Consider the following 55,844-nt stretch of genomic DNA (forward strand, 5'->3'; position numbering starts at 1 on the left):
GCCGGACCCCGAGCCCGCCCCGCGGGCGTACGAAGGGGACTGGCTCGCCGTCTCCGTGCATCCCGGTCCGGACCGTGCTGGCCAGCCGGTCCGGACCGCGAGCCGGGTCGCGGACAGTCCAGCGGGGCAGGAGGACGGGGAGGCGGGCGGGAGCCCGTTGGCGCCCCTGTACCGGCCGATCGCGCTGGCCATCGCGCTGACCGAGGCGGTCACCGCCCGGCAGGTGTCCGCGGTCGTGATGCGGGAGCTGCTGCCCGCGTTCGGCGGTCGCCGGCTCGCGATCTACCTGCTCCAGGAGCGGCACCTGTACCTGGAATGGGAGACCGGCTTCCCCAAGGGCTTCCTCGCGCCCTTCGAGGGGGTGGACCTGGGCGCGCGCCTGCCCGGCGTGGAGACCCTCACCACCGGCCGCCCGCTGTTCTTCGACTCGATGGAACAGCTCACCGCCGCCTACCCCGGCATCGCCCTGGACGCCACCGAGGGCGCCCGCGCCTTCCTGCCGCTGATCGCCTCCGGGCGCCCCGTCGGCTCCTGCATCCTCGGCTTCGACCGGCCGCGCAGCTTCAGCACCGAGGAACGCACCGTGCTCACCGCGCTGGCCGGACTCATCGCCCACGCCATGGAGAAGGCACAGCGCTACGAGTCGGAGACCGTGCTCGCCCGCGGCCTCCAGCAGGCGCTCCTCCCCCGCCGTCTCGCGGCGCACCCGCAGCTAGAGACGACCGGGCGCTATCTGCCGGGCACCGCGGGGATGGACGTCGGCGGTGACTGGTACGACGTCGTCGAGTCCGGCGACGGGCTGGCCCTGGTCATCGGGGACGTCCAGGGGCACGGGGTGCAGGCGGCGGCCACCATGGGCCAACTGCGCACCGCGGTCAGGGCGTTCGCGCTGGGCGACCGGCCGCCGGACGAGGTCATGGCCAGCACCAACCATCTCCTCATCGACCTCGATCCCGGCCTGTTCGCAAGCTGCTGCTACATCCGGCTCGACCCGGCCACCGGGGTGGCCAGGGCGGCCCGCGCCGGGCACCCCCCGCCCCTGCTCCGCAGCCCCGACGGCCGCACCCGGGTCCTGGACCTGCCCGGCGGGGTGGTCCTCGGGGTGGCACCGCGGGCCCGCTATCCGGTGACCGAGCTCCGGGTGGAGCCCGGCGCGATCCTGGCGCTCTACACCGACGGGCTGGTGGAACGGCCGGGCAGCGACATCGACGAGGGCATCTCCGCCCTGCGCGTGGCCCTCGCGAGGGCCGGCGCTCCGGCTGCCCGGCCGGGCAGCCGGTTCCTGGCCGGCGTGGCGGACCGGCTCACGGCCAAGGCCCGGCACGCCCTGGACCGCCCCGACGACATCGCGCTGCTGCTCGCCACCCGTCGGGCGGCACCGACCAAGTCGCTGTGAGGACGGTCTGGCGGGTTTGTTCATGTTCTGTCACACCGTGTGACGACCCTCGCCTCCTGGGGCGAGGCAGTGTAGACATGGGCACATGGTCCGACTCCTGGGCCGCTTCGGGGGCGGGTCGGCCCGTCGCCCCGGCGGTCCCCGCCCACCGCAGACACCCGACGACGCTCACGACCGGCACGAGGGCCCGCTGAAGGGCAGTTCGCCCACGCGGGTGGAGCGCGACGGGGCCCGGACGCGGCGGCAGCCGGGAGCCCTGCGGGCGGCGGTCGGCGGCCGCAGCGTGGCCGGGCAGGTCTTCGTCCTCCAGGTCGTGATCGTGCTGCTGCTGGTGGTGGCAGCGGTGGTGGCCCTGGTGCTCCAGGTCCGGCACGACAGCACCATCGAGGCCCGCAACCGTTCGGTGGCCGTCGCCCAGGCCTTCGCCAACGCCCCCGGCACCGCGGAAGCCCTCGCCGGTCCCGACCCCTCGGCGGTGCTCCAGCCGCGCGCCGAGGCGGCCCGGCTGGCGACCGACGTGGACTTCATCGTCGTCATGGACACCGACGGCATCCGGTACACCCACCCCAAGCCGGACCGGATCGGCAAGAAGTTCGTCGGGGACATCGCCCCCGCGCTGGCCGGACGCGTGGTGACCGAGGACATCACCGGCACGATCGGGCCGCTCGTGCAGGCGGTGGTCCCGATCAAGGACGACGGCAAGGTCGTGGGCCTGGTGTCGGCCGGCATCACCACCGCCAAGGTGGGCGGCACCGCCGACGAGCAGGTGCCGCTGCTCCTGATGGCGGCCGCGGTCGCGCTCGCGCTGGCCACGGCGGGCACGGCACTGGTCAGCAGACGGCTGCTGCGCCAGACGCACGGGCTGGGCCCGCACGAGATGACCCGCATGTACGAGCACCACGACGCCGTGCTGCACGCCGTGCGCGAGGGCGTGCTCATCGTCGGCGGCGAGGGCAGGCTGCTGCTCGCCAACGACGAGGCGCACCGGCTGCTGGACCTGCCCGCGGACGCCGAGGGCCGGCACGTCCTCGACCTCGCGCTCCCCGCCGACACCGCCGGGCTGCTGGCCTCCGGCCGGGTCGCCACCGACGAGGTGCACCGGGTCAAGGACCGCCTCCTGGCCGTCAACCAGCGGCCGACCGACATCCAGGGCGGGCCCCCGGGCAGTGTCGCCACCCTGCGCGACTCGACCGAGCTGCGGGCCCTGTCCGGGCGGGCCGAGGTGGCCCGCGAGCGCCTCGACATGCTGTACGACGCCACGGTGGGCATCGGCACGAGCCTGGACGTGACCCGCACCGCCGAGGAGCTCGCCGAGCTCGCCGTGCCGAGGTTCGCGGACTTCGCCACCGTCGACCTCTTCGACGCGGTGCTCAGCGGGGGCCAGCCGGAGGCGGCGACCACCCTGCGCCGGACCGCGCTCAGCGGCATCCGCGAGGACGCGCCGCTGTACAAGGTCGGCGAGCGCATCCCCCTGGTCGACTCCGCTCCCCAGGCCCGCGGCATCAGCAGCGGCCGGGCCGTCCTGGAGCCGCGGCTCACCGAGGCCACCGGGTGGCACGCGCAGGACCGGGAGCGCTCCGCCCACGTCATGGAGTACGGCATCCACTCGCTGATCGCCGTCCCCCTGCGGGCCGGCAACCTCGTCCTGGGCACGGTGAGCTTCTGGCGCTCGGACAAGCCCCAGCCGTTCGACACCGAGGAGGTCGCCCTCGCCGAGGAACTCGTCACGCGGGCCGCGGTCTCCATCGACAACGCCCGCCGCTACACCCGCGAGCACACCATGGCGGTGACGCTCCAGCGCAGTCTGCTGCCGCGCCGGCTGCCCGAGCAGGACGCCCTGGACATCGCCTACAAGTACCTGCCCGCGCAGGCCGGGGTGGGCGGCGACTGGTTCGACGTGCTGCCGCTGTCCGGTGCCCGGGTCGCGCTCGTGGTCGGTGACGTCGTGGGCCACGGGCTGCACGCGGCGGCCACCATGGGCAGGCTGCGCACGGCGGTGCACAACTTCTCCGCCCTCGACCTGCCGCCCGACGAACTGCTCGCCCTGCTCGACGAGTTGGTCGCCCGCATCGACCAGGACGAGGCGGAGGAGAGCGGCAACTCCCCGGTCACCGGGGCGACCTGCCTGTACGCCGTCTACGACCCGGTCAGCCGGCTGTGCACCATCGCCCGCGCGGGCCATCCGCCGCCCGCCGTCATCCATCCCGACGGCCGTGTCGAGTACCCCGACGTGCCCGCCGGCCCCCCGCTCGGCCTCGGCGGCCTGCCGTTCGAGACGGCCGACCTGGAACTCGCCGAGGGCAGCCGTCTGGTGCTGTACACGGACGGGCTCGTCGAGGACCGGGAGCGCGACATCGACGTCGGACTGGAGCTGCTCCGCGCCTCCCTGGCGCAGGCTGGCCCCTCGCCCGAGGACACGTGCCGGGCCGTGCTGGACGCGCGGCCGCCGTCCCGGGCCACCGACGACATCGCCCTGATCGTGGCCCGCACCCGGGCGCTCGCCGCCGACCGGATCGCCGAGTGGCAGGTCCCCGCGGACCCGGCGGCCGTCTCCGACGTACGGGCCGCCGTGTCCCGGCAGCTCGCGCGCTGGGACCTGGACGAGCTCGCGTTCACCACGGAACTGATCCTGAGCGAGCTGGTCACCAACGCGATCCGTTACGGCGGCGACTCCATCCACGTCCGCATGCTGTACGACCGCACCCTGATCTGCGAGGTCTTCGACGGCAGCAGCACCTCACCGCATCTGCGGTACGCGGCCATGACCGACGAGGGCGGCCGCGGGCTGTTCCTGGTGGCCCAGCTCAGCGAGCGGTGGGGCACCCGGTACACCCCGGCCGGCAAGGTCATCTGGGCGGAACAGCCGCTGCCGTGACCGGATTCGGGACCCTGCATCTGCCCATAAAGTGATCTTATGAGCTCATAGACCGGACCCGCGTACCGACTTAGGCTTGCCTTAGCTTAGGCTTCCCCCGAGTTGATCTGTCACCGCTCGAAGGGAACCTGATCATGCCCCGCCCCCTGCGGGTAGCCATCGTCGGAGCCGGCCCCGCCGGGATCTACGCCGCCGACGCGCTGCTCAAGTCCGATGCGGCCGCCGAACCCGGTGTCTCCATCGACCTCTTCGAGCGGATGCCGGCCCCGTTCGGACTGATCCGTTACGGCGTGGCTCCGGACCACCCCCGGATCAAGGGCATCATCACGGCCCTGCACCAGGTGCTCGACAAGCCGCAGATCCGTCTGTTCGGCAACGTCGACTACCCGACCGACATCAACCTGGACGACCTGCGCGCGTTCTACGACGCCGTGATCTTCTCCACGGGCGCGACCGCCGACCGCGAGCTGCGCATCCCGGGCATCGACCTCGACGGCTCCTACGGTGCCGCCGACTTCGTCTCCTGGTACGACGGCCACCCGGACGTGCCCCGCACCTGGCCCCTGGAGGCCGAGAAGGTCGCCGTGCTCGGCGTCGGCAACGTCGCCCTCGACGTGGCCCGCATCCTCGCCAAGACGGCCGACGAACTCCTGCCGACGGAGATCCCGCCGAACGTCTACGAGGGCCTGAAGGCCAACAAGGCGCTGGAGGTCCACGTCTTCGGCCGCCGCGGCCCGGCGCAGGCGAAGTTCTCCCCGATGGAGCTGCGCGAGCTGGACCACTCCCCCAACATCGAGGTCATCGTCGACCCCGAGGACATCGACTACGACGAGGGCTCGATCGAGACCCGCCGCGGCAACAAGCAGGCCGACATGGTCGCCAAGACCCTGGAGAACTGGGCGATCCGCGATGTCGGCGACCGCCCGCACAAGCTGTTCCTGCACTTCTTCGAGTCGCCCTCGGAGATCCTCGGCGAGGACGGCAAGGTCGTCGGCCTGCGCACCGAGCGCACCGCACTGGACGGCACCGGCAACGTCAAGGGCACCGGCGAGTTCAAGGACTGGGACGTCACCGCGGTCTACCGCGCGGTCGGCTACCTCTCCGACAAGCTCCCGAAGCTGCCCTGGGACATCGACTCGGGCACGGTCCCGGACGAGGGCGGCCGGGTCATGCAGGAGAGCGGCGAGCACCTTCCGTCGACGTACGTCACCGGCTGGATCCGGCGCGGCCCGGTCGGACTCATCGGCCACACCAAGGGCGACGCCAACGAGACGGTGTCGAACCTGCTGGACGACTTCGCGAACGACCGCCTCCAGACGCCCGGTTCGCCCGAGCCGGAGGCGGTGGACGCGTTCCTCGCCGAGCGGAACGTCCGCTTTACCACCTGGGAGGGCTGGTACAAGCTGGACGCCGCCGAGAAGGCGCTGGGCGAGCCCCAGGGCCGCGAGCGCGTGAAGCTCGTCGAGCGCGAGGACATGCTGCGCGAGAGCGGCGCCTGACCCGATCGCGACGCCGACCGTGCCGAAGCCCCGCAGGGGCGGCGCGGCCGGCGTCGTGCCGTGTCCGGAACCCTCGCCGTCGGCCCGTCGTTCCCCTCGTGCCCGTACGACCGTGCGGGCCGACGCGGGACGAACGGGGTGGGTGTGGCACGCGTACTGGTCATCGGCGGCGGTATCGCCGGTACGGCGGCGGCTCTGGCGCTGCACAGGGCGGGCTTCGAGGCCGTCGTGCACGAGTCCCACCCCGACTCCGCCGAGGACATCGGCGCGTTCCTCACCCTGGCGAGCAACGGCATGCGCGCCCTGGCCCAGCTGGACGCCTCCGCGGCGGTCACCGCGATCGGCTTCCCGCTGACCTCGCTGCGGGTCCTCGACGACACGGGCACCGAGCGGGCGCACGGGCCCATGGGCGAGGTCTCCAACCCGCTCCTGCACTACCGGTGCCTGCGCCGCGGCGACCTCAACACCGCGCTCCAGGCGGAGGCCGCACGCCGCGGTGTCACCGTCCGGCACGGCGCACGGCTCGTCTCCGTCGAGGACGGCCCCCACGAGGTCACCGCGCACTTCGCCGACGGCACCACCGCGACCGGCGACCTGCTGATCGGCGCCGACGGCCTGAACTCCACCGTCCGAGAGGCGATCTCCCCGGGGACGCGGCCGTTCCACGCCGGCCAGTACGTCTTCTACGGCTACACGCGCGCCGGTGTGCCTCCCGGCGCGGACGCGTGCATCACCATGGTCCGCGGCAGCGGGGCCGCGTTCGGCTACGCGGTGTCGCCCGACGGGGAGGCGTACTGGTTCGCCCGGGTGACCGGCGGCCCGCTGTCCGCGGAGGAGTTGGCGCAGGGCACGCCCGCCGACTGGCGCGAGCTGTTGCTGCCGCTGCTGCGCAAGGACGGCACACCGGCCGCGGACCTCGTCGCGGCCACCGGCGACGACCTCATGGTCACCAACGCCACCGAGATCCCCACCGGCGCCCGGTGGCGCTCCGGACGGACCCTGCTCATCGGCGACGCCGCCCACGCGGCCTCGCCCGCGACCGGCCAGGGCGCCTCGATGGCGCTGGAGGACGCGGTCGTGCTCGCCAAGTCCCTGCGGGACGCCCCGGACACGGACACCGCGCTCACCCTCTACGAGACGCTGCGACGCCCGCGCGTGGAGCACAACATCACCGTCAGCGGCAACATCTCCCGGGGCACCCACACCCCCTCGGCCGCCTCCCGCCCCAGTGACGAGGACCTCGTCCGGCTCCTGGAGTGGGACGCGGACCTCTGGGCCGAGCGGCACCCCCTCTAGAATTTGACCTCGAACGACCTGTGCCAGACGAAGGAGCCGCCCGTGCCCGGCCAGCGATCCATCACCCAAGCCGAGAAGCTCGCGGCCGAGAAGCTCGGTGGTTTCCCGATCCGACGGGACCAGATGGCGGCCGTGGCGAACATCTACCGGGCCGCCTCCGCGGTGCGCCAGCACCTGGAGAACTCCGTGCTGCGCGGCTCGGACCTGACCTGGACGGCGTTCGTCGTGCTGTGGGTCGTCTGGGTGTGGGGCGAGTCGGAGACCCGGCACGTGGCGGAGGAGGCCGGGATCTCCAAGGGCACGCTCACCGGCGTCGCGCGGACCCTGGAGTCGCGCGGGCTGCTGAGCCGCGCCGGGCACCCCACCGACGGGCGGCTCGTCCTGCTCAGGCTCACCGACGAGGGCGAGGAGCTGATGCGCCGGGTGTTCCCGGCGTTCAACGAGGAGGAGGCCTTCGTGACGGCCGGCCTCAGCGACAGCGAGTGCCGTGACCTCGCCGAGGGGTTGCGGCAGGTCGTGCTCCAGGTGGAGGAGCACGGCGAGGAGCGCCGCCGTGAACTGCTGGGCGGCTCCGATCCCGCCCCGCGCCGCAGCGGTCGGCGGGCCAAGGCCTGAGCCCGCCTCTCAGGAGAACAGCGCCTGGATGTCCGGCTTCCTGTCGCCGAAGATGCCGTCCTCCTCGCCGAGGGCGGCGAGCTTCTCCAACGAGGCCAGGTCGACCTGGGCTGGCCAGCTCGGGAGGATGAGCTCGCTCAGCACCTCGCCGCCGATCTTGGTGTAGACGGTGAGGATCTGCCGGGCCTCGTCCGGGTGGCCGGTGGCGTACTCCAGTGACTCCCTCATGGCCTCGGTGAACTTCCGCACCAGTTCAGGGTTCTGCTGCGCGATCTTCGTCGAGGTGAACCAGGTCGCGACCGTGAGCTTCGGGTCGGTCTCCGCGAACGGCGAGGCGACGACCCGGGCGCCCTGCGCCTTGGCGACCGTCTGTGCCGGTTCGCCCATCCACGCGGCGTCCACGCGGCCCCCGTCCAGCGCGGCCGGCATCTGGTCGAAGGGGATCTCGACGAACTTCACCTTCGCCGGATCACCGCCGGCCTCGCGCACCGACTCGCGCACCGTGGTGTCCCCGATGTTCTGGAGGGTGTTCACGGCGACCGAGCGTCCGGCCAGGTCCTTCGCGGACTTCACCGGACTGTCCTTCCTCACCAGGACGCCGGTCACGTCGGCCCCCACCTTGCCGTTGGTCGCCGCCCCGTTGACCACGGACTTCACGGGGACGCCCTTGGTCTGCGCGAGCATCAGGGACGTGGTGTTGCTGAAGCCGAACTGGAACTGACCGCTCACCACTCCCGGGATGATCGCCGCACCCCCCTGCGCGGTCACCGTCCGCAGCTCGATCCCCCGGGCGGCGAAGAACCCCTTCTTCTGGCCGAGATAGAGCGGGGCCACGTCGACGATGGGGATGACCCCCACCGTGACCCGGGTCTTCTTCCCTCCGCTCGCGGACGTCGTCCCGTCGCTCCCGGAGTCCGACGAGCCACATCCGGCGGCGCCCGCGAGGGTCACCACCGCAACGGCAAGTCCGAGCAAGCGCCTTCGCATGGGGCCCTCCTGACGAGGCGGCGGAACACCTCACGACCCGTTCACTGATGTTGTGCACATCATTGACGCCCGTAATGTACACGCCTACCTTCGCCGGTGTCAGTCCCCCCGACCGCAGGACAACCGGACTGCGCCCAAGGAGCCCACGTCTCGTGATGCACCGCATCCGCACCCGTACGCTCGTCACCGTCGCGGCCCTGCTGCTCGCCGCCCCCCTCACCCCGGCCGCCCATGCCGCCGAGGACACCCGCGTCGAGGGCCGGCTGCCGTCCGGCGCGGCCTACCTCATGGACGTACCGGCCGACTGGAACGGCACGGTCCTCCTCTACAGCCACGGCTACACCCCGGCCGGCGCCCCCAACCCGGCCCGCAACGCACCCGACGACACCACGAAGTCCCTTCTCCTGAAAGAGGGTTACGCCCTCATCGGGTCCTCGTACGCCACCACCGGCTGGGCCGTGACCGACGCCGTCCCGGACCAGCTCGCCACCCTGGACACCTTCACCGCCCGTTTCGGACGCGCCGGCCGGACCATCGCCTGGGGCGCCTCCTACGGCGGTCTCGTCACGACCGCCCTCGCGGAACGCCACGCGTCCCGCCTCGCCGGCTCACTGTCGATGTGCGGACTGGTCCAGGGCGGTGTCGCCAACTGGAACAGCACGCTGGACCCGGTGTTCGCGCTGCGGACCCTCCTCGCGCCCGGCTCGGGCATCCCGTTGACGGGCCTGCCGAGCCCGACCGCCGCGGCCCGGGCATCCGACGCCATGACGGCCGTCCTCACAGAAGCCCAGCGGACCGCGCAGGGACGCGCCCGCATCGCGCTCGCCGCCGCCCTGCACAGCATCCCCGGCTGGAACGACCCCGCACAGCCACGGCCCGCGCCGACCGACCGGGACGCCCAGCAGTCGAACCAGTACCAGGCCCTCGTCGGGCTGGTGCAGTTCCCCGCGTTCGTCTGGCGCCAGGAGGCCGAGTCCCGGGCGGGCGGCAACCCGTCGTGGAACACCGGGGTCGACTACCGCGCGATGCTCCGCAACTCGCCCTACCTGAAGGAGGTCGAGGAGCTGTACACGAAGGCCGGCCTGTCCCTGAAGTCCGACCTCAACACCCTCGACCGGACCCCGCGCATCCGCGCCGACCGCAACGCCGTCGACTGGATGAGCCGAACCAGCACCTTCACCGGGCGCCTCACCAAGCCCCAGCTGAACATCCACACCACCGGCGACGCACTGATCCCGGTGCAGTCCGAGAGCGCCTACCGCCGGACCGCCACGGCCGGGGGCTCGGCTCCCCTGCTGCGCCAGCGCTATGTCGGCAACGCGGGCCACTGCACCTTCAGCCCCGGCGAGCAGATCGCCGCCCTGCACACGCTGGAGGACCGGATCAGCAGCGGCCACTGGCGCGACACCGATCCGGCCGCCCTCAACTCCCGTTCCAGGCACGCCGATCCGGCCTCACCGGCCCGCTATCTCCCCTACCTTCCGGCCGCCTACCCCCGCCCCTACGACCGGGCGCACCCTGCCGACGGACAGCGGAGGTAGCACTCGGCCGTCAGGGCTCCGAGGTCTCGGACTCGAGCTTGGCGCGCGTCGCCGGGCCGTAGACGCCGGACTCGTCCGTCAGGATGAAGCGGGTGACCTGGTAGGTGCGCACCGCGCTCTGGACCTGCCGGTCGAAATCGCCGTCGGCCTCTCCGTCGTAGGCGCCGACCTGCCGGAGCCGGAGCTGGAGTTCGACGACCTCGGGCCCTTGGTCGCCGAGGCCGAGCACGGGAGGCTGACCGTTCGACACGGTCGGACCGGGGGCCGCCGTGGCGGTGGCGGCGGCGCTCGACGGGGCCCCGGTCGGGGTGGCGGTGACCGTCGGGGAAGCGCTGTCACCGGACTCCGCGCTCGGCGAGGAGGAGGGCGGCGCGGACGACTGCGACGAACTCGCCGTGACGGACGGGGTCGTGGCCGACGGGCTGCTCGACGACACCTGGGCCTCCGGCACGCCCGCGCGCACGCCGCCGGCCACGGAGCCGTCCCGGGAAGGACCGTCGTAGGTGAAGAGCCCGCCGACGAATCCGCCGGTGACCAGAACGGCGACGGCCGCCCCCGCCCCGGCGACGACCAGGTTCCGCCGTCTGCGCCCGTGGGGGCCACTGTCGGCCGGGGGCTCCGGGTGCGGCTCCTCACCGGACGCCCCGCCCGGGTCCGCCGGGACCATGGTGACATCGGCCAAGTACCCAGTGAGCAAGGGAGGTTGAGGATCCGACGGTTCCTCGCCGACCTCCACGAAGGGGCGTATGCGCACCGGGTCGAAGTCCTCCGCCGCGGCCGCCTCAGCCGTACGGGACTCGCGGTGGGCCTCGGAGGCGCGGTGCGCACAGGAGCAGGAGGGAGTGCCGTCCGCCGCCCTGGGCGCCCCGCACTCCGGGCAGACGAGGACTGGTGGTTCACTCACGTGCGTTCCCTCTCCCTACGATCTTCATATCGTAGACAGATATGCCGCGCGGAAATTCCACAAGCCGTATCGTCCCGGAACCACGGCGTCCTCGGGACCGAAATTCAGCCACCGCGCGTGAAGGCCACATGAACCGCGGTGGACGCGTGGCCCCAACACCCGTTCACAGACAGGGAACTTGACCGCGCGGGAGTGCGCGGGACCACGACAACATGGGGTAACCAGCGGTAACTTCTGTCCCGCCCCGCTCCCTTGCCCGCGCCACTCCTCCAGGAGAGACACTCCCCATGCGCAGACTCCTCCCCGCCCTGGCGGCGACCGCCGCCGTCCTCGGCGGACTCACCGCGGCCGCCCCCTCCGCCACGGCCGCCGACTCGGGCACCTTCAGCGTGCTCAGCTACAACGTGGCCGGCCTGCCCGAGGCCATCTCCAGCGCACCGACGCCCCGCGAGCCGAGCACCACGGAGATCGGCCGGCGGATCGCGCCGTACGACATCGTCCACGTGGAGGAGGACTTCAACTATCACGCCCACCTCTACGCGGGTGACACGAACCACGCCTACCGGACTCCCACGAGCGGCGGCGCCGGCATCGGCAGCGGCCTGAACACGCTGTCCAAAATCCCCTACGACACCGACGACTTCGAGCGGGTGCGCTGGAACTCCTGCCAGGTGGACTCGGGCGACTGCCTGACCCCCAAGGGCTTCACCTTCATGCGGGAGCGGCTCGCCGAGGGGGTCTACGTCGACTTCTACAACCTGCACACCAACGCGGGCACCAGCGACGGAGACCTCGCCTCGCGCGCGGACAACCTCAACCAGCTCACCGCGTTCATCAGGACCCACTCCGCGGGCAACGCCGTCGTGGTCATGGGCGACACCAACACCCGGTACACCCGCACCGGCGACACCATCGCCGAGTTCGCCGCAGCCAACGGACTCACCGACCCCTGGGTCCAGCTCGTCCGCGGCGGCACCTCGCCCGCCAAGGGCAGCGACGCGCTGGTCTGCGACCAGAGCGGCACGACGGTCCCCAACACCTGCGAGGTCGTCGACAAGGTCCTCTACCGGAGCAGCCGACTGGTCTCCCTCAACGCCACCTCGTACAACAACGAGCACGCCAAGTTCCTCAACGGCGACAACCTGATGCTCTCCGACCACGACCCGATCACCGTCGGCTTCACCTGGTCGCGCAACCCCGCCTACCAGCTCAGCGACCAGTTCGGCGGCCCGCACGGGGACTACTACAACGACATCACCGCCGTCCCCGCGGGCGCCCGGGCCACCGCCGTCGGTCTGCGCAGCGGCTCCCGGATCGACCGGATGAGCCTCACCCTGGCGGACGGCACCACCCTCGCCCACGGCGGGACCGGCGGCACCGCGTCCTCCCTGACCCTGGGCAGCGACGAGTACGTGACCACGGCCCAGCTCTGCCAGGGCGAGTACAACGGCCACACGCGGATCTTCTACGCGAAGTTCACCACCAGCCTCGGCCGCTCACTGTCCGGCGGCACCGCCACCTCCGACTGCGTGACCCGTACCGCCCCCGCCGGGCGGCAGATCGCCGGATTCCACGGGCGTTCCGGTGACGCGGTCGACAAGGTCGGCTTCATCTACACCGAGCGCTGACCCCTGTGCCCGGGGCGCTCCCGAGCACCCCGGGCACACAGGAAACTCAAAAGAGCGGCGCGACGATTGACGCGCCCATGATCAGGCTCTACGTTCTGATCGATTTACCGAACTTCGTTCGAAATACCGGCAGTCGAGGTGCCCCCGCACGCCACCCTGGAGACCCCGATGAGCGCAAACCCCCACCTGTCCCGCCGTGGCCTCCTGGGCATGACGGCCGCCGTGCCGCTCGCCCTGACCCTCGGTTCCGGCACGGCCCACGCCGCCGACTCGGCGTACGCGATGGTCTACTTCACCGAGTCGACCAACCTCGGCGACGGCACCGACTACGGCCTCCACCTGGCCGTGAGCCCTGACGGGCTCAACTGGACGCCCCTCAACCAGAACAGCCCCCTGGTGACCCCCACCGCCGGCGCCCTCGGCCTGCGCGACCCGTTCCTGATGCGCAAACAGGACGGCACCTTCGTCGTCCTCGCCACCGACCTCAAGGGCACCGACTGGAGCTACAACAGCCAGTACATCCACGTCTGGGACTCCACCGACCTGCGCACCTTCACCGGCTACCGGCGCCTGAAGCTGCACGACATGACGACCCACAGCTGGGCGCCGGAGGCGTTCTGGGACGCGGGCCGCGGCCAGTACGCGGTCATCTACTCGTCCGTGAACAGCAGCGGCCACAACGTCATCATGGTCAACTACACCAGTGACTTCGTCACCGCCTCCGCCCCGCAGGTCTTCTTCGACCCCGGCTACGACGTCATCGACGGCGACATGGCCGTCGGCGTCAATGGCTACAACTACCTCTTCTACAAGAAGAACCAGACCCTGGTCTCCGCACGCTCCACCACCCTGAGCCCGGGCAGTTTCACCGAGTACAGCGCGGGCGTGGCCCACGGCGGCACCGAGGCACCGACGGTGGTGAAGTCACTGACCACCGGCACCTGGTGGCTGTGGGGCGACACCTACACCCCCAACGGCGTCTTCTACGCCTGGCAGTCCACCAGCCCCGCCACCGGCACCTGGACCCCACTCGACCAGAAGAGCTACACCCAGCCGGTCAACTCCAAGCACTGCGGCATCGCCACCATCACCACGGCCGAGTACACCAACCTGCTCGCCAAGTGGGGCGCGCCGGCCTGGAACCGGCTCAAGTCCTACAACTACCCGGCCCGTTACGTCCGCCACGCCAACTACGCGGGCCGCATCGACGAGTACCCGATCGAGCCCTACAAGGACTCCCTGTGGACCCTCGTCCCGGGTCTCGCCGACAGCTCCGGCATCTCCTTCCGGTCCGTCAACTACCCCGACCGCTACCTGCGGCACTACGACTACGCGCTCCGACTCGACGCGAACGACGGCACGTCCACCTTCGCCGGCGACGCGACCTTCTACCGCACGGCGGGCCTAGCGGACACGAGCTGGGCCTCCTTCCGCTCCTACAACAACCCGACCCGCTACATGCGCCACTCCAACTACGCGCTGCGCATCGACCCGGTCTCCACCGCTACCGAGAAGCAGGACGCCACATTCCGGGTCGGTTACTGATTCAACCGAAAAGCCCCCCTTGGCGCCCCACGTTGTATACGCTCCAGGTCTTCTTCACGAGACCTTCACAGGGGGGCTTTTCCATGCGCAGAGGACACATAGCCGCCGTCGCGGCCGCGGGCGCGCTGACCGTACTGACGGCAATCCCGGCCCACGCCACCGAGTACTCGTCGGCGCTGAAGGTCAAGGGCGTCCAGTACGACGCCCCGGGCCGGGACTCCAACAGCTGTGCCACCGGCAACACCGACGAGGAGTACCTGACGATCAAGAACTACTCGCGGACCGCGACGGTGAACCTCAAGGGGTACGTCGTCAGGGACTCCACCAGCAGCAACAAGTTCACGTTCACGAAGAACCACACGCTCCAGCCCGGCGACTACGTCAAGCTGCGCGGCGGCCGCGGCACCGACTCCGACGCGAACAACGTGGTCTACCGCAACAACTGCAACTTCCTCTGGAACAACGACAAGGACACGATCCGCCTCTACAAGCCCTCGGGTGCGCACGCCGACACCCACGCGTACACCAAGAGCGCCGACGACCGGGACGGCAACGGGTACATCACGTACCACGGCTGAGCAGGTCGCGTCCGCTCACGACGGCCAGCGCGGCGGTCAGTGCGACCAGGGCCGCCGCCTGGGTCAGGACCCCCACGCGCAGCGCCCCGGGCAGCACGTCCAGCCACGGGTAGACGGCGGTGATCCGGACCGCCAGGAGGAGCAGCCCCAGTGCCGCGAGGGCCGCCGCCTCTCCGGCGGGGACGCGGTTCTCGCCCCGCACGCGGTACAGCAGCCAGGCGAGGGCCGCCACCAGGTAGCACGTGACGAGCGCCCAGACGGTGTCGACCCCGCCGGGCAGCGCCACGACGGAGCCGCCCATCAGCACGCAGCAGGCGGCAAAGACCAGGCCGGGCGCGCCCGTGGGCAGAGCCGCCGGGGGCGCGTCACGGTGGTGGGCCGCGCACAGCGCCAGCGCCGACACCCAGGCCAGCACGGCGGCCGCGACGACGTAGGCGGAGTCCGAGGGAGCGAAGTCGCGGGCCCAGAGATCGGCCAGCGGCCAGAGCGTGGGCAGGGCCGCGACCAGCGCCGACACCTGGGCGAGGCGGCGGTGGTCGCGCAGGAGGGCGAAGTAGGCGACCGTCCACAGCAGCGGGAAGAACCACTGGACGACCGCGCCGGCACCGGCCCACGCCCCGTGGCCGACGAAACCGTCCGTGAACATGTCCCACTGGCGCCCGCCCCGGGTCGACACCCAGGTCAGCCCCAGGACGCGGTCGACCACGGCGGACGCCGCCTGGAGCAGGACGGCGAAGAGCGCGAAGAGACGGACGGCGGAGCCGAGCACGGCGTACCGGCGGGGTGCCCCGCCCGCACCGAGCCTGCTGCGCACGGCCAGCGCGACGACGCTCCCCACCTCTGCGAGGGTGGGCCGGCTCTGCTCCTGGGTCTCCTGGTCGACGTCCCACAGGTACGTCTCGACCATCTCCTCCTCGCGCTCGCGCCGGTAGTAGGCGGGCAGCAGGCGCAGGACGGCGCGGTAACGGGCTTCGAGCAGCGTCGTCATGCCAGACCTCCGGCGAGTCCGGGCCCGGTGGCGGGCGCGTCGGTGATTCCGGGACTGCGACGCCCCTCGGCGATCCGCTTCTTCGCGGCGCTCGCTCCGGCGGCCAGCCGCTCCGCCTCGGCGCCCAGGGCAGCGGTCCCCTCGTCGGTGAGCCGGTAGTAGCGCCGGAGCCGGCCCTGCTGCACCTCCTCGCGGTCCAGCACGATCAGCCCGTCAGCGGTGAGCCGGTCCAGGACGCCATAGAGGGTGCCGACACGCATCTGCACGGCCCCCTCGGAGAGCTCCTCGACCTCGCGCAGGATGCCGTAGCCGTGCCGCGGCTGATCGGCGAGGGCGGTCAGTACGAAGAACGCCGCCTGTGTCATGTTCCTCGGTGCCATGAACCTGAATATATCGGCTCCCGATATATTCAGCCAGCCGAACCGCGAGAGTCGCCGGGCGGGACACGCGAACAGGGCCCGCCCCAATGCGGATGGTGGGCGGGCCCTGTTCGAGAGGTCATTTTGGCGTGCCGGGCCGTGAACAGGGCACGAGTGAACGGCGGTTGCTCGGTGCACGGCGTGTGCGCCCCGTGTGCACGGGACAGATCGTGTTGAGTGACCCGGGCGGACGGGCACCGCATGCCGGATGTGTCCGTCTGCCGGACCCGCCTGGTCCGCACGGGCCGGCGGCGACGATACTTGGCCCCGGCACACACCACCCCCTCCACAGATGGACCCATGTCAAGCACTCCCACGGCAGACCCCGCACCCTCCACCGTCTGGCTGGCCCGCGGCCGTCATCTCGGATCCGACGCGGCCGACGTCCTGCGCCGGAACCTGGAGCGACTGAAGGAGAGCCCGACCCTCGACGACTTCCAGGAGCCGTCCGAGACCGGGGACGCCCCGGAGCGGATCTTCGAGGCCCGCTGGCGGGTCGCCGGTGAGGTGACCGTCCGGGCCCGGCTCTCGCTCGCCCCCGTGTCGAGCGGCGGACAGGAGTGGGTGCTGGCGGCCGAGGCGGAGGCGCCGTGGGATCTGCGATGGCCCTCCCCGGCGACCATGTTCTGGCCCGACGGCGAGGACGTCTTCTGGGACCGCGACGCCGCCACCGGGCTGCGGCTGCGGGACCTGAGCGTGCTGCCCGAGGAGGACAAGGAGGTGCGGCGGCTGCTCCGGCAGGCCGTGCGCCGCAGCTGGGCCGTGCACGTCGTCGTCCACGAGGCCATGACCACCGACCAGCGCGGCCGCCGCCCGCTGGCGGACATGCTGCCGCCGGGCCTGCGCCACCGGGTCGTCGAGCACCGGGCGCAGCCGCACCAGCTCCGGGTCCTGAACTGGGCCGTGAAGGAGTTCGGCGTGGAGGTGCCGCGCGGCGGTGCCGTGGTGCTGCCCGGGACGCCGGTGCCGCCGGGGTACGACGGCCAGGACTTCTCCGTACGCAGTGTGTTCCTCGACGGCTCGGAACCCACCGAACTGATCGCGGCCGTCACGCGCTACGCCGCGATGCCCAAGCCGCTGCCGGACGGCGGTGAGACGGCCGTGACGGCGCTGCGGGAGCAGTGGCAGCTCCTCACCCTGCACGAGGAGCTGGAACGCGAGCGCGCGCTGGTGGCGATGTACGCCGAGGCGCTGGAGGCGATGACGAAGTCCCGGGACCTGTACCGGGAGGCCGCCGAGCGGGCCAACGAGGCACTGGCGATCTACCGCGAGAGCGCCCCGGTGCCCGAGCCCCGGGCCGATCCGGAGGCCACCTCGCCGTTGCAGCAGCTCTCCAAGACCTTCGGGCGCTGGAAGGGCACCCTGCGGCCCCCGGCCCGCGACGGGGAACAGGACCGGCAGATCAGCTGAAGAGCGGGAAGCGGTCCGCGTCCGCGCCCAGCGTGAGGCGTTCGGCGTCCGTGAGCGGTATGCGCCCGGTGGCGGCGCGGGCGTAGTGCTCGTCGCTCCAGTCGAGCGGGACGGGCCGGCCGAGGAGACCGTCCAGGGTGGCGCGCACCGCGGCCAGGCCCCCCGGGGACGGCCCGGCGGCCTCCGGCAGGTCGGTGACGAGGTCGAGGTGGTGGACGGTCGCCTCGACGACGAGGGTGTGCACCAGGTCCTCGGCCGTCAGCACGTGCCCCTGCGTGGCGACCCGCAGGTCCGGCCGGGTGTCCGCGGCCGCGTTCACGGTGGCTGCGGCGGTCTCCGAGTAGAGGTCGCGGAGCTGGCCGAAGTCGAGGAACATCCCGGCGCACACCCGGTTCCAGCGTCGGCCGTGCGCCGCGCCGACCGGGTCCGGCGCCCAGTCCCGCCAGTAGGTCACCGCGTCCCGGTCGGCTGCTCCGGCCGCGGGCGTGTGCAGGGCGACCAGGGCCCGCTGGGCGTCACCGGCACAGTGGAAGACCAGGTCGCGCACCGCCCAGCCCGTGCATCCGGTGGGCCGCCAGGAGTCCTCGTCCCCGAGGGGGCGTACGACGGCGGCGAAGGCCCCGTAGGCGGCGCGCAGCACGTCGGCGTTCATGGCGCCAGCCTAGGCGGGGCGCTCTCCCGGCGTGGCGGGAGGTGTCGGAGGGCCCGCTGTGGATACGCGGTGGGGACAGCACCTCGGTCCGTCCGGAAGGTCACCGTCATCATGAGCGGCGAGAACAACGACAGCGCCACCTGCTCGGAGACGAAGCTCACCGTCAACGGAGAACCCCGCACCCTCCTCGTCGACCACCGGCGCGTCCTGCTCGACGTCCTGCGCGAGGACCTGGACCTGTGGGGGGCCAGGAAGGGCTGCGACCACGGCCAGTGCGGTGCCTGCACGGTCCTGGTGGACGGGCGCCGCGTCAACAGCTGCCTGCTGCTCGCGGTCGCCCTGGACGGCAGCGAGGTCCGCACCGTCGAGGGTCTCGCCGGTGAAGGGGACGAACTGCACCCCCTCCAGCGGGCCTTCCTGGACCGTGACGCCTTCCAGTGCGGCTACTGCACCCCGGGCCAGCTCTGTTCGGCCCTCGGCATGCTCGACGAGGCTGCGGCCGGCCATCCCTCGCGCGTCACCGGCGACGCCCCCGCCGGGCACCCCGTCCCGCTGGACCGGGACGAGATCCGCGAACGGCTCAGCGGCAACCTGTGCCGGTGCGGCGCCTATCCACGCATCGTCGACGCGGTCGAGGACGTGATCCGGTGAAGACCTTCGACTACGTACGCGCCACCAGCGCCGAGGAGGCGGTGGAGCTCTTCGCCGTCCGGCCCGGCGCCCGCTACCTCGGCGGCGGCACCAACCTCGTCGACCTGATGAAGCTCGGCGTCGAACAGCCGGACGTGCTCGTCGACGTCAGCCGGCTGCCCCTCGACGAGGTCCAGGAGCTCCCGGACGGCTCGCTGCGCGTCGGCGCCACGGTCCGCAACAGCGACCTGGCCGCCCATCCCGCCGTCCGCACCCGCTACCCGGCCCTGTCCCAGGCGCTGCTCGCGGGCGCCTCGGGGCAGCTCCGCAACGCGGCCACCACGGCCGGCAACCTGCTCCAGCGCACCCGCTGCCCCTACTTCCAGGACGTCTCCAAACCGTGCAACAAGCGGGAACCGGGCAGCGGTTGCGGCGCCCGCGAGGGCGTGCACCGGGACCACGCGGTGCTCGGGCACTCCCCGCACTGCATCGCCACCCACCCCTCCGACATGGCCGTCGCGCTCGCCGCCCTGGACGCCCGCGTCGAGCTGTACGGCACCGGGGGCGCCCGGAGTGTCCCCGTCGCCGGCTTCCACCGGCTGCCGGGGGCCCAGCCGGAGCGGGACACCGAGATCCTGCCCGGCGAACTCGTCACCGGGGTGCTGCTGCCGGCGGCCTCGGCCGGGCTGCCGTCCGCCTACCGCAAGGCCAGGGACCGGGCGTCGTACGCCTTCGCCCTCGCCTCCGTGGCCGCCGTGGTGCGGGTGACGGACGGGGTGGTCGACCACGCCGGGATCGCCTTCGGGGCGCTGGCACACCGGCCGTGGCGGGCGCTGCGGGCCGAGCGGGCGCTGCTGGGCGCGGCACCCACGGCGGACGCGTTCGAGCACGCCGTCGAACTGGAGCTGTCCGCCGCCGAACCGTTGCGGGACAACGCCTACAAGGTGCCCCTGGCACGCTCGCTAGCCGTGGACGTCCTGACCCGGCTCACCGCGGCCGCCAGGGCCTGAGGAGGACGCATGGACGCCACCGCGCACGGCACCGCCACCGCCCTGGGCGCTCCCGTCGAGCGCCGCGAAGGCCGCGAGAAGGTCACCGGCACCGCCCGCTACGCGGCCGAACAGCCCCGTCCCGGCCGCGCGCACGCCTGGCCCGTGCCCGCCTCGATCGCCCGGGGCCGGGTCACCGGCATCGACACCGGGGCCGCTCTGGACGTGCCCGGAGTCCTCGCCGTGCTCACCCACGAGAACACACCGAGGCTGTCCGAGCCGGAGGACCCCACCCTCGCCGTCCTGCGCGACTCCCGTGTGCCGCACCGGGGTTGGTTCGTCGCCCTGGTGGTGGCCGAGACCCTGGAGGCCGCCCGCGCGGGTGCCGCCGCCGTGCAGGTCGACTACGCCGTGGAGGACCACGACGTCGTCCTGACCGTCACGCACCCGGACGCGTACGCCCCCGAGGAGGCCAACGGCGGCTTCCCGGGGACCCGTGAACACGGCGACCCCGAAGGCGCGTTCGCGTCCGCCCCGGTCCGCGTCGACGCCGGCTACCGGGTGCCCCCGCTGCACAACCACCCGATGGAACCGCACGCGACGACGGCCGAGTGGCACGACGGCCGGCTCACGGTGCACACCTCCACCCAGGGCTCCACGGTCGTACGCGCCGTCCTGGCGGGCCTGTTCGGCCTCCCGGAGGACCACGTCATCGTGCACGCCGAGCACGTGGGCGGCGGTTTCGGCTCCAAGGGCACACCCCGGCCGGACGTGGTGCTCGCCGCGATGGCGGCCCAGCACACCGGGCGGCCGGTCACCCTCGCCCTTCCCCGCCGCCTCCTGCCGTCCGTCGTGGGACACCGCGCCCCCACCCTGCACCGGCTGCGCCTCGGGGCGCGGCCCGACGGACGGCTCACCTCCCTCCTCCACGAGGTCACCACCCACACCTCGCGCATCAAGGAGTTCGTCGAGCAGGCCGCGGTGCCCGCACGGGTGATGTACGCGGTCCCCGACTCCCGCACGGCCCACCGTGTGGCGCCCCTCGACGTGCCCAGCCCGTCCTGGATGCGGGCGCCCGGCGAGGCGCCCGGCATGTACGCCCTGGAGTCGGCCATGGACGAGCTGGCCGTCGAACTCGGCATGGACCCGGTGGAGTTGCGGATCGTCAACGAGCCGGACACCGAGCCCGACAGCGGCAAGCCCTTCAGCAGCCGCCACCTGGTCGAGTGCCTGCGCGAGGGCGCCCGGCGCTTCCACTGGTCCGAGCGGGACCCGCGGCCGCGCTGTCGTGCCGAGGGCCCGCTGCTGGTGGGCTCGGGAGTGGCCGCCGCCCTCTATCCCGTCATGGCGCAACCGTCCACGGCGGCGGCGCGGGCACTGCCCGACGGGACCTTCGTCGTACGGATCAACGCCACCGACATCGGCACGGGCGCCAGGACGGTGCTCGCGCAGATCGCCGCGGACGCGCTCGCGGCACCCGTGGCCCGGGTGCGGACCGAGGTGGGTTGCAGCGACCTGCCCGCCGCGTCACTCGCCGGCGGCTCGTCGGGCACCGCGTCCTGGGGCTGGGCGGTGCACGAGGCGTGCTCCCGGCTCGCGGAACGCCTGGCCGACGGGCCGGTGCCCGCGGACGGGATCGAGGTCCGGGCCGACACCGCCGGCCGCGCCGACGCCGACAGCCCCTACGCCCGTCATGCCTTCGGCGCCCACTTCGCGGAGGTCGCCGTCGACACGGTCACCGGTGAGACCCGGGTGCGCCGGCTGCTGGGGGTGTACGCCGCCGGGCGCATCCTCAACGCCCGCACCGCGCGCTCCCAGTTCGTCGGCGGCATGACCATGGGGCTCGGCATGGCGCTGACCGAGGGCAGCACGATGGACGCCGCGTTCGGAGACTTCACCGAGTCCGACCTGGCCGCGTACCACGTGCCCACGCATGCCGACGTGCCCGACATCGAGGCGCACTGGATCGACGAGGACGACACCCGCCTCAACCCCATGGGCAGCAAGGGCATCGGCGAGATCGGCATCGTGGGAACGGCGGCCGCGATCGGCAACGCCGTCTTCCACGCCACCGGCGTACGCCTGCGGGAGCTGCCCCTCACCCCGGACCGCGTCCTCAGCGGCCTCCGGGAGAGGGGCGGCTCCTAGGCAGGGCCCCGCACCCGCCGGCTAGCGGGCCAGGGGGGCGTCCGCCGCCTCGCGGATGGCCTCCGCCGTCCGTCGCCGTGCCAGGACGTGCTCCGGCGGAGGCGGCGTGGCGACATGCACCACCAGTGCGGTCAGCGCGGCCAGCGACGCGCACACCGCCGCCGTCCCCGCGAGCCAGGCCGGCGCCAGCGGCAGTTCCAGGGCCCGGGCGAGCCCGGCCGAGCGGAACTGCCCGTTCAGCAACTGGCCCGCTGCCACCCCGGCCGGCACGACGACCGCGAGGGCCAGGACCGGGACCGCGGGGCGCAGGGTCATCGCGGCGAGCAGCACGCACAGCAGGGACACCCCGAGCGCGAACCCGTACACCTGCACGGACGCCCCGTCCTGGTGGACCGGGAAGCACAGGACACCGCAGACCAGCAGTGCCAGGGCGGCGATCCTGCTCGGCCACAGGGCCGCACTCCGGGTCCGCCCGGACGCGGGCGGATGCGGCGGCGGGGCCGGGAAGGCGCTCGCCTGCGGCACCTCCGGTTCGGGCCGGAACTCCTCGTCGTACGCCTCGTACATCTCGGGCGAGGGCGACGGGGGCGGTTCCGTGGCCAGGCGCCCTATGAGTTCGACGAGTTCCTCGACGGGCCTGCCGGTCGCCGCCGCGCGCACCGCCTCCTGCCCGCAGTGGGGTTGCAGTTCGGACCGGTTCAGCAGGGCCACCAGACGGGTCACGTCCTCGACGGGACGGGACTCGGCGGCGGCCCGGATGGCCTCGTCGGCGCTGTCCGCGTCCCGGGGCGGGCGGGTCAGCAGGGCGACGAGCCGGGTGACGTCCTCCACGGACCGGTCCACGCCCACGGCGCGCAGGGCCGCGGCGGTGGACTGCGCGTACTGGGGTGACTGTTCCAGCAGGGTGATGAGGTGGACGACGTCCTCCAGGGGACGGTCGGCCACGGCGGCACGTACCAGGTCGCCGACGGGATCGCCGTACGACCGGTCCATCGGTATGGCGGGTTCGTTCGGGAAGGCTTCTGTCGGGCCGGTGGTCATGCTCTGCTCCAGACAAAGAGTTGCGGTCGCTCCTACGCGCCCCCGTCGTGCGACCGCGGCATTGAGATGACCTCATTCGTAAGCGGGTACACGGCGGCGTGCCACTCGGATGAGCCACGGGTGTGAGTGCGGCCCGCGGCGGGCCTAGGGGGGCCGGATGCGGGAATCCGTCAGACAGCGCGCCGTCCGGCGCGCGGAGGAGGAGGTCGGCTCGTGGACTCGAGCACAGCACTGATCGTCGCCGCCGTGGTGCTGGCCGCGCTGGTGCTGGCGGTGGCCGTGGGAGTGCTGGTGCGGCTCGTGAGGACCCGGCGCGGTCTGCGTCGGGCGGGGCTGCCCACCGGGCCCCGCTGGGTCTTCTGGGGCGCCCTGTTGTACTTCGTCCTGCCCACCGACCTGGTGCCCGACCCGGTGTACCTCGACGACATCGGCGTCCTGCTGCTCGCCCTGCGCACCCTGCGCGGCTCCGCCGCCGACCGGGCCGCGCTGCGGCTCGACGGGCGGGACGGGGAGACCGTCCGGCGGCCGTGATTACGCAGTGTAAGGAAACCAATCACTCGTTCGATTCGTATAAGTCTCTGGAAGCCGAAGCAAGTCGGCTGACCTGACGGCGTCGTGGGGAGAGGCCGTCGGTGAGAGGCAGTACCGGCGAGGGAGAGACGATGCAACCGTTCGCGCTCAACTACGCACGTCCGGCAGCGGCGTTGGAGGCGACCACTCCGTACGTCTACGACTCCGGGCTGCAGTTGAACGTGCTCATGGACGGCCGGGTCGCGGCCCGCGACCACGCGCTGATGAGGGAACTGGGGACCACCACGAGCACGGCGGGCTCCAAGACTCACTTCGACGACTGAACACGGCCGACGTTCGATGACCGTGTTGATTCTTACCTGCGAAGAGGACGTCACGGCCGACATGGTCGTGGTGCACCTCAACGCCACGGGGGTTCCGGTGGTCCGGCTCGACCCGGCCGACCTGACCGACGGTGTCGCGCTGTCCGGGGAGTACGTGCACGGCACCTTCCGCGGCCACCTCTCGGTCGGCGGCCGTCTGGTGGGCATCTCCGGGCTGCGTTCGATCTGGGTCCGCCGCCCGGGCACCCCGGCGGCGCGGGCGGCCGCGCCCTCGGAGTGGCTGACCGAGGAGTCCGCCCAGGCGTTGTACGGCATGCTCCGGGGCAGTGACGCCCGCTGGATGAACCATCCCGACGCGGCCCGCCGGGCCCGTCACAAGCCCTGGCAGCTACGGCTCGCCCAGCGCTGCGGACTGCCCGTGCCGGCCACGATCGTGACGACGTTCCCGCAGGCCGCCCGTGAGTTCGCCGAGCGCTATCCGGACCTCGTGGTCAAGCCGGTCTCCGGGGCACACCCGCAGGACCCGCCGCGGGCGGTGCCGACCAGCCGGGTCGCGCCCGACGCCGACTTCGCGGCCGTCGCCTTCGGCCCGACCCTGCTGCAACGGCGGGTGGCCAAGCGGGCCGACATCCGCCTGACGGTCGTGGGCGAGACGATGCTGGCCGCCCGGAAGGCCGCGGGCGCCGACGACGAGGTGGACGTACGGTTCGCCCCGTCCACCGCGCCCTGGCAGCCCGCCGAGGTCCCGCCGCGGGTGGCCGGAGCCGTCCTGGACTATCTCCGGGCGGCGGAACTGGCCTACGGGGCCTTCGACTTCGCCGAGGACGCGGACGGGACCTGGTGGTTCCTGGAGTGCAACCAGTCAGGGCAGTTCGGCTTCGTGGAGGTGGAGACGGGCCAGCCGATCGCGCGCAGCATCGCCGAGTGGCTGGCCCGGCCCGGTCCCGCGCTGCCCCGTCAACGGGGCGGGCACCGGGGTGTCCTGAGACCGGATCAGTAGGGCCGCGGGGCGGCGGGCGGCAGGGCGGGCACCCATCCCTGGCCCGGTGACGCCGGGCGCTCGGGGGCGGCCGGGGGCATGAGGGACTGCAGCGGCCGCATGACGTACTCCAGTTCCCTGCGTACGCGCTCGGCCTCCCTGCGGGTCAGAGCGGGGACGTCGCCGCGCTCGGCGACGAGTCGGTCGTAGATGGGGGAATCCTGGAACACCCGTCAACGCGCCTTTCGTTTTCGCGGGCCCACGCGCATGGGCACGGCTGACGAGTCTAGGCGCCTCCACGCACCGACGTGCGAATTCCGGTTCCGGGCTTGACGGCCGGCGGGCGGTCATGCGCCGGTGGTGGACCCCGGCCGGACGATCATCAGGACGGTCACAGTCGCCCACAGAAGGTTGAAGAGGCCCGTGAACATGGCCAGTTGGGCGGTTGCCCGGCGTTCGACGCTCCCCTGTCCGGTCAACGCGTCGAGCAGTTCGCCCTGCCTCGGCAGGACGAAGGCGGCGAGGATTCCGGCGGCCGCGGCCGTCAGGACCATGGAGGCGGTCAGCCAGGCGTCGCCCAGGACGCCCATCGCCGCTCCGGTGGCGACACCGAGGACGGGGACCGCGACGCCGACGGCCGCGTAGACCCGGCAGATGCGGTGCAGCAGCCGTACCGTGCCGACGCCGGCCTCCTCCGTGCCGGCCCGGCGGGCCGCGGGCGGGAACATGCTGGCCGCGACGGTCACCGGCCCCACGGCGACGATGGCGGCGAGGACGTGCAGGCTCAGCAGGAACTTGGTCATGGGGTGGCGGATCCCTCTCCGGTGGTCGGCGGTGCCCGTCCACGCTAGGAACCCGGCGGGTGATCACACAGAGGCTGAAACGACAGTTGCCGACGGATTCCCGCCAACCCGCCCGACAGCGGATTCACCCTGCTCCCGTGGTCGCGGCGGTGGCGGGAACCTGCCTATCGTGGCGGTCATGCACTCCGTGGTGATCCTGGTTCTCGACGACGTGGTGCCGTTCGACATGGCGGCCCCCATGCAGGTCTTCGACTGGACGCGGCTGCCCGACGGCCGCCCCGCCTACCGCGTCCGGCTGTGCGCCGAGTCACCCGAGGTCCGCGCGGACGGCGGCTTCGCCCTGCGGGTCGAACACGGTCTGGAAGCCCTCGCGGACGCGGACACGGTCATCGTGCCGGGCTGCTCCCCCACCGCCGCACCGCCCTCCCCGCGCGTCCTGGCGGCACTGCGGGAGGCCGCGGCGGCCGGCACCAGGATCGCTTCCGTGTGCGTGGGCGCCTTCGTGCTCGCGGCGGCCGGGCTCCTGGACGGCCTGCGCGCCACCACACACTGGGTGGCCGCGGACGAGCTGGCACGGCGCTTCCCCGCCGTCGAGGTCCAGCCGGACGTGCTGTACGTCGACAACGGTCGGATCCTGACCTCCGCGGGAGCGGCCGCGGCCCTCGACATGTGTCTGCACATGATCCGCCGGGACCTGGGGTCGGCGGTCGCTGCCCATGCCGCCCGGATGTCGGTGATGCCGCTCGAACGCGAGGGCGGGCAGGCCCAGTTCATCGTCCACGACCACCCGCCCGTGCCCCGCGGTTCGACGCTGGAGCCGGTGCTGGAGTGGGTCGAGGACAACCTGGCCCACGAGATCACCCTCGGGGCGATGGCGGCCCGGTCGGGGATGAGCGAGCGCACCTTCAGCCGCCGGTTCCGGGAGCAGACGGGCAGCACACCGTTGCAGTGGCTGCTGCGGGCCCGGGTGCGGCGCGCACAGTACCTGCTGGAGAACACCGCCCACCCGGTCGAACGGATCGCGCGGCAGGCGGGGTTCGGCTCCCCCACGGCGTTCAGGGAGCGCTTCCGCCGGGTCGTCGGAACCACCCCGCAGGCGTACCGCGCGGCGTTCAACGCGAAGGACGCCGTCCCGGCGGCGGCGCGTCCCTGACCGTCCGCCGGGCCCGGTGTGACCTCACCCCGCCAGCGGCAGGCTGTCCTCACCGTCCGGGTCCGCGACCGCGGCGGCCGGCAGCAGGGCGTCGGCCCTGGCGACCGCCTCGCGGACGTCGGTGGTGCCCATCATGACGCACAGCGTGTAACTGACGTCCTCCAGCTCACGAGCCGTCGCCGGGCTCTCCCTCTCCGCCTGGGCGATCCTCAGTGACGCGTAGCGGGTCAGCAGGGTTCTGACGGCCTTAGGGTCCGGAACGAGCACGAAGCGCCCCTCTCTCGAATTTTCCGCTCGTATGCCCCCTGTGCGCCGGCCCAATCCCGTCCGCCGCTCCCCGGCACGCGATTGGCGCAATACCGTGCGGGCGGACCCGCTTCCCCAAGGGCCGCAAACCGTTGAACAAGGGGCATCCCTCGCACATGAACGGTATACGCCCATGAACCGCTCCGCAGGTCTCCTCAGTGCCCTCTATCTCGCGACGAGCACCGGACTCGCCTGGACCGCGGTCCTCGCGCTGCGCCAGGGCCCGCCGTGGACCGCGTGTCTGTTCGCCGCCGCGAGCCTGGTCCCGGTCATCGCGGTCGTGCGCGAGAGCGTGCTCCAGGACCAGCGGCGCACCCTGGCCGAAATGCGCGGCCGGGTCGGCGGCCCGGGCGGGCCCGGCGCGGGGGCCGCCGACGACATCGTCCGCGCCGAACTCGACACCGCGTGCTGTGAACGCTGGTGGACGAGCTGCGGCACCGACCACGACTCGACGTGCCCCCGCCGGGTGCCGCGGAGCAGCGCGGCCTGAACCCCGGCAGGCCGGGCGGGCCTCAGGCGGGCTGTCCGGCGTGCAGCGCGGTGTACGCCCCGCCGCGGCGCAGGAGTTCCTCGTGGGTGCCGGTCTCCAGGATCCGGCCCTCCCCCATCACCACGATCCGGTCGGCGCCGCGCACGGTCGACAGCCGGTGCGCGACCACGAAGGTCGTCCGTCCGTGCAGCAGCCGGGCGAGCGCCTGCTGGACGAGCGCCTCGGAGCGGGTGTCCAGGGCCGAGGTCGCCTCGTCGAGGACGAGCACCCGCGGGTCACGGATCAGGGCGCGGGCGATGGCCAGGCGCTGGCGCTGTCCGCCCGACAGCCGCGCCCCGCGCTCGCCGACCAGGGTGTCCAGGCCCTGCGGCAGCCGGTCGACGAACTCCAGCGCGTTCGCGTCACGCAGCGCCGCGCGTACCGTCCGCTCGTCGGCGTCGTCCATGCCGTAGGCGACGTTGTCGCGGATGGTGCCGTCGAAGAGGACGGACTCCTGCGGTACGACGGACAGGAAGCGCCGGTAGGTGCGCAGGTCCAGGGTGTTCATGTCCGTCCCGTCGAGCAGCAGCCGCCCGGAGGTGGGCCGGATGAAGCCGATGACGAGGTTGAGCACGGTGGACTTGCCCGCGCCGGAGGCGCCGACGAGGGCGATCGTCTCGCCGGGGGTGACGGAGAAGGTGAAGTCCCGTACGGCGGGCCGCCCGTTGTCGTAGCTGTGGCCGACGCCCCGGAACTCGACGGCCCCGCGCACCGAGTCGACCTGGGTCTTGCCCTCGTTGTCCTCCAGTTCGGGCGCCTGGAGGACTTCGCCGACGGAACGCACGGACTCCAGGCCCTTGGTGATGACCGGGGCGAGCGCTGCCAACGTTGTCGTGGAGTTGGTGAGCGTGGTCAGGAACGCGCTGAGCATCACGACGTCGCCGGGGGTGACGCCCCAGACGCCGTAGTACGACACCAGCGCGGCACCGGCGAGGACCAGGACGCCGACCACGTTGAGCACGACCCAGGCCAGCGAGCCGAAGCGGCCGTTGACGAGGTCGAGGCGCATCCCGGAGGTCAGCAGCCGGCGCAGGGTGCCGTCCATGCGGCGCAGGGCCTTGCCCTCCAGGCCGTGGGCGCGGGTGACCGGGATGAGGCGGGTCATCTCCGTGACCCGGGACGAGAGGGTCTCGACCTCGTGGCGGAAGTGTTCGTTGTGGGTGCGCAACCGGGCCCTGAGGCGGGCCACGACGAGGGCGGCGGCGGGCACGACGACGAGGAAGACGGGCACGAACTCCGGGGTCCGTACGGCGATGATGACCAGCCCGCCGATCAGCACCGTGGTGGCGCCGAGGCCGGTCTCGGCGGTCTGCTGCACCATCTGCTCGACCGTCTCGACGTCCCGCACCACCTTGGCCTGGAGCACGCCGGCGCTGACCCGGGAGTGGTAGCCGATGGACAACTGCTGCATGCGGGTGCACAGGGCGGAGCGCAGGGTGGTGCCCATGCGGCGCACGCTGCCGTACAGGAGGCGGACGTAGAGGAGGTGCAGGGGGTAGTTGACCAGCAGGATGAACAGGATGACGCCGGTGCTCGTCCAGAGCCGGGTGATCGGCTGGTGCTGGACGACGGTGTCGATGATGGACGCGGTGATCAGGGGCAGCAGCCAGATCGGGCTGTGCTTGACGGTGAACACCGCGACGGCCCCGGCCAGTCGGCGGCGGTCGGCGCGGAGCAGGTAGGCGAGTGTGCGGATCGGGTGCTCGCCTCGGTAGCGATGGTCGAGCGGTCTTTCCAGCGACGAGGCCATCGTCGGTGGTCCTTCCGGTTGCCGTGTGGAGGGCAAGCGCTTTCTCCCCCTCGTCGGCCAGGACTACACCAGGTGACGGCCGCCGTTCCTACTCGTCCAGAGTGCGGGCGAGTTCCGTGGTGGCGTGGGCGATCTCGCTGTCGTCGTCGGCCATCAGCTCGCTGAGGGCCCCGCTCTTGGCGCGCACGGCCTGGCGGGCCCTTCGCTCCCACACCACGGGGTTCTCGCGGTGGTTGAGCAGCTTGGGGTAGACCGCCGCCGTGCTCTCCCACTGGCGGGCGCCGGCGATGCTCCTGAGCAGTTGGATGATCTCCGCCCGGCAGGTCACCTGGGGCAGCTGGGCCAGCTCCCACAGGAAGGGGACCGTGGCGGCGGTGGCCTGCTCCACGACGAAGCCGTACTGGCAGATGCGCCTGCGCAGCTCCCCGAGTGCGGCGCCGGCGGTCTCGGGGTCCCCCCAGGCCACGCTGTTGAGGAGCAGGGGGATGGCGGCGGCGCAGCCGGTGGAGTCCTGGATCTCGCCCCAGGGCACCCGGCTCAGCGCCGCGAGGGGCGTGGTCCGCGCCACCCCGGTCGTGGGCACGGGGTGGCTGGTGCGCTCGTTGCTCGGCTGGTCCGGAGCGGTGCGCATGGCGTGAAACCTTTCCGCGGCGGTCATGTCAGGGAGGAGGGGCGGTCGACAGCTTGGCCCAGACCGTCTTGCCGGCCGGGGGCCGTGCGGTCCAGCCCCACTCGTCGGCCAGGGCGTCGACGATGTGCAGGCCCCGGCCGTTCTCCCGCAGGGCGGTGACGTCTCCGGGGGCGTACGCGGGCGGCTCGTCACCGGGGTCGGAGACGGTCACCAGCAGATGGGCGGGGTCGAAGGACAGCCCGAGCCACACCTCGGCCGCACCCTGCGCCGCCGGCGGCAGCACCGCGTGGGCCACGGCGTTGGCGGCGAGTTCGGTGATCACGAGGGTGGCGTCGTCGCTGCGGTGTCCCAGGGACCAGCAGCTCAGCGTCTCGCGCGTGAAGGCGCGGGCCCGGGCGAATCCCTGTGCGCTGCAGTGGACGAGCAGCGTGGCGGAGCCGGGAGTACCGGGCCCCGGCGGTACCGGGCCCCGCCCGGTGAGGGACGCCGGTCGCCGTGGCGCGGCGGCCGGGCGCGGACGCCGCGGGGTCTCACCGGCCGGGCCCGCATCACCCACCTCCGGCGCGGCCGGGCTCGGCGGCCGGAGCACGTGGTTCGCAGGTGACGACACGGCATCTCCTTGATGCGACGTCAAGACGGGGCGCAACCGCAGGGGTTGACGCCGGAGCTATTATCCACGCTGAAGGCGCCCGCGTGCAATTGCACGAGAAATTGCGCGAACAACGGGTGGGGCCACGGAGGTTGCCGTCGCGTGCCCCTGGTCGCCTCGCACGGCCGGGCACGGCGCCCGGCACAGATCGTGAACAGCAAGGAGACTGCAGTGCCAGTGCAGAACGGAGTGCGGGCGAGTTCGCTCGACGCCCGCTGGGTCAAGAGCCGTCACAGCAACGCCGAGGGCAACTGCGTCGAAGTGGCCTCGCTGATCGACGGCGGCGTGGCGCTGCGCAACTCCCGTGATCCCGACGGCCCCGCGCTGGTCTACACACCGGCCGAGGTCGCGGCGTTCCTCGCCGGCGCGAAGGACGGGGAGTTCGACCACCTGCTGTGAGGGGGCCGGGATCCGGTACGAGCCGGGTCCCAACTCCCGCACCCACACCGGCGTCTACGGAATGGTGCGGTACGGCCACGCTGCGTGCGATAGTGTGAGTCGTCTCTGTGCCGGTTTACTGGGAGTCAGGATGTCAGCCGCGTCCCACCGCATCTCCCGCCTGGAACCGTACCTGGACCGTACCGAGCCGGCTCCCACCCTGCTGAAAATGCTGGTGGGCGTCCAGTTGGCGGGCTTCCGCGAGGATGCCGGGCTCGCCCAGGACCAGGCGGCCCGGGCCCTCGGGTTCAGCCCCGCGAAGCTGTCCCGCATCGAGTCGGGCAAGGGCCGCAGGCCCCCGTCGGAGAGCGACGTACGCGCTCTCCTGGAGCTGTACGGCACCGAGGACTACGAGTCCTCGGTGCTCCTCAAGCTGCTCCAGCGCGCCGGTGACCCGGGCTGGTGGCAGCGGTACGACAAGCGGCTGATGCCGGAGTGGTTCGACCGGCTGGTCGGACTTCAGGAGGCGGCCGCCGCCATCCGTACCTTCGAGATCCAGTACGTCCCCGGCCTGCTCCAGACCCCGGACTACACCCGTGCGGTGGTCGAGCGCGGTCTGCCGGCCGCGGCGGCGAGCGAGGTGGCCCGACGCGTCGAACTGCGCATGCGGCGTGCGCAGTTGCTGCTGCGCGAGGACGCCCCGCAGCTCTGGGCGGTGATCGACGAGTCGGTCCTGCTGCGGGTGCTGGGCAGCCGGGAGGTCATGCGGGACCAACTGGCCCACCTCATCGAGATGGCGCAGCGCCCCAACGTTACGGTGCAGGTCATCCCGCTGGACGTGACGAACGCCTCGGCGCCGGCCATCCCGATCACGTATCTGCGGTTCGGCGGGCTCGATCTGCCGGACGTCGTGTACCTGGAGCACATCAAGAGCGCCAACTTCCTGGAGGACCGGGACGAGACGGAGGAGTACCGCCTCGCCCTGGACCGCCTGGCGGACGACGCGCTCGAACCCCGCGAGTCGCTCAAGATGCTGGAGCGGACGATGAAGGAGCGGTACGGCGGCTGAGAGCCCGCGTCAGCCGTCACGGCCGAACAGCCCCGCCCACAGGAAGGCTTCACCGAAGCAGGGCGAACCGGGCGGCTCGTCGCGCATGCGCCGGAGTTCGATCTCCGTCAGGTCCCGGAAGATCCCTCGCAGGGACGCGGCCGAGTAGGCGAGGCCGCCCTCCAGCCCGCCCCGCCGGTACACCTCCGCATCCGGCAGGTCCGATCCCACGGCGCCGTCGGCGAAGCAGACGAGGCCGAAGCGGCCGCCGGGCGCGAGGTGCCGTTCGAGAAGTGCCAGGTAGCTGACACGGCGGTGCGGCGGCAGATGGTGGAAGCAGCCCGAGTCGTAGATCAGGTCGTAGGTGCCGCACAGTTCGCCGCCCGACAGGGAGAACGCGTCGCCGCACACGAAGCGGACGTCGGCCGCCGTCTCGTGGGCACGTTCCCCGGCCCAGGCGATCGCGGCCGGTGAGAGATCGACGGCGTCGACCTCGAAGCCCCGGGAGGCCAGGTACAGCGCGTTGCGGCCCGGACCACAGCCGAGATCGAGGGCGCGGCCGGTGGTGACCAGACCACGGTCGAGGCAGGACACCAGGTTCTCGTCCGGCTTCGCGGCGAAGAAGGGAACCGGCTTGGAGCGGTCCGCGTAGAAGCCGTCCCACCAGGAACCGGCGTCCCCGGTCCAGCGATCGGCCTGGGGAGCGAACAGGGTGTCCAGGAGCTGGAGCACGTCCTCCACCGTGCGTATGGTGCGGTCCACTCGCGCGCCCTCTCGTACAGGTGGGATGGAGGAACCGACCGGCGTGGGCGCCGCCCGGAACGCAGGTGACGCCCCCGGCGCGGGACCTTGGAGGTCGCGCCGGGAGCGTGCACCCGTCGGGTCAGGGGAGTCGGGCGACGCCGCCGAACTCGATCCACTCGTGGGTGAGCTGGCGAGGGGCCACGTCGGTGTCCGGGCGCCAGGTGGAGACCTCCACGAGGCCCGGTTCGAGGATCTCCAGGCCCTCGAACCACTCGGCCACGTCCTTCTCCTGACGGACCCGGCCCCAGTGTCCCTGGGTCGCCTTGGCCATGAAGTCGGTGACGAAGTCGCGGACCGCGGGGTCCTCGCTGACGAGCTGGCACATCACCATGAAGCTGCCGGGCGCGAGCCGCTCGCGCACCCGGCGGGCCAGGGCGGCCGGCCCGTCCGTCTCGCTGTCGGGGATGCAGTGCATGACCGAGTTGAACAGCACGGCGACGGGCTGCGAGAAGTCGATCAGCCGCCGGGTGTCCTCGTGACCGAAGATCTGGTCGGTCTCCCGCATGTCCGCGTGGATGACGGCGGTCCGCTCGTCCTGCTCCAGCAGCGCCCGGCCGTGGACGAGGACCATCGGGTCGTTGTCGACGTAGACCACGTGCGTGGTGGAGTCGATGCGCTGCGCGACCTGGTGGACGTTGTCCTGGGTGGGCAGGCCGGAGCCGTGGTCCAGGTACTGCCGGATGCCGTACTCCGACGACAGCGTGCGGACCACCCGCTGGAGGAAGCGCCGGTTGTTCACGGCGAGCCTGCGGGTGCTCGGGACGACCTTGTCGAGCTCCTCGCAGGCGGCCCGGTCGGCCGCGTAGTTGTCCTTGCCGCCGAGGTAGTGGTCGTACATGCGCGCGGCGGTGGGTACCGAGGCGTCGATCGACGTGGACAGGTTCTTACCGGTGCTCATCATTCCCCCAGCTTGTGCCGCCAACTGGCCTGGCAGGACAGGGAGTCCATCCTAGGGACACCATGAATGCCGGGGCCAGTCCGCACGTGGGGGGAACGCGGGTTCAGGCGGCGTCCAGCTCCGCGATCTCCTCCGCGTCGAGCACCAGATCGGCCGCGGCGAGCGAGTCGCGGATCGTCTCGGGGCGGCTCGCACCCGGGATCGGCACGACGACCGGCGACTTGGCGAGCATCCAGGCCAGGCACACCCGCTGCGGGCTCACCCCGTACTTCTCGGCGATCCGCGCGAACGGGGCGTGCGCCGAACCCAGTTCGCCCGCCCGGGAGATCCCGCCGAGAGGGCTCCAGGGCAGGAAGGCGATGCCGAGCTCGTCGCACAGGCGCAGTTCCGGCTCGCTGGAGCGGAAGGCCGGGGAGAACTGGTTCTGCACCGAGACCAGCCGGCCGCCGAGGATCTCGTTGGCCAGCCGGATCTGGTCGGGGTTCGCGTTGGAGATGCCCGCCCGCAGGATCTTGCCCTCGTCGAGGAGGTCGCGTACGGCGCCGACGGACTCCTCGTAGGGGACGCGGGGGTCGGGGCGGTGGAACTGGTAGAGCCCGATCGCCTCCACACCCAGCCGGCGCAGCGAGGCCTCGCAGGCCTGCTTGAGGTGGCCGGGGCTGCCGTCGAGCGTCCAACTGCCGTCCCCGGGGCGCAGATGCCCGCCCTTCGTGGCGACGAGGACCTCTCCGCCCCGGTCGTGGGAGGCGAGGGCCTTGGCGATCAGGGTCTCGTTGTGCCCGACCTCGTCGGCGTGCAGGTGGTAGGCGTCGGCGGTGTCGATCAGGGTCACGCCCGCGTCGAGCGCGGCGTGGACGGTGGCGACGGAGCGTTCCTCGTCCGGCCGCCCCTCGATGGACATGGGCATGGCGCCCAGTCCGATGGAGCTCACTTCGACATCACCGATACGGCGGGTGTGCATGACCTTGCACCTCTTTCGCCTGTCACGCGGGTCCGGGCTCACATCAGCCTGGCCGCCGCACCCGCCGAAGGTCCAATAGAAGAATGAGAACGCATTCAGCGACCGGGGTGCTGAATCCCGGACCGTGCCTCCCGAGCCGACCCGCGCACGTGACGCGGTTGCGTGTCCTCGCTGTGCGTGTGACACCCTCACCTCGACCGGCGGGGTCCCGTCCGGTCATCGTGAGGTTCGACAGAACGGCGAGAGAGGCGACGGCATGCGCATCGGACTGCTCGGCACCGGCCCCTGGGCCAGGATGGCCCACGCCCCCGCGCTCGGCGCGCACCCGGAACTGGACTTCGCCGGGGTGTGGGGCCGGCGCCCGGACGCCGCCAAGGAGCTCGCCGACGAGCACGGCACGCGCGCCTACGACGACGTCGACGCGCTGCTCGCCGACGTGGACGCCGTCGCCGTCGCCCTGCCGCCGGCCGTGCAGGCCGACCTGGCGGCGCGGGCCGCGCGGGCGGGGTGCCATCTGCTGCTGGACAAGCCCCTGGCGACGACGGTCGAGCAGGGGCGGGCCGTGGTCGAGGCCGCCCGGGAGAGCGGGGTCGCCTCAGTCGTGTTCTTCACCTCGCGCTTCCTCGCCGAGACCGAGGCGTGGATCGGTGAACAGGCGGGTGTGGAGGGCTGGTTCACGGGACGGGCCGAATGGCTGGGGTCGGTGTTCACCAGCGAGAGCCCCTTCGCCGACTCGCCGTGGCGACAGGAGAAGGGGGCCCTGTGGGACGTGGGGCCGCACGCCCTGTCGGTGCTGCTGCCGGTGCTGGGCGAGGTCCGCGAGGTGGCAGCGGCAGCGCACGGCCCCGGTGACACCGTCCATCTGGTCCTCACGCACACCGGCGGCGCGTCGAGCACCCTGACGCTGAGCCTCACGGCACCGCCCGCGGCGGCGGGCGCGGGCGTCGAACTGCGCGGCGCGAACGGGGTGGCCCTGCTCCCCGAGTCGTCGGAGGGTGTGGTCCCCGCCCTGGTCCGCGCCGGCGATGCCCTGCTCACCGCCGCGCGCACCGGCCAGGCCCATCCGTGCGACGCCGGGTTCGCCCTGCGGGTCACCGAGATCCTGGTCGAGGCGGAGACCCTGCTGGGCGGGCCCGGGGCACCCACGGCGTAGACATCGTCCGGCGCCGACGGTCGGACCAGGACTCATGCGGCGCCCGTCGGCCGGTAGTTGAGGCGCTCCCGTACGACGGGATAGCCCGCCTCGGCGAAGTTCCGGGCCATGGGGAAGTTCCCCCGGTCCGTGGCGCCGGAGACGAACTCGGCGCCCTGCCCGACCAGACAGTGGGTGCACTCGGCGAGCAGGTCGTAGGCGTAGCCCCGGCCGCGCTGTTCCGGCACCACCCCGATGAAGCCGATGCAGGGCCCCGAGGGGTTGTGGGCCGGAATGTGGATCCCCGCGACCTCGCCCTGCGAGGTGTACGCGATCTGCCACCACTCGCGTGGCGAGGGGCACCAGTGGAAGAAGTCGAGCTCCTCCTGGGCGGCCCGGTCGAGTCCGCCCTCCTCGACGGCCTTGAGGGCGTGCGCGTCGAGGGTGACGGAGTGGATGCGGCGCAGCAGGTCGAAGAAGACCGCGTCGTCCGGCTCGGGACGGAACTCCAGCCGTCCGGGCCGCTCGGGCAGCCCGTGCTCCGGCGTCCACCGGTACAGCAACCGCTCGACCAGGAGCTCGTACCCGGCCTTCCGCACGGCGGTGAAGCGGGCCTCGGCGGCGGCCCGCAGGGCGGGGTCCTCGCGCCAGCCCGCGGGCAGGTTCATCTCCAGCTCGACCCGCCAGGGCGCGGTGCGCAGGAGTTCGACGCCGGCCTCCTCCTCCCCTTCGGCCACGTCGAACCAGTTGATGTTGAGGGGTGCGGTGTCGTCGGGGCCGCCCCACCAGGCGCCGCGCGCCACGACCTCGCCGTCGCGCAGGGCGACGCGCTTCCAGTCGGGGCGGTGCCGGGTGAGCTTGTGGGCCTCACGGGCCCCGAGGGGGTCGGGCAGGGCGTCGAACAGGTGGGCGTCGCTCTCGTCGAGCGCGCGGATGACCAACTCGGTCATGAGTGGATTCCTCCGGGAGGCGAACTGCGAGGAGCGCTCCCGGTCAGACGAGGCACGCCGGGACGACGGAGAGGGAGCGCTGAAGGGTCGTGGACTGCACGGCACTCGCCTCCTTCCGCTGGTCTCGATGCGTGGCCGCTCAGGCTACGGGATCTTCGGGAGGGCCGTCCATCGGTTTTCGTGACAGGGACCAGTGCAACCACCCCCGCTTAAACGGGACTTAAGGCCGGATTAAACGCCGTCGGCTCGGTGTGCCGCAGCGCCCGCCGTCCGTACTATCGGGCCCCGTCACCCCCCTGAGAGCGCTCTCACCTCGCTGAGGAGACCCCCCCACATGACACCTCGTCACCAGCACCGGCTCGGTCGCCGCAAGGTCCTCTTCGCCCTCGGCGGAGCGATGGCGGCCGCGCCCGCCGTCGCCGCACTGGCTCCCCACGCCCTCGCCGACGGCAGCCGCAACACGGCCGCCGGAGCCCTGCCGCTGACCGTCGTCAACAACACCGGCGCCTTCGACAACGCCAACGTCCACCTGTACATCGTGGGCAACCAGGACGGCAGGCAGGTCCGCGTCACCCCCGACGGCACCCTCGCTCCCGTCGCCCTCTCCGACAACGGCGCCGACGGTTACACCGACTACGCGATACCCCTGTCCGCCGGCGGCGAGACCGGTCTGTCGCTCCCCTACCTGTCCGGCCGGATCTACGTGTCCCTGGGCGCGAAGCTGAAGTTCAAGGCCGTCGCCGACGGCAACGGCGACCCCGCCCTCCAGTACCCGGCCGGCTGGGTGGCCTCGGACCCCAACTACCCGGTGCTGCACGACTGCGCCGAGTTCACCTACAACTCCGCGGGCATGTTCTGCAACACCACCATGGTGGACATGTTCAGCGTGCCGATGAGCATCCGGCTGACCGGGGCGCAGGACCAGACGACGGGCACCCTGCGCGCCTCCGGGCGGGCCGCCGCCTTCGCCGCCGTACGCCAGGTCCCGGAGTTCGCGCCCCTCGTCGTGGACGACACGCGGGTCATCGCGCCCGGTCACGGTCTGGACGCCGGCCTGTTCCCGGCCGACTACTTCGCGCCCGCCGTCGACGAGGTGTGGAGCACGTACACGGGCAGGGACCTGACCGTCACCACGAACGCGGGCACCTTCACCGGCCGGGTACGCGGGGAGCAGTTGGTGTTCACGGGGCCCGCGCAGGTCTCCTTCGCCCGGCCGTCGACCCGGGACGTGCTGTTCTGCCACGGCGCGCTCGCCGCTCCCAACGACGGCACGACAGGGCCGGTCGCCGCGGTGCTCGGCGCCGGGTTCAACCGGTCGACCCTGGTCGGCTCCGCGGCCCAGCCGACCACCGACCCGGCCGCCTTCTACCGGACCGCGCTCACCAACCACTACGCCAAGGCCATGCACGCGGCCGCGGTGGACGGCAAGGCGTACGGCTTCGCCTTCGACGACGTGGCCGACTTCGCCTCCTACGTCCAGGACACGGCTCCGACCGGGATCCGGCTGACGCTCACGCCGTTCTAGAGCCGGTTCGGCGTGCGGGGCCGGGCCGGTCGTAGCAGCGTGGTGGTGTGAGCGGAGTGCGCGACCGGGACCGGCGGAGCTGGCTGCGGGGAGCGCCGCCGCCGGGCTGGGTGCGGGTGCTGCCCGCCGCGCTGCTGGCGGGGGTGTGCGTGGCCACGCTCGCGAGCCCCGGTCCGCTCGACATCGGGTTCCTGCTGGGCGCCATCCCGCCGCTCGCCGTGCTGTCGTACGGACCGCTGGCGACCGCCGTGCTCGGCGGGCTCGTCCTGGTCGTGCTGAACGTGCCGGTGTTCCGGCTGAACGATCCGGGCAGCACCGATCTGCTGACCGTCGGCTTCGTCGCCGCGCTCAGTGTGATCGTGTCGTTCGTCCGCAGCCGGCGGGACGCCCAGCTGGTGACCGAGCGCGCGGTCGCGGAGGCCGCGCAGCGGGCCGTGGTGCCGCCGTTGCCCGAGCGGGTGGCGGGCGTGCGGTGTGCGGGGCTGTACCGGGCCGCGCAGCGCGGGACGCTGGTCGGGGGCGACTTCTTCGACGTGCGGGAGGGGTCCTGCGGGGTGCGGGCGGTGATGGGTGACGTGCAGGGGCACGGGCTGTCGGCCGTCGCCACCGTGGCCTCGCTGCTGGGAGCCTTCCGGGAGGCGGTGCTGGACCGGCCGGATCCCGAGTCGGTGGCCGCTCGGCTGGACCGGCGGCTGGCGGTGGACTCCGCGACCGTGCCGCACTCGGAGCTGTTCGCGACGGCGGTGGTGCTGGAGTTCGGCGCCGGGGCCGCGGCCGTACGGATCGTGGCGTGCGGGCAGCCCGGGCCGGTCCTGCTGCGCGACGGGCGGGCGGTGGAACTCGACGTCCCGGTGGGCACCCCGCTGGGCCTGGGCCTGGCCGACGCCTCGCCGCCGAGGGGGATCACGGTCCCGCTGCGGCCGGGTGACCGGCTCTTCCTGGCCTCGGACGGCGTCTGGGAGGCCAGGAACGCCGCCGGGGACTTCTATCCGCTGCTCGACCGGATCGCCGGGTTCCCGGGTGACCTCCCGGACCTCGTCGAACGGGTCTGGGCCGACCTCGTCCGCTACGCGCCGGCGCTCCAGGACGACGTCACGATGCTCGTTCTCGCGCCCGGGGCCCCGGAGCCCCGCTGACCGCCCCTTCCGCCTCATGGTCCCCCTCGGCGTCGATGTGCGGGAGGATCCGGTCGAGCCACCGGGGTGTCCACCACGCGCGCCGGCCCAGCAGGGTCATGACGGCCGGGACCATGAGCAGCCGTACGACGGTCGCGTCGATCAGCACGCTCACCGCGAGGCCCAGTCCGAGCATCTTGACCACGATGTTGTCGCTGACGATGAAGGCGGCGAAGACGCTCACCATGATCAGTGCCGCGCAGGTGATGACCCGGGCGGTGATCTCCAGGGCGTGGGCGACAGAGGCCTTGGCGTCCCCGGTGCGCAGCCAGGCCTCGTGCACCCGGGAGAGCAGGAAGATCTCGTAGTCCATGCTCAGCCCGAAGATGATCGCGAACATCATCATCGGCACATAGCTCTCGATGGGCACCTTGCCGGAGACGCCGAGCGCGGGGCCGCCCCAGCCCCACTGGAAGACGGCGACGACGACGCCGTAGGAGGCGGCGATCGACAGGACGTTGAGGACGGCCGCCTTCACGGCGACGAGCAGTCCGCGGAAGACCGCGAGGATGATCAGGAAGGCGAGGGCGACGACCACGCCGATGATCAGCGGCAGCCGGCTGGAGACGATGTCGCGGAAGTCGACCTGGGCGGCGGTCGTGCCGGTGACGTACCCCTTGGCGTCGGTGCCGGAGACCGCCGCGGGCAGGGTGGTGTCCACGAGGCGGTTGGTGAGGTCCGTGGTGGCGGCGCTCTGCGGGGACTTCTCGGAGTAGACCGTGGCGAGCAGGACGTCACCGTCCTTGGTGGGCGTCAGCGTGGTCACCGCGGCGGCGCCGGACACCCCGTCGAGGGTCTTCTGTGCCTTGGAGGACAGGTCGGAGCGCTGGGCGGACGGCACGGACGTCTGGTCGATGACGACGGTGAGCGGGCCGTTGGAGCCGGGACCGAAGGCGTCGGTCATCAGGTCGTAGGCCCGCCGGTCGGTGAAGGAGGTGGGGTCGGCGCCGTCGCCGATGTGGCCGAGCTGGAGGGAGAAGACGGGGATGGCGAGGACGACGACGGCCGTCACGCCCGCGGCCAGGTAGCGCCACGGCCGCCGCTCGACCCGCTGGGCGTACCGGTGCCAGGTCCCCTGCGGGCTCTCGCCCTCGGCGGCGCCGGTCTCCGCGACGGGCTTCCGGACCCGGTAGCGGTCGATCCGGCCGCCGATCAGGCCCAGCAGGGCCGGGACCAGGGTCAGGGCGCCCAGGACGGCGGAGACGACCGTCACGGCGGCCGCGAGACCGAGTTTCCCGATGAACGCCACCCCGGACGCGGACAGTCCGGCCAGGGCGATGATCACCGTGCAGCCGGAGACCAGGACGGCCCGACCGCTGGTCGCGGTGGCCCCGCCCGCAGCGCGCACCGGATCCTTGCCGTCCATCAGGCTCTGCCGGTGGCGGGTGATCTGGAAGAGCGCGTAGTCGATCCCGACGCCGAGTCCGATCATGGTGGCCAGGGTGGGCGAGACGGTGGCGAAGGTGAACGCCGAGGCCAGCAGTCCCAGGCAGGCGAGCCCCCCGATCACACTGATCAGCGCGGTCACCAGGGGGATCCCGGCGGCGATCACACTGCCGAAACCGACGAGCAGGACGACGATCGCCACGGCGAACCCGATCAGTTCGCTCACCCTGTCGTCGGCGGCGGGCCGCGCGAGTTCACCGAGCGGACCGCCGTACTCGACGTCGGCCCCGGCGGCCCGCAGCGGCTGTACGGCGTCGTCGACCCCGTGGAGGTAGCCGTCGCCGAGGGTCGAGGGCTGGACGTCGAAGCGGACCGTGATGTACGCCGTCTTCCCGTCCGAGGACAGCGGGCCGACCTTCGAGGCGGGCGTGGACAGCGGGTTCTGCGCGGACAGGACGTGCGGCAGCTTCTGGAGGTCGGTGACGGTCGTGGACATCTGCGAGCCGAGCGAGGAGAGCGCCTTGTCACCGTCGTGCAGCACGATCTGGCTGCTGTAGCCGCCGGCCGCCGGGTCGTGCCGTTTCAGCACGTCGAGGCCCTCCTGCGACTGGACGCCGGGCAGGGAGAAGTTGTCGGAGTACTCCCCGCCGAAGGACCGGTTCAGGGTCTGCAGGGCGACCAGGGCCACGAGCCAGGCGACCAGGACGGTCACGAAGTGCCGGGCGCACCACTCCCCCAGTCTGCGCAGACCGCCCTTGGAGCCGTTTCGCGTACGGGACATGGCATCGTCTTCCCTGCCGAACCCGGGAGAGCAATACTCCCATTACACGCTTTCCCGATCATTCAGGCATCCTGGACGCTTCGGGATGCAGGGTCGGCCCGGGCGTTGAATGGTGATATCGGACCCGTTGACAGCACCGGGACCGCACAGTCATCCGGATCCTAGGAGCACAGATCATGCCGACGTCACAGCCCGACGTGTCCGGGCCGTCCGAGGACCGCGCCACCCCGGACGACCTGCTCCACGCCCGTACCGGCACCGAAGCGTCACCGGAGGACCTCGTCCTTGCCTCGGGCAAGGACATCACCCCGCACACCCTCGAGTGGGCCCGGCGCAAGCTGGCGGCGGAGGGCCCGGCCGCGCTCGACAAACTGCTGCCCTAGCCACGACGACCGGGTGGTGTCCGGCTGTCCCGGGACGGCCGGACACGCCTCCCCCGGCGACCGCACCGGCACGGAACCGCGCCTCAGCGCTCCGCCGACTCCTCGTCCAGGCACAGCACTTGGACCCGCTGCACGAGGTTGTTGGCGAAGCCGCCCCGGTTCCACGGCTGTTGGAGCGGCTGGGTGTGCCCCTGCGCGTCGGTGGCCCGCGCGCTCAGCACGAACTCCCCGGGCTCGACGCGCCAGTCGAAGCGCCAGCGCCGCCAGGCCCAGCGGTGACCGGTGTCCGGTTCGAGCTCCGCCTCGCGCCAGGAGCGGCCCGCGTCCGTGCTCACCTCGGCCCGGACGACCGGGGCCGCCCCGACCAGGCACGCCCCTCCAGCGTCACCGTGCCGGGCCGTACCACCCGGGCGCGGGACATGAAGTCCGGGAAGCCGGGCGGGACGAGCAGGGCGCGCGGCGCGATCCGGGTGACCGGCTCACCCTCCTCGTCGGGGTGCTGCCGGAGCCGGTAGGCGACGGCCTGCTGGAACCCGGCGAAGGGGGCGTCGGTGACGGTGATCCCGCGCAGCCACTTCACGTGAGCCATGCCGTACCAGCCGGGCACGACGAGCCGGAGCGGACTGCCGTGCTGCGGCGGCAACGGGGCGCCGTTCATCTCGTAGGCCACCAGCACCTCGGGCTCGGTGCCGGTGGCCACGTCGAGGGGCAGGGCCCGCTGGTAGTCCTGTTCGACACCGCGCTCCACCCCGTGGTCGGCGCCGGTGCACACCACGTCGACGGCGTCGTCCTCCACCCCGGCCGCCGCGAGCAGCAGCCGCAGGGGTACGCCGGTCCACTCGGCGGTGCCGACCGCCTCAACGAGCCAGGGCTGGCTGACCGGGCGGGGCGTGAGCAGGGCCCGGCCGTTGCCCGCGCACTCCAGCGTGATCCGTGTGGTGACCCGTGGAAGGGCCCGCAGTTCGGCCGGGGTCAGGGTGAGCGGACGACGGACCCGGCCGCCGATGACGAGTTGCCAGGGGGCGCCCTCGGGGACGTACGGGATGTCGTAGTGCGTGAGGACGTAGTGCAGGCCCGGCGGGGTCAGGTCGTGGCGCATGGCCTCGAGAGGCAGGCCGTGGTTGCGGGTGGCGAGCGCCAGTTCGTCCCGGCCGATGCCCTCCTCGGGGGCGGCGAGCCGGGCCGGGGTGCTCGTGTCGGCGAGGCGGCGGCCCATGGCCGTATTGTCCCGCGGTCCGCCCGGGCTGTCGCGGGCCACGGCGCGGCCTGCGCGGCTGCTCCGCGCCGACGGAGTTCCGACGGTTCACCGCTCACCCTTTCGCAGGGTGCCCCGCGGCTGCCAGACTTCCGAGGGTGCCCGACTTCGACATGCTTGTCATCGGATCCGGTCCGGGTGGCCAGAAGGCCGCCATCGCCGCGGCCAAGCTGGGCCGCCGGGTCGCCGTCGTCGACCGCCCCGACATGGTCGGCGGGGTCTCCATCCACACCGGCACCATCCCCTCCAAGACCCTGCGCGAGGCGGTGCTGTACCTGACCGGCCTCACCCAGCGGGACCTGTACGGCCAGAGCTACCGGCTCAAGGAGGACATCACCGTCTCCGACCTGACCGCGCGCACCCAGCACGTGGTGGGCCGTGAGGTCGACGTGATCCGCAGCCAGCTCTCCCGCAACCACGTCGCCCTCTACGCCGGCACCGGCCGCTTCGTCGACCCGCACACCGTCGCCCTGCGCGAGGTCACCGGGCACGAGCGGCTGCTCAGCGCCGAGAACATCGTCATCGCCACCGGCACCCGCCCGGCACGGCCGGACAGCGTCGAGTTCGACGGCCGCACGATCATGGACTCCGACAACGTGCTCGCCCTCGAACACGTCCCGCGCTCCATGGTCATCGTCGGCGCCGGGGTCATCGGCATGGAGTACGCCTCCATGTTCGCCGCGCTCGGCAGCAAGGTGACGGTCGTGGAGAAGCGGGCCGGGATGCTCGACATCTGCGATGTCGAGGTCATCGAGGCGCTGAAGTACCACCTGCGCGACCTCGCGGTGACCTTCCGGTTCGGGGAGACCGTCGCCGCGGTCGAGCGCCACCCGCGCGGCACGCTGACCATCCTGGAGAGCGGCAAGAAGATCCCGGCCGACGCCGTGATGTACTCGGCCGGCCGGCAGGGCCTGACGGACGAACTCGACCTGGACAAGGCCGGGTTGAGAGCCGACAGGCGCGGCCGGATCGCGGTCGACGAGCACTACCGCACCGAGGTGCCGCACATCTACGCCGTGGGAGACGTGATCGGCTTCCCGGCGCTGGCGGCGACCTCCATGGAACAGGGCCGGTCGGCCGCCTACCACGCGTTCGGCGAGCCGGTCGGGCAGATGCACCGCCTCCAGCCCATCGGCATCTACACCATCCCGGAGATCAGCTTCGTCGGGCGCACCGAGGATCAGCTCACCGAGGACAGCGTGCCCTTCGAGGTGGGCATCTCGCGGTACCGCGAACTCGCCCGCGGCCAGATCATCGGGGACTCCCACGGCATGCTGAAACTGCTGGTCTCCCCGGTCGACCGCACCCTGCTCGGGGTGCACTGCTTCGGGACCGGGGCGACCGAGCTGATCCACATCGGGCAGACCGTGATGGGCTGCGGCGGTACGGTCGACTACCTGGTGGACGCGGTGTTCAACTACCCGACGCTCGCCGAGTCGTACAAGGTCGCCGCCCTGGACGCCACGAACAGGCTCCGCCAGATCGACCGGATCGGGGACTGACCCTCAGAGCTGGTCGGGGTCCTCGACCACGTGCACGGCGGCCTCCTCCGCGCCGGCCGCGCCCGCGTCGATGCCCACGTCGGTGGCGACCTCTTCCTTCGTGGTGGTGGGGTGGGCGCCCTCGTCGGGGGCGACGAGGCGTCCGGCGCGGTCGGCGCCGGCCTGCGGGTCGACCGGTTCGCCCTCTCCGCCGGGCAGGTCGCCGATCTCGTCGCCGAGGGGCTCGGTCGCCTCGGGAACCTCCTGGGCCAGGCGCTCGTCGAGAGTCTCGCCCTCGTGCTGCTCGGCGGCGGTGGTGCCGTGCCGGGTGACGCCGAGGGGCTTCTCCGGCGGCGAGTAGCCCTCGTCGAGGGTGTCGTCATAGGTCCGCTCGTCGAGGGCGTCCTGGAGGTCCAGGGGCGCCGCGTCCTCCTGCTCCTCGTTGGTTCCGGTGGGCTGGTAGGCGTCGTCGGCCATCGGCTCGGCAGATGTCGGTTCGGTGCCCATGGGCTGCCTCCCTCGCGCGTCGCGTACGTTCGGTGCGATGTCCTGATCCGCGTTTCCCCGTATGCGCTCCCCAACCTCAAAAGGCTGCCGGAGTAAGGCATTCCACAGCCGGAAGGTTACCCCCCAGTTAATCTTGAAGCGTCAAGGAATAGGGCTATCATCACTCGCACACACGGAGTGACCGGCCGTCCACGCAGCGGTCGTACGGTCCTGCGCACCCTTCCGTTCCTCTCTCCACCGCCCCGGCCCGAGGCCATCCCTCTCGCGGTCCGGAGCGGAGCCACCCCCCACCCCTTTTGCGCTGCACGGTCCCCTCCGCCGTGCGTCGTGCCCTACGGAAAGCAGCACAACCATGAGCATCAGCAGGGGCAGAGGGCTGCAGGCCAACGCCCTCGGTACCTTCGACACCGTGGTGATGGCCGTCGCGGGCAGCGCGCCGGCGTACTCGATCGCCGCGACCACCGCGGTCCTGGTCGGCTCGGTGGGCCTGGCCAGTCCGGCGGCTCTGCTGTACTGCGCGATACCCATGCTCGGCATCGCGCTCGCGTTCAGCTACCTGAGCCGGATCGACGTGAACGCGGGGGCCAGTTACTCCTGGGTGGGCCGTACCCTCCATCCCTTCCTGGGCTTCGTCTCCGGCTGGGCGCTGGTGATCTCGGCGACCATCTTCATGGTGGCCGGTTCGCTGCCCGCCGGTTCGATGACACTGGCCCTCTTCGACGCGGACCTCGCGGACGACACCGCGCTGTCGACCGTCGTGGGCGCGGCCTGGTTCGTGCTGATGCTGCTCGTGGTACTCGGCGGTGCCCGGCTCACCGTGCGCGCCCAGCTCGTGATGTCCGGTGTGGAGCTGGCGATACTGGCCCTGTTCGCGGTGCTCGCCCTCTTCCACACCGGCAACGCGCGCACCTTCGAGTGGTCCTGGCTGGGCTTCGGCCACTTCGACGGCATGGCCGGCTTCGCGTCGGGCGCGCTGATCGCCGCGTTCTACTACTGGGGCTGGGACGTCACCAGCAACCTGAGCGAGGAGACCCGCAACAGCCGCCGCACGACGGGACTCGCGGGGCTCATCGGGGTCGGCATCGTCTTCCTGCTGTTCGAGGTCTTCACCATCGCGGTGAACGTCGTCCTCACCTCGAAGCAGATCGAGGACAACGACGCCAACGTGCTGGCCGTGCTCGGTGAGGAGGTCTGGCCGGGCTGGGGCGGCAAGCTGCTGATCGTCGCGGTGATGCTGTCGACCATCGCCACCCTGGAGACCACCCTGATCCAGGTCACCCGCTCGCTGTTCGCGATGGGCCGGGACCGTACGATGCCGTCCGCGCTGGGCAGGGTGCACCGCCGCTGGAACACCCCCTGGGTGGCGATCGTGGTGGTCGGCACGGTGGCGCTGCTGATGTTCATCGCCTCCAACGCCCTGGGCTCGGTGGGCGACATCCTCTCCGACGCCATCTCGGCGATCGGTCTGCAGATCGCCGTCTACTACGGCCTCAGCGGCCTCGCGGTCGTCGTCGCGTACCGCAAGATGCTGCTGAAGTCCCCGACCGACTTCCTGCTCGGCGGGCTCTGGCCGCTGCTGGGCGCCCTGTTCATGTTCTGGGTCTTCGTCGAGTCGCTGGGCGAGCTGAGCACCGCCGCGATCACGATCGGCGTCGGCGGGCTGGCCGTGGGTCTGGTCCCGATGCTCTGGTACTGGCGGCGGGGCAGCGACTACTACCGGCCCGCACGGCTCGACGCGAGCCGCACCGTCGAGGCGGACTACGTTCCCGACGGCGGGGCGGCCGGGTCCTCACTCGTCCACGAGGGTCTCCCCACCGACTTCTGAGGGGTTGTGCGATGGCGAGAGACCGTTTCGCACCCGAATTCGATCCCGACTGCGGGGACGTCCCGCTCACCAGCGCCCGCCAGGACATCGTCATCGGCCGCTGGCAGGGCCTGCGCGAACTGCTGCGCGCCACCGGGCCCGACTGGCTCTCCCGGGGCCACCGGGTACGGGTGCTCGCCCAGGCCTGCGCGGGCAGTTCGACGGTCGAGTCGTGGCTCGCGGCCGAACCGCACAACGGTGACGCGCTGGTGCTGCGGGCGGCCACCGAGACGGCCCGGGCGTTCAACCTGGCCATCGCGGCGGGCCGGGGTGTGCCGATCGACCAGCGCCGCGTCGACTCCGCGGTGATGGCCTGCCTCCACGCGTCCGAGGCGTTCGTGGACGACCCCACGCCGTGGATCTCCCTGATCTCGGTGGCCAGGCTGTACCCGGCCGGCGTGCGGCGCCAGGAACTGGGGCGCTGGTGGGACGAGTTGCACGCGCGGGACCCGTACAGCGTCGAGGGGCACCTCCAGGTGCTGCACTACTACTCGGCCCGCTGGCACGGCTCGAACGGCCTGATGTACGACTTCGCCCGCGACGCGGCCGGCGTGGCGCCGCCGGGTTCCGCCCTGCCGGTGCTGGTGCAGTACGCGCGGGTCGAGGAGTACCGCACGGCGACGGAGGCCGCCGACGACAGGCGGGCCTCCGTGGGCCTTGGGCAGCACTGGAAGAACGACGGGGCCGTCAGTGACGTACGGCGCACCTGGCAGCGCTGGATCGTGGGCCGCGCCGAGCCGGCGCCGGCCCCGGGCGAGCTGCGTGACCTCAACTACCTGACCCACGCGGCCTGCCACGCGGGTCTCGCGGAGATCGCGGTGCCGCTGCTGCGTCTCCTGGACCGCCGGGGCACCCGCGCCCCGTGGTCGTACACCGGCGATCCGCACCAGCAGTTCGTCAAGTGGCGAAAGGAGTTCCGGGTGCGGGGCTGAGCGGCGGACGACCTCAGCCGCCGGACCGCTCCCCCGCCGTCCCGGTCGTCCCGGCCGTCCATTTCTCCTCGATGCGGCCGACCTTCCACACCACCAGGGCGACGATCCAGGTGGCGAGGAACAGGGCCACGACGACGAAGCCCAGGAGGTTGAGGTCGAGGCCGCTGATCCAGGTCCAGAAGGGGCCGTGGAGGTCCAGCCCGTCGGCCAGCAGGCCGAGGAGTTCGACCGTGCCGATGAGGAGGGCCACCGCGACCGACAGGCCGGTGATCGTGAGGTTGTAGTAGACCTTGCGGACCGGCTTCGAGAACGCCCAGCCGTAGGCGAAGTTCATGAAGGAGCCGTCGATCGTGTCGAGGAGGGACATGCCGGCGGCGAAGAGGACAGGCAGGGTGAGGATCGCGTACCAGGGCAGCCCGGAGGCCGCGCCCGACCCGGCCAGGACCAGCAGGGCGATCTCCGTCGCCGTGTCGAAGCCCAGGCCGAAGAGGAGGCCGAGCGGGTACATCTGCCACGGCTTGGTGATCGACTTCATGACACGGCCGAGCAGGCGGTTCATGAAGCCGCGGTTGTTCAACTGCTCCTCCAGCGCGGCCTCGTCGTAGCGGCCGGAGCGCATCCGCCGGAACACCTTCCAGATGCCCACGAGGACGACCAGGTTGACCGCGGCGATGAGGTAGAGGAACGCCCCCGAGACCGTCGTACCGATCAGCGCGGTCACGTCGTGGAGCCGGGAGTCGTCGTCGCGGACCGGTCCCGCGAGGGCTTTGACGCCGAGCGAGAGCAGCAGCGCGAGGGCGAAGACGACACTGGAGTGGCCGAGCGAGAACCAGAAGCCCACCGACAGCGGCCGCTGTCCGTCGCCCATCAGCTTGCGGGTGGTGTTGTCGACGGCCGCGATGTGGTCGGCGTCGAAGGCGTGCCGCATGCCGAGCGTGTAGGCGGTCACGCCGATGCCGATGCCGAAGGACTTCTCGCCGACGGCGTAGTGGTGCGGGGCGACGATCGCGACGAGGGTGAACCAGCCGATCACGTGCAGGCCCACCACGACCGCGGCCATGCCGCCCGCCCTGACCCACTCCTGCCGCGTCATGGAGCCGCGGACGCGGTGCCGTACCGAGCCCCTCACGGGGGCGGCGGTGGCGGGGAGGAGGGGCGGAGCGGAGTCAGGGGCGGCCGTCATCGGGCGGAGGATCCTTCTTCGGTGGGTACGGCCGCGGTCAGCAGCCTTGTGCCATCCTCCGGTACCTGCAAGTCATGTGCAGTAAAGCCCGTGGCAGGTCTTTCCCACGTCTGGGGAAAGTGCCCGTTCAGGGCGTCGCGTTCGGCCCGTCCGGCCGGTCGCGGCGCTTTTCGACCATCTCGCGGCTGAGGTCCGCGGTCTCCGGCTCGGACAGCCGCTCGAAGCCGTCCTCGGTGATGACGGAGACGATGGGGTAGATGCCGCGGTTGAGGTCGGGGCCACCGGTGGCGGAGTCGTCGTCGGCCGCGTCGTAGAGCGCCTGGAGCGCGGCGAGCGCGGCCTCGCGGCGCTCCAGGCCCCTGCGGAACAGCTTCTTCAACGCGCCCCTGGCGTACGGCGATCCGGAGCCCTCGGCGTGGAAGTCGGTCTTCTCGTAGAGGCCGCCGGCGACGTCGAAGCTGAAGATGCGGCCGCGTTCGCCCTCCGGCGCCGAGGGGTCGTAGCCGGTGAGGAGGGGAACCACGGCGAGGCCCTGCATGGCCTGGCCGAGGTTCTGCCGGATCATGCCGGCGAGACGGCGCGCCTTGCCGTCGAGGGTCATAGCGACGCCCTCGATCTTCTCGAAGTGCGTCAGCTCGACCTGGTAGAGCTTGACCATGTCGAGGGCGAGTCCGACGGTGCCGGCGAAGGCGACCGCCGTGTGGTCGTCGGCGGGGTGCACCTTCTCCAGGTCGCGCTGGGCGATGAGGTTGCCCATGGTGGCTCTGCGGTCGCCCGCGATGAGCACGCCGTCGCGGTAGGTGAGGGCCAGCACGGTGGTGCCGTGCGGCACCTGGTCCGGCGCGGCCCGCACGCCGTCGGGCAGGACGCGGCGGGTACCGAGCAGTTCGGGGCGGTGGGCCGCCAGGAACTCGGTGAAGGACGAGGAGCCCGGGGTGAAGAACTCCTCCCCCAGCCGTCCGCCGTTCTCGTTCCACGTCATGGCACTCCCCCTCGCCTTCGCGCCGACAACCGAGTCCTACCAGAAGCGGGCGGGCCGGAAACGCCGGTCGCCGTTCACAGCGGGCGGCGGGCGGGGGCGATCCGCCCGGACCTCATGTCGGCCCGTGCGCGCTCACGTTCGGCGCCACGTGGATGTCCATCCCGGCGGCGGGCACGGTGGGCCAGTCGCGGGCGTAGGCGGGTGGCGCGGCCCCCGGCCGGGTGAGGACGGCGACGGGCATACGGCGGGACGCCCCGACGATCCCCGCCTCGGTGCTGTTGGTGTTGGGGCCCCAGGCCGCCGCGGAGGTGCACCCGGCGTAGTAGGCGACGGGGACCGACAGATGGCCGGTGAGCAGACAGGGCCGGCGCACCCCCAGACGGTTCAGCTCGTCCGCGGTGTCGGCCCAGTCGCGGTGGTGGCCCGTGGTGCGTTTCACCGTGCGCTCCAGCACGGCGTACTGCACCGCCAGGTGCCCCGCCAGCCCGATCGCGAGCAGCACCGCCGGGACGGGCCGCCACCGGCCGGCCGGGGTGGTCGCCAGGTGGAACAGCGCGTCGGCGACCGGGATCGCGAGCAGGGCGTAGGCGGGCAGCAGGAAGCGCGGGGCCGCGTACCCGATCAGGAACAGGTAGGGCACGGCGGCCGTCGCGGCGCAGGCCAGCGGGACGAGGGTGGCCCGGGTGCGCCCGGCCCGTACGGCGACCACCAGTCCGACGGCGGCCAGCAGCGGGAGGACGGCCCACCAGGCCATGACGGCGGGGTCCGGCAGCGGCCCCGTGCAGGGACGGCACAGGGACCGGCCGCTCAGGCTGCGCAGTTGGTCGTCGACGGCGAACTGCGGGCCGAGCCCGCCCTGGATGCGGGAGCCCTCGTGCAGGCGCTCGGCCAGGCCGCCGTAGCTGACGTACGCCTCGACGACCCACTGCGTGCCGCCCGCCACCAGTCCCGCCACCAGGGCGAGGACGGACCGCGCACGGCGGCCGACGGCTGCGGCGGCGAGCAGCGGGAGGGTGACCCACACGGCGTCGGTGGGCCGCATCCACGCCATGAGGCAGGCGCCCGCCACGACCCCCCACAGGGCCCTCGGGTTCTCCCGGGCCCGCAGGAAGCAGCCGGCCGCGCCCAGCCCGCCGACGGCGACCCAGTAGTTGGGCATGGCCTGGGGGCCGTAGAACACGGTGATCCACAGGGAGGCGAACAGGGCGCCGCCGACGGCGAGGACGCGGACCGGGAAGAGGCCGCGCCAGGCGCGCAGGGCCAGCCAGAGGCCGAGACCGGAGAGCACGGCGAGGTACACCCGCAGGAGTTCCGTCGAGGTCGACCAGCTCGCGATCGGCGCGACCAGCAGGGAGACACCGCGGGCGCGCGGGGCGCTGAAGAAGGCGGCCGGGGCCTGGGTGCCGACCTGGCTGACGTACACGGTCTCGTCCCAGCCCAGGCCCATGCCGGGGCGGACGAGGACGAGTTGGGCCAGGGTGAAGGCGGCGGCCACCGCCGCGAGCGGCCAGGAGCTTCCGGTGCGCCGCAGAGCGTCGGAGGCAGCCGACGGTATGCGCCGGTTGCCTCCGACGAGCAGAGCGCTGTCCCCGTGTGTCATCGTCCGTCCCTCACCCCGTGTGCCCCGGGACTGGTCAGGTCCTCGAAGCTGCCGTCCTCGAGGACTTCTGTCCTCGAAGGCATGGACAACCTAACCCGGGGCGGGAGGGGGTGCAGGGCGGAGTTCGGCCAAGCGGTGCCCTTCCGGACCGCCCGGCCGGCTCAGCGGGCGTGCGGGGCGCGGTGCCGGGGCTGGTCCGGAGCGGGCCGGTCACGCGGTGCCGGGACGGGGCGGACGACGGGCCCGTCGCCGTTCACGGTGAGACTGGTGCCGTGGTGGCGGATCGTCAGGGGCTCTCCCGACCTCAGGGTGTACGTCGCCTTGTCCGGACCGATCTCCACGCGCAGGCAGCGGCCGAGGAGCTGGAGGTTGAACGCGAGACGGCTGAACCGCTCGGGCAGCCGCGGGGCGAAGCACAGCGAGTCCCCGTCGCGCCTCAGTCCGCCGAACCCGGCCACCAATGCCGTCCAGGTGCCGGCGAGGGAGGCGATGTGGAGTCCGTCGCGGGTGTTGCTCTCCAGGTCGACGAGGTCCATCAGCGCCGCCTCGGCCGTGTAGGCGTAGGCGAGGGACAGGTGACCCGCGCGGGCCGCGACGACCGCCTGGACGCAGGCCGACAGGGAGGAGTCCCGTACGGTCAGGGGCTCGTAGTAGGCGAAGTTGCGGGCGATCTGCTCCTCGTCGTGGAACTCCTCGAACCAGCCGCTGCACAGGTACATCGCCAGCACCAGGTCGGCCTGCTTGACGACCTGCTTGCGGTAGATGTCGAAGTAGGGGAAGTGCAGCATCAGCGGGTACTGGTCGGCGCGGGTGTTCTCGAAGTCCCAGCGCTGGTAGCGGGTGAACCCCGCGTGCTGTTCGTGCACGCCGAGCTCGTCGTTGTAGGGGATGTGCACGGCCTCGGCGGCGTCCCGCCAGGCGGCGCTCTCCTCGTCGTCGACGCCGAGTTCGGCGGCCCGCTCCGGATACCGGCCGCAGGCGTCGGCGGCGGCGAGGAGGTTCGCGCGGGCCATGAGGTTGGTGTAGGTGTTGTCGTCGGCGACCGCGCTGTACTCGTCGGGCCCGGTGACGCCGTCGATGTGGAAGACGCCGTGGTGGTCGTGGTGGCCCAGCGAGCGCCACAACCGGGCCGTCTCCACGAGGAGTTCGACGCCGGTCTCGCGTTCGAAGTCCGTGTCGCAGGTGGCCTCGGTGTAGCGCACGACGGCGTCCGCGACGGCGGCGTTGACGTGGAAGGCGGCGGTGCCCGCGGGCCAGTACGCCGACCCTTCCGAGCCCTCGATGGTCCGCCAGGGGAACGCGGCGCCGTTCAGGCCGAGTTGCGCGGCGCGCTCGCGGGCGGCGGGCAGCGTCTTCTGCCGCCAGCGCAGTGCCTCGGCCACGGCCCGGGGCTCGGTGTAGGTGAGCAGCGGCAGCACGAAGGTCTCGGTGTCCCAGAAGGCGTGCCCGTCGTACCCGGATCCGGTCAACCCCTTGGCGGGGATGGCCCGTTGCTCCGCTCGGGCGCCCGCCTGGAGGACGTGGAAGAGGGCGAAGCGGACCGCCTGCTGGATCTCCTCGTCACCGTCGACCTCGACGTCGGCGCGGGCCCAGAAGTCGTCGAGATAGGACCGCTGTTCGTCCAGGAGTCCGTCCCAGCCGCTGTGGGCGGCGGCCGCCAGGGCCGCGTCGACCTGGTCGCTCATCGCGGGCCGGGAGCGGGTTCCGGACCAGCCGTGGGCGACCAGCTTCTCCACCCGCAGCCGCTGTCCCGGCTCCAGGACGGAGGTGACGGTCAGCCGGGCCAGGTCCACCGTCTCCTCGCTGCTGGTGGTGGTGCGTTCCGGTCCTTCGATCACGTGGTCGGCGGCCACGGCGACCCGCAGTCCGCTGTGCCGGGTGCGGTGCACCAGGCGCAGCCGGGTTCCGTCGGCGAAGCCCTCCTCGTGCTCCAGGGGCGACTTCAACGTCTTGGCGGCGCGCGGGTCGCCGTTCGGGCCGGGCAGGCTCTCGTTGGTGACCAGCTCGGACTGGATCACCACCCGGGTGCGGCTGTCGACGGGCTCCACCTCGTAGGCCACGGCGGCGACCGCCCGCTGGCTGAGCGAGACGAGCCGGGTCGAGCGCACCCGTATGCGCGAGCCGGCCGGCGAGATCCACTCGCAGGACCGCTCCAGGACGCCCCGGCGCAGGTCCAGGCAGCGTTCGTGGGACACGAGACGGCCGTAGCGCAGGTCGAAGGGCTCGTCGTCGACGAGGAGCCGCACGATCTTGCCGTTGGTGACGTTGATGGCGGTCTGGCCGGACTCGGGATAGCCGTAGCCGGCCTCGGCGTACGGCAGCGGATGCAGCTCGTGGACGCCGTTGAGGTAGGTGCCGGGCAGGCCGTGCGGTTCGCCCTCGTCGAGGTTGCCGCGCCAGCCGACATGGCCGTTGGACAGGGCGAAGACGGACTCGCTCTGGGCCAGGACGTCGAGCTTGAGGGAGGTCTCGCGGACGGCCCAGGGCTCGACGGTGTAGGAGCGTTGGGTGATCACGCGTGTCCTCCGAGCTCGGCGAGGCCCTTCACGACGATGTCCGCGCCGTGCTCGTACAGGGCGTCGGTCTGTCCGACGCGGTCCAGGCCGACGACGTACCCGAAGCCTCCGGCGCGGCCCGCGTCCATGCCGGCGAGGGCGTCCTCGAAGACGGCGGAGCGGGGTGCGTCGAGGCCCAGGTCCTCGGCGGCGGCGAGGAAGGTGTCGGGGTGCGGCTTGCCGGGGAGCCCGCGCTCGGCCGCGACCACGCCGTCGACGCGTACGTCGAAGAGGTCCTCGGCGTCGATCGCGCGCAGCACGTCACGGCAGTTGGCGCTGGAGGAGACGATCGCGGTGCGCAGGCCCTGGGCGCGGGCCGCGCGGATGTAGGCCAGGGTGTCGTCGTAGGGCTCGACGCCGTCGGTGCGGATCTTCTCCAGGACGAGGGCGTTCTTGCGGTTGCCGAGGCCGTGGACCGTCTCCGCGCCGGGCGGGTCGTCGGGTTTCCCGTCCGGCAGTTCGATGCCGCGGGAGGCGAGGAAGGTGCGCACGCCGTCGGCCCGTGGCAGGCCGTCGACGTACTGGTCGTAGTCATGGTCGTCGAAAGGCCGGAAATGATCGCTCTCGCGTTCGCGCAGGAACGCGTCGAACATCTCCTTCCAGGCCGCCGCGTGCACGACGGCCGTCCTGGTGACGACCCCGTCGAGGTCGAACAGGCAGGCCTTGATCTCTGCGGGTAGACCGAGCTCCGTCATAAAGGAGACGGTGCCCAGCCTTTCGCTTCGTCAACAAACGGATTCAGTCGTGCGGGAAGGAGTGGTGCTCGTGGGCCACCAGCCAGCGGCCGCGCTCCTTGCGCAGACCGAAGGTGAGCCGGAGCCGGAAGCCGGGGTCCGCGGCGAGTTCCTCCGGTGTGGCGCAGCGCACCAGGGCGTGGGCGTACGCGACGTCCGTGCCCGCGGTGACATGGAGGGACTCGATGTCGAAACGGGCACCCTGCGCCTGCCAGGCGAAGAAGGGCGGCCACGCCGCGCGGTAGGCGGCGAGTCCCCGGATGCCGTGGTGGGGTGACGCCACGTCGAACATGACGATGTCCTGGGCGTGGTCCGCGCTCACGCCGGCGAGGTCACCGCGGTGCACGGCCGCGGCCCACGCGGTGATGAGGGCGCGGATCCGCTCCTCGTCGGTGGCGCCGGCAGCGCCCGAGGCGTCGGACCGGTCGTGGTACTGGGGCACGTCTGGGGCTCCTTTCTCCCCCTTGCGCCCTCCAGGGTGCCTGGCCGACCCGCACTCATCGAATGACACACTCGGTGTGTGCCGCTGACCTTC

At 72.2% G+C, this 55,844-nt stretch carries 52 protein-coding genes and 1 pseudogene (1 of these 53 running past the window's edge); 28 read left to right on the top strand and 25 right to left on the bottom strand.

Going from position 1 to position 55,844, the window contains the following annotated elements:
- From AOJ26_RS11220 to AOJ26_RS11240, 5 genes are all read left to right on the top strand, one after another.
- Positions 1 to 1,396 (top strand): PP2C family protein-serine/threonine phosphatase (locus tag AOJ26_RS11220; RefSeq protein ID WP_159044261.1); only part of this gene is annotated, 1,396 nt, incomplete at its 5' end.
- A gap of 85 nt (positions 1,397 to 1,481) precedes the next feature.
- Positions 1,482 to 4,271 (top strand): SpoIIE family protein phosphatase/ATP-binding protein, encoded by a 2,790-nt coding sequence (locus tag AOJ26_RS11225; protein WP_234358527.1) that lies wholly within the window; start codon positions 1,482 to 1,484, stop codon positions 4,269 to 4,271.
- A gap of 134 nt (positions 4,272 to 4,405) precedes the next feature.
- Positions 4,406 to 5,770, top strand: coding sequence for an FAD-dependent oxidoreductase (locus tag AOJ26_RS11230; RefSeq protein ID WP_053848088.1), 1,365 nt, complete (start codon positions 4,406 to 4,408; stop codon positions 5,768 to 5,770).
- 144 nt (positions 5,771 to 5,914) lie between these two features.
- Positions 5,915 to 7,066, top strand: coding sequence for an FAD-dependent oxidoreductase (locus AOJ26_RS11235; protein ID WP_053848147.1), 1,152 nt, complete (start codon positions 5,915 to 5,917; stop codon positions 7,064 to 7,066).
- Between the two features lie 42 nt (positions 7,067 to 7,108).
- Positions 7,109 to 7,681 (top strand): MarR family winged helix-turn-helix transcriptional regulator, encoded by a 573-nt coding sequence (locus AOJ26_RS11240; protein WP_053848089.1) that lies wholly within the window; start codon positions 7,109 to 7,111, stop codon positions 7,679 to 7,681.
- 9 nt (positions 7,682 to 7,690) lie between these two features.
- Here AOJ26_RS11240 and AOJ26_RS11245 read toward each other — a convergent pair whose 3' ends face one another.
- Positions 7,691 to 8,668 (bottom strand): ABC transporter substrate-binding protein, encoded by a 978-nt coding sequence (locus AOJ26_RS11245; protein WP_053848090.1) that lies wholly within the window; start codon positions 8,666 to 8,668, stop codon positions 7,691 to 7,693.
- Between the two features lie 155 nt (positions 8,669 to 8,823).
- Between AOJ26_RS11245 and AOJ26_RS11250 the strand changes: the two genes are divergently transcribed.
- On the top strand, positions 8,824 to 10,209 hold the full coding sequence (locus tag AOJ26_RS11250; RefSeq protein WP_053848091.1) for an alpha/beta hydrolase family protein: 1,386 nt from the start codon (positions 8,824 to 8,826) through the stop codon (positions 10,207 to 10,209).
- A 10-nt stretch (positions 10,210 to 10,219) separates the two neighbouring features.
- Here AOJ26_RS11250 and AOJ26_RS11255 read toward each other — a convergent pair whose 3' ends face one another.
- Positions 10,220 to 11,113, bottom strand: a complete 894-nt coding sequence (locus tag AOJ26_RS11255; RefSeq protein ID WP_053848092.1) for a peptidoglycan-binding domain-containing protein — start codon at positions 11,111 to 11,113, stop codon at positions 10,220 to 10,222.
- A gap of 287 nt (positions 11,114 to 11,400) precedes the next feature.
- Between AOJ26_RS11255 and AOJ26_RS11260 the strand changes: the two genes are divergently transcribed.
- The 3 genes from AOJ26_RS11260 (at position 11,401) to AOJ26_RS11270 (ending at position 14,864) form a co-directional block, all read left to right on the top strand.
- Positions 11,401 to 12,741, top strand: a complete 1,341-nt coding sequence (locus AOJ26_RS11260; RefSeq protein WP_053848093.1) for a jacalin-like lectin — start codon at positions 11,401 to 11,403, stop codon at positions 12,739 to 12,741.
- A gap of 168 nt (positions 12,742 to 12,909) precedes the next feature.
- A complete protein-coding gene (locus AOJ26_RS11265) occupies positions 12,910 to 14,286 on the top strand; it encodes a glycoside hydrolase family 43 protein (RefSeq protein ID WP_053848094.1) in 1,377 nt (458 codons plus the stop codon).
- Positions 14,287 to 14,369: 83 nt separating this feature from the next.
- Complete coding sequence (locus tag AOJ26_RS11270; protein ID WP_053848095.1) at positions 14,370 to 14,864, top strand: lamin tail domain-containing protein; 495 nt, start codon at positions 14,370 to 14,372, stop codon at positions 14,862 to 14,864.
- Here AOJ26_RS11270 and AOJ26_RS11275 read toward each other — a convergent pair.
- A complete protein-coding gene (locus tag AOJ26_RS11275; RefSeq protein WP_053848096.1) occupies positions 14,848 to 15,852 on the bottom strand; it encodes a hypothetical protein in 1,005 nt (334 codons plus the stop codon). The two genes, AOJ26_RS11270 and AOJ26_RS11275, sit on opposite strands and share 17 nt — an antisense overlap.
- Complete coding sequence (locus tag AOJ26_RS11280; protein ID WP_053848097.1) at positions 15,849 to 16,217, bottom strand: PadR family transcriptional regulator; 369 nt, start codon at positions 16,215 to 16,217, stop codon at positions 15,849 to 15,851. Before AOJ26_RS11280 ends, AOJ26_RS11275 begins: the two co-directional genes overlap by 4 nt.
- Positions 16,218 to 16,571: 354 nt before the next feature.
- Between AOJ26_RS11280 and AOJ26_RS11285 the strand changes: the two genes are divergently transcribed.
- Positions 16,572 to 17,681: a hypothetical protein gene (locus AOJ26_RS11285; RefSeq protein WP_053848098.1), complete on the top strand. Its 1,110-nt coding sequence runs from the start codon at positions 16,572 to 16,574 to the stop codon at positions 17,679 to 17,681.
- On the opposite strand, the gene AOJ26_RS11290 is transcribed toward AOJ26_RS11285, so the two are convergent.
- Entirely contained in the window at positions 17,674 to 18,333 is a 660-nt protein-coding gene (locus AOJ26_RS11290) for a maleylpyruvate isomerase N-terminal domain-containing protein (RefSeq protein ID WP_053848099.1), read from the bottom strand. The genes AOJ26_RS11285 and AOJ26_RS11290 overlap by 8 nt on opposite strands.
- Before the next feature lie 111 nt (positions 18,334 to 18,444).
- Here AOJ26_RS11290 and AOJ26_RS11295 point away from each other — a divergent pair, with 111 nt between their 5' ends.
- The 3 genes from AOJ26_RS11295 to AOJ26_RS11305 are packed head-to-tail and all read left to right on the top strand — an operon-like array spanning position 18,445 to position 22,100.
- Positions 18,445 to 18,984, top strand: coding sequence for a (2Fe-2S)-binding protein (locus tag AOJ26_RS11295; protein WP_053848100.1), 540 nt, complete (start codon positions 18,445 to 18,447; stop codon positions 18,982 to 18,984).
- The gene (locus AOJ26_RS11300) at positions 18,981 to 19,973 is read left to right on the top strand and encodes an FAD binding domain-containing protein (RefSeq protein WP_053848101.1); all 993 of its coding nucleotides are present in this window, start codon (positions 18,981 to 18,983) and stop codon (positions 19,971 to 19,973) included. Before AOJ26_RS11295 ends, AOJ26_RS11300 begins: the two co-directional genes overlap by 4 nt.
- Positions 19,974 to 19,982: 9 nt before the next feature.
- The gene (locus AOJ26_RS11305) at positions 19,983 to 22,100 is read left to right on the top strand and encodes a xanthine dehydrogenase family protein molybdopterin-binding subunit (protein ID WP_053848102.1); all 2,118 of its coding nucleotides are present in this window, start codon (positions 19,983 to 19,985) and stop codon (positions 22,098 to 22,100) included.
- A 21-nt stretch (positions 22,101 to 22,121) separates the two neighbouring features.
- Here the strand turns inward: AOJ26_RS11305 and AOJ26_RS11310 are convergent, their stop codons facing one another.
- Positions 22,122 to 23,141, bottom strand: a complete 1,020-nt coding sequence (locus AOJ26_RS11310; protein WP_053848103.1) for a hypothetical protein — start codon at positions 23,139 to 23,141, stop codon at positions 22,122 to 22,124.
- 213 nt (positions 23,142 to 23,354) lie between these two features.
- Here AOJ26_RS11310 and AOJ26_RS11315 point away from each other — a divergent pair, with 213 nt between their 5' ends.
- The 3 genes from AOJ26_RS11315 to tgmB all read left to right on the top strand — a co-directional run bounded on the left by AOJ26_RS11315 (position 23,355) and on the right by tgmB (position 24,995).
- Complete coding sequence (locus AOJ26_RS11315; protein ID WP_053848104.1) at positions 23,355 to 23,672, top strand: YkvA family protein; 318 nt, start codon at positions 23,355 to 23,357, stop codon at positions 23,670 to 23,672.
- 131 nt (positions 23,673 to 23,803) lie between these two features.
- Complete coding sequence (gene tgmA, locus AOJ26_RS11320; RefSeq protein ID WP_053848105.1) at positions 23,804 to 23,995, top strand: putative ATP-grasp-modified RiPP; 192 nt, start codon at positions 23,804 to 23,806, stop codon at positions 23,993 to 23,995.
- Positions 23,996 to 24,011: 16 nt separating this feature from the next.
- Positions 24,012 to 24,995 carry an ATP-grasp ribosomal peptide maturase gene (gene tgmB, locus AOJ26_RS11325; RefSeq protein WP_053848106.1) on the top strand — a complete coding sequence of 328 codons (984 nt, stop codon included), beginning with the start codon at positions 24,012 to 24,014 and terminating at the stop codon, positions 24,993 to 24,995.
- Here the strand turns inward: tgmB and AOJ26_RS11330 are convergent.
- Both AOJ26_RS11330 and AOJ26_RS11335 read right to left on the bottom strand, forming a co-directional pair.
- Positions 24,989 to 25,204, bottom strand: coding sequence for a hypothetical protein (locus tag AOJ26_RS11330; RefSeq protein WP_053848107.1), 216 nt, complete (start codon positions 25,202 to 25,204; stop codon positions 24,989 to 24,991). The genes tgmB and AOJ26_RS11330 overlap by 7 nt on opposite strands.
- 117 nt (positions 25,205 to 25,321) lie before the next feature.
- On the bottom strand, positions 25,322 to 25,777 hold the full coding sequence (locus AOJ26_RS11335; RefSeq protein ID WP_053848108.1) for a hypothetical protein: 456 nt from the start codon (positions 25,775 to 25,777) through the stop codon (positions 25,322 to 25,324).
- 178 nt (positions 25,778 to 25,955) lie between these two features.
- Here AOJ26_RS11335 and AOJ26_RS11340 point away from each other — a divergent pair, with 178 nt between their 5' ends.
- A complete protein-coding gene (locus AOJ26_RS11340) occupies positions 25,956 to 26,930 on the top strand; it encodes a GlxA family transcriptional regulator (RefSeq protein ID WP_053848148.1) in 975 nt (324 codons plus the stop codon).
- 24 nt (positions 26,931 to 26,954) lie between these two features.
- Here the strand turns inward: AOJ26_RS11340 and AOJ26_RS11345 are convergent, their stop codons facing one another.
- Positions 26,955 to 27,197 (bottom strand): DUF5133 domain-containing protein, encoded by a 243-nt coding sequence (locus tag AOJ26_RS11345; protein ID WP_053848109.1) that lies wholly within the window; start codon positions 27,195 to 27,197, stop codon positions 26,955 to 26,957.
- A 172-nt stretch (positions 27,198 to 27,369) separates the two neighbouring features.
- Between AOJ26_RS11345 and AOJ26_RS11350 the strand changes: the two genes are divergently transcribed.
- Entirely contained in the window at positions 27,370 to 27,726 is a 357-nt protein-coding gene (locus AOJ26_RS11350) for a hypothetical protein (protein ID WP_053848110.1), read from the top strand.
- 22 nt (positions 27,727 to 27,748) lie between these two features.
- Here AOJ26_RS11350 and AOJ26_RS11355 read toward each other — a convergent pair whose 3' ends face one another.
- From AOJ26_RS11355 to AOJ26_RS11365, 3 genes are all read right to left on the bottom strand, one after another.
- Complete coding sequence (locus AOJ26_RS11355) at positions 27,749 to 29,515, bottom strand: ABC transporter ATP-binding protein (RefSeq protein WP_053848111.1); 1,767 nt, start codon at positions 29,513 to 29,515, stop codon at positions 27,749 to 27,751.
- A gap of 88 nt (positions 29,516 to 29,603) precedes the next feature.
- A complete protein-coding gene (locus tag AOJ26_RS11360) occupies positions 29,604 to 30,146 on the bottom strand; it encodes a hypothetical protein (RefSeq protein WP_053848112.1) in 543 nt (180 codons plus the stop codon).
- 28 nt (positions 30,147 to 30,174) lie between these two features.
- The gene (locus AOJ26_RS11365) at positions 30,175 to 30,756 is read right to left on the bottom strand and encodes an ATP-binding protein (protein ID WP_234358528.1); all 582 of its coding nucleotides are present in this window, start codon (positions 30,754 to 30,756) and stop codon (positions 30,175 to 30,177) included.
- Positions 30,757 to 30,972: 216 nt separating this feature from the next.
- Here AOJ26_RS11365 and AOJ26_RS11370 point away from each other — a divergent pair, with 216 nt between their 5' ends.
- Both AOJ26_RS11370 and AOJ26_RS11375 read left to right on the top strand, forming a co-directional pair.
- On the top strand, positions 30,973 to 31,194 hold the full coding sequence (locus tag AOJ26_RS11370; RefSeq protein ID WP_053848113.1) for a DUF397 domain-containing protein: 222 nt from the start codon (positions 30,973 to 30,975) through the stop codon (positions 31,192 to 31,194).
- A gap of 130 nt (positions 31,195 to 31,324) precedes the next feature.
- The gene (locus AOJ26_RS11375; protein ID WP_053848114.1) at positions 31,325 to 32,242 is read left to right on the top strand and encodes a helix-turn-helix domain-containing protein; all 918 of its coding nucleotides are present in this window, start codon (positions 31,325 to 31,327) and stop codon (positions 32,240 to 32,242) included.
- Positions 32,243 to 32,251: 9 nt separating this feature from the next.
- Here AOJ26_RS11375 and AOJ26_RS11380 read toward each other — a convergent pair whose 3' ends face one another.
- From AOJ26_RS11380 to AOJ26_RS11390, 3 genes are all read right to left on the bottom strand, one after another.
- Positions 32,252 to 32,983 carry a class I SAM-dependent methyltransferase gene (locus tag AOJ26_RS11380; RefSeq protein ID WP_053848115.1) on the bottom strand — a complete coding sequence of 244 codons (732 nt, stop codon included), beginning with the start codon at positions 32,981 to 32,983 and terminating at the stop codon, positions 32,252 to 32,254.
- A 121-nt stretch (positions 32,984 to 33,104) separates the two neighbouring features.
- The gene (locus AOJ26_RS11385) at positions 33,105 to 33,923 is read right to left on the bottom strand and encodes an SAM-dependent methyltransferase (protein ID WP_053848116.1); all 819 of its coding nucleotides are present in this window, start codon (positions 33,921 to 33,923) and stop codon (positions 33,105 to 33,107) included.
- A gap of 103 nt (positions 33,924 to 34,026) precedes the next feature.
- On the bottom strand, positions 34,027 to 34,884 hold the full coding sequence (locus AOJ26_RS11390) for an aldo/keto reductase (RefSeq protein WP_053848117.1): 858 nt from the start codon (positions 34,882 to 34,884) through the stop codon (positions 34,027 to 34,029).
- A 256-nt stretch (positions 34,885 to 35,140) separates the two neighbouring features.
- Between AOJ26_RS11390 and AOJ26_RS11395 the strand changes: the two genes are divergently transcribed.
- The gene (locus AOJ26_RS11395) at positions 35,141 to 36,037 is read left to right on the top strand and encodes a Gfo/Idh/MocA family protein (RefSeq protein WP_053848118.1); all 897 of its coding nucleotides are present in this window, start codon (positions 35,141 to 35,143) and stop codon (positions 36,035 to 36,037) included.
- Positions 36,038 to 36,069: 32 nt separating this feature from the next.
- Here the strand turns inward: AOJ26_RS11395 and AOJ26_RS11400 are convergent, their stop codons facing one another.
- Complete coding sequence (locus tag AOJ26_RS11400; RefSeq protein WP_053848119.1) at positions 36,070 to 36,966, bottom strand: GNAT family N-acetyltransferase; 897 nt, start codon at positions 36,964 to 36,966, stop codon at positions 36,070 to 36,072.
- 334 nt (positions 36,967 to 37,300) lie between these two features.
- On the opposite strand from AOJ26_RS11400, the gene AOJ26_RS11405 reads away from it, so the two are divergent.
- Together AOJ26_RS11405 and AOJ26_RS11410 are read left to right on the top strand one after the other, a co-directional pair.
- Entirely contained in the window at positions 37,301 to 38,491 is a 1,191-nt protein-coding gene (locus AOJ26_RS11405) for a beta-1,3-glucanase family protein (protein WP_053848120.1), read from the top strand.
- A gap of 56 nt (positions 38,492 to 38,547) precedes the next feature.
- Positions 38,548 to 39,627, top strand: coding sequence for a PP2C family protein-serine/threonine phosphatase (locus AOJ26_RS11410; RefSeq protein WP_053848121.1), 1,080 nt, complete (start codon positions 38,548 to 38,550; stop codon positions 39,625 to 39,627).
- On the opposite strand, the gene AOJ26_RS11415 is transcribed toward AOJ26_RS11410, so the two are convergent.
- Positions 39,584 to 41,833, bottom strand: a complete 2,250-nt coding sequence (locus AOJ26_RS11415) for an MMPL family transporter (protein ID WP_053848122.1) — start codon at positions 41,831 to 41,833, stop codon at positions 39,584 to 39,586. The genes AOJ26_RS11410 and AOJ26_RS11415 overlap by 44 nt on opposite strands.
- A gap of 176 nt (positions 41,834 to 42,009) precedes the next feature.
- Here AOJ26_RS11415 and AOJ26_RS11420 point away from each other — a divergent pair, with 176 nt between their 5' ends.
- Entirely contained in the window at positions 42,010 to 42,216 is a 207-nt protein-coding gene (locus AOJ26_RS11420; protein WP_053848123.1) for a hypothetical protein, read from the top strand.
- Between the two features lie 83 nt (positions 42,217 to 42,299).
- On the opposite strand, the pseudogene AOJ26_RS11425 reads toward AOJ26_RS11420, so the two are convergent.
- Positions 42,300 to 43,432, bottom strand: a pseudogene (locus AOJ26_RS11425) (sulfite oxidase).
- Positions 43,433 to 43,569: 137 nt separating this feature from the next.
- Between AOJ26_RS11425 and sthA the strand changes: the two are divergent.
- Positions 43,570 to 44,973 carry a Si-specific NAD(P)(+) transhydrogenase gene (gene sthA, locus AOJ26_RS11430; RefSeq protein WP_053848124.1) on the top strand — a complete coding sequence of 468 codons (1,404 nt, stop codon included), beginning with the start codon at positions 43,570 to 43,572 and terminating at the stop codon, positions 44,971 to 44,973.
- A 3-nt stretch (positions 44,974 to 44,976) separates the two neighbouring features.
- On the opposite strand, the gene AOJ26_RS11435 is transcribed toward sthA, so the two are convergent.
- Entirely contained in the window at positions 44,977 to 45,459 is a 483-nt protein-coding gene (locus AOJ26_RS11435; RefSeq protein ID WP_053848125.1) for a DUF5709 domain-containing protein, read from the bottom strand.
- A 352-nt stretch (positions 45,460 to 45,811) separates the two neighbouring features.
- Here AOJ26_RS11435 and AOJ26_RS11440 point away from each other — a divergent pair, with 352 nt between their 5' ends.
- Together AOJ26_RS11440 and AOJ26_RS11445 are read left to right on the top strand one after the other, a co-directional pair.
- The gene (locus AOJ26_RS11440) at positions 45,812 to 47,284 is read left to right on the top strand and encodes an APC family permease (RefSeq protein ID WP_053848126.1); all 1,473 of its coding nucleotides are present in this window, start codon (positions 45,812 to 45,814) and stop codon (positions 47,282 to 47,284) included.
- 11 nt (positions 47,285 to 47,295) lie between these two features.
- Positions 47,296 to 48,255, top strand: coding sequence for a hypothetical protein (locus tag AOJ26_RS11445; protein WP_053848127.1), 960 nt, complete (start codon positions 47,296 to 47,298; stop codon positions 48,253 to 48,255).
- 13 nt (positions 48,256 to 48,268) lie between these two features.
- Here the strand turns inward: AOJ26_RS11445 and AOJ26_RS11450 are convergent, their stop codons facing one another.
- The 6 genes from AOJ26_RS11450 to AOJ26_RS11475 form a co-directional block, all read right to left on the bottom strand.
- A complete protein-coding gene (locus AOJ26_RS11450) occupies positions 48,269 to 49,438 on the bottom strand; it encodes a HoxN/HupN/NixA family nickel/cobalt transporter (protein WP_053848128.1) in 1,170 nt (389 codons plus the stop codon).
- A gap of 127 nt (positions 49,439 to 49,565) precedes the next feature.
- Positions 49,566 to 50,420, bottom strand: a complete 855-nt coding sequence (gene prcB / locus AOJ26_RS11455) for a proteasome subunit beta (RefSeq protein WP_053848129.1) — start codon at positions 50,418 to 50,420, stop codon at positions 49,566 to 49,568.
- A gap of 112 nt (positions 50,421 to 50,532) precedes the next feature.
- Positions 50,533 to 52,020, bottom strand: coding sequence for a hypothetical protein (locus AOJ26_RS11460; RefSeq protein ID WP_053848130.1), 1,488 nt, complete (start codon positions 52,018 to 52,020; stop codon positions 50,533 to 50,535).
- Between the two features lie 161 nt (positions 52,021 to 52,181).
- Complete coding sequence (locus AOJ26_RS11465; RefSeq protein WP_053848131.1) at positions 52,182 to 54,536, bottom strand: glycoside hydrolase family 65 protein; 2,355 nt, start codon at positions 54,534 to 54,536, stop codon at positions 52,182 to 52,184.
- Positions 54,533 to 55,270, bottom strand: a complete 738-nt coding sequence (locus AOJ26_RS11470) for a beta-phosphoglucomutase family hydrolase (protein ID WP_053848132.1) — start codon at positions 55,268 to 55,270, stop codon at positions 54,533 to 54,535. The genes AOJ26_RS11465 and AOJ26_RS11470 overlap by 4 nt, the downstream gene beginning before the upstream one ends.
- Before the next feature lie 43 nt (positions 55,271 to 55,313).
- The gene (locus AOJ26_RS11475) at positions 55,314 to 55,751 is read right to left on the bottom strand and encodes a nuclear transport factor 2 family protein (RefSeq protein WP_053848133.1); all 438 of its coding nucleotides are present in this window, start codon (positions 55,749 to 55,751) and stop codon (positions 55,314 to 55,316) included.
- A 78-nt stretch (positions 55,752 to 55,829) separates the two neighbouring features.
- Here AOJ26_RS11475 and AOJ26_RS11480 point away from each other — a divergent pair, with 78 nt between their 5' ends.
- Positions 55,830 to 55,844, top strand: partial view of a nucleoside/nucleotide kinase family protein gene (locus AOJ26_RS11480; RefSeq protein ID WP_053848134.1) — the 5' portion only. Its footprint extends 642 nt past the window's final position; 15 of the gene's 657 nt are visible here — the first part of the coding sequence; its start codon is at positions 55,830 to 55,832; the stop codon falls past the right edge of the window.

The sequence above is a fragment of the Streptomyces sp. NRRL B-24085 genome (assembly GCF_001282115.1).
Taxonomy (GTDB): Bacteria; Actinomycetota; Actinomycetes; order Streptomycetales; family Streptomycetaceae; genus Streptomyces.

Excerpts from the sequence above, each read along its gene's own strand:
- AOJ26_RS11445 (WP_053848127.1), top strand. The coding sequence starts at position 47,296 with ATGGCGAGAGACCGTTTCGCACCCGAATTCGATCCCGACTGCGGGGAC.
- tgmB (WP_053848106.1), top strand. The coding sequence starts at position 24,012 with ATGACCGTGTTGATTCTTACCTGCGAAGAGGACGTCACGGCCGACATG.
- AOJ26_RS11250 (WP_053848091.1), top strand. The coding sequence starts at position 8,824 with ATGCACCGCATCCGCACCCGTACGCTCGTCACCGTCGCGGCCCTGCTG.
- AOJ26_RS11440 (WP_053848126.1), top strand. The coding sequence starts at position 45,812 with ATGAGCATCAGCAGGGGCAGAGGGCTGCAGGCCAACGCCCTCGGTACC.
- AOJ26_RS11340 (WP_053848148.1), top strand. The coding sequence starts at position 25,956 with ATGCACTCCGTGGTGATCCTGGTTCTCGACGACGTGGTGCCGTTCGAC.
- AOJ26_RS11400 (WP_053848119.1), bottom strand. The coding sequence starts at position 36,966 with ATGACCGAGTTGGTCATCCGCGCGCTCGACGAGAGCGACGCCCACCTG.
- AOJ26_RS11310 (WP_053848103.1), bottom strand. The coding sequence starts at position 23,141 with ATGACCACCGGCCCGACAGAAGCCTTCCCGAACGAACCCGCCATACCG.
- AOJ26_RS11335 (WP_053848108.1), bottom strand. The coding sequence starts at position 25,777 with ATGACCAAGTTCCTGCTGAGCCTGCACGTCCTCGCCGCCATCGTCGCC.
- AOJ26_RS11350 (WP_053848110.1), top strand. The coding sequence starts at position 27,370 with ATGAACCGCTCCGCAGGTCTCCTCAGTGCCCTCTATCTCGCGACGAGC.
- AOJ26_RS11265 (WP_053848094.1), top strand. The coding sequence starts at position 12,910 with ATGAGCGCAAACCCCCACCTGTCCCGCCGTGGCCTCCTGGGCATGACG.
- AOJ26_RS11415 (WP_053848122.1), bottom strand. The coding sequence starts at position 41,833 with ATGTCCCGTACGCGAAACGGCTCCAAGGGCGGTCTGCGCAGACTGGGG.
- AOJ26_RS11420 (WP_053848123.1), top strand. The coding sequence starts at position 42,010 with ATGCCGACGTCACAGCCCGACGTGTCCGGGCCGTCCGAGGACCGCGCC.
- AOJ26_RS11450 (WP_053848128.1), bottom strand. The coding sequence starts at position 49,438 with ATGACGGCCGCCCCTGACTCCGCTCCGCCCCTCCTCCCCGCCACCGCC.
- AOJ26_RS11375 (WP_053848114.1), top strand. The coding sequence starts at position 31,325 with ATGTCAGCCGCGTCCCACCGCATCTCCCGCCTGGAACCGTACCTGGAC.
- prcB (WP_053848129.1), bottom strand. The coding sequence starts at position 50,420 with ATGACGTGGAACGAGAACGGCGGACGGCTGGGGGAGGAGTTCTTCACC.
- AOJ26_RS11285 (WP_053848098.1), top strand. The coding sequence starts at position 16,572 with ATGTCAAGCACTCCCACGGCAGACCCCGCACCCTCCACCGTCTGGCTG.
- AOJ26_RS11385 (WP_053848116.1), bottom strand. The coding sequence starts at position 33,923 with ATGAGCACCGGTAAGAACCTGTCCACGTCGATCGACGCCTCGGTACCC.
- AOJ26_RS11355 (WP_053848111.1), bottom strand. The coding sequence starts at position 29,515 with ATGGCCTCGTCGCTGGAAAGACCGCTCGACCATCGCTACCGAGGCGAG.
- AOJ26_RS11395 (WP_053848118.1), top strand. The coding sequence starts at position 35,141 with ATGCGCATCGGACTGCTCGGCACCGGCCCCTGGGCCAGGATGGCCCAC.
- AOJ26_RS11280 (WP_053848097.1), bottom strand. The coding sequence starts at position 16,217 with ATGACACAGGCGGCGTTCTTCGTACTGACCGCCCTCGCCGATCAGCCG.
- AOJ26_RS11290 (WP_053848099.1), bottom strand. The coding sequence starts at position 18,333 with ATGAACGCCGACGTGCTGCGCGCCGCCTACGGGGCCTTCGCCGCCGTC.
- AOJ26_RS11435 (WP_053848125.1), bottom strand. The coding sequence starts at position 45,459 with ATGGGCACCGAACCGACATCTGCCGAGCCGATGGCCGACGACGCCTAC.
- AOJ26_RS11245 (WP_053848090.1), bottom strand. The coding sequence starts at position 8,668 with ATGCGAAGGCGCTTGCTCGGACTTGCCGTTGCGGTGGTGACCCTCGCG.
- AOJ26_RS11225 (WP_234358527.1), top strand. The coding sequence starts at position 1,482 with ATGGTCCGACTCCTGGGCCGCTTCGGGGGCGGGTCGGCCCGTCGCCCC.
- AOJ26_RS11275 (WP_053848096.1), bottom strand. The coding sequence starts at position 15,852 with ATGACGACGCTGCTCGAAGCCCGTTACCGCGCCGTCCTGCGCCTGCTG.
- AOJ26_RS11390 (WP_053848117.1), bottom strand. The coding sequence starts at position 34,884 with ATGCACACCCGCCGTATCGGTGATGTCGAAGTGAGCTCCATCGGACTG.
- AOJ26_RS11270 (WP_053848095.1), top strand. The coding sequence starts at position 14,370 with ATGCGCAGAGGACACATAGCCGCCGTCGCGGCCGCGGGCGCGCTGACC.
- AOJ26_RS11360 (WP_053848112.1), bottom strand. The coding sequence starts at position 30,146 with ATGCGCACCGCTCCGGACCAGCCGAGCAACGAGCGCACCAGCCACCCC.
- AOJ26_RS11230 (WP_053848088.1), top strand. The coding sequence starts at position 4,406 with ATGCCCCGCCCCCTGCGGGTAGCCATCGTCGGAGCCGGCCCCGCCGGG.
- AOJ26_RS11470 (WP_053848132.1), bottom strand. The coding sequence starts at position 55,270 with ATGACGGAGCTCGGTCTACCCGCAGAGATCAAGGCCTGCCTGTTCGAC.
- AOJ26_RS11260 (WP_053848093.1), top strand. The coding sequence starts at position 11,401 with ATGCGCAGACTCCTCCCCGCCCTGGCGGCGACCGCCGCCGTCCTCGGC.
- AOJ26_RS11295 (WP_053848100.1), top strand. The coding sequence starts at position 18,445 with ATGAGCGGCGAGAACAACGACAGCGCCACCTGCTCGGAGACGAAGCTC.
- tgmA (WP_053848105.1), top strand. The coding sequence starts at position 23,804 with ATGCAACCGTTCGCGCTCAACTACGCACGTCCGGCAGCGGCGTTGGAG.
- AOJ26_RS11305 (WP_053848102.1), top strand. The coding sequence starts at position 19,983 with ATGGACGCCACCGCGCACGGCACCGCCACCGCCCTGGGCGCTCCCGTC.
- AOJ26_RS11460 (WP_053848130.1), bottom strand. The coding sequence starts at position 52,020 with ATGACACACGGGGACAGCGCTCTGCTCGTCGGAGGCAACCGGCGCATA.
- AOJ26_RS11405 (WP_053848120.1), top strand. The coding sequence starts at position 37,301 with ATGACACCTCGTCACCAGCACCGGCTCGGTCGCCGCAAGGTCCTCTTC.